The organism is Leyella lascolaii, from assembly GCF_900079775.1.
GTDB classification, from domain to species: domain Bacteria; phylum Bacteroidota; class Bacteroidia; order Bacteroidales; family Bacteroidaceae; genus Prevotella; species Prevotella lascolaii.
Window position 1 is genome coordinate 1 of the sequence record NZ_LT556038.1, and the last position, 57,671, is coordinate 57,671.

Annotated in this window: 49 protein-coding genes and 2 rRNA genes (1 of these 51 running past the window's edge); 28 read left to right on the forward strand and 23 right to left on the reverse strand. The window is 45.1% G+C overall.

All coding sequences use genetic code 11. From position 1 onward, the window contains the following. Together BN4609_RS05790 and rrf are read left to right on the forward strand one after the other, a co-directional pair. Nucleotides 1–207 (forward strand): 23S ribosomal RNA (locus BN4609_RS05790); the annotation flags it as partial. Between the two features lie 94 nt (nt 208–301). Further along, a 5S ribosomal RNA gene (gene rrf / locus BN4609_RS05795) occupies nt 302–414 on the forward strand. 316 nt (nt 415–730) lie between these two features. On the opposite strand, the gene BN4609_RS05800 is transcribed toward rrf, so the two are convergent. The 4 genes from BN4609_RS05800 to BN4609_RS17145 form a co-directional block, all read right to left on the reverse strand. After that, entirely contained in the window at nt 731–955 is a 225-nt protein-coding gene (locus BN4609_RS05800) for a cysteine peptidase family C39 domain-containing protein (protein WP_068855668.1), read from the reverse strand. 71 nt (nt 956–1,026) lie between these two features. Then, complete coding sequence (locus tag BN4609_RS05805) at nt 1,027–3,906, reverse strand: outer membrane beta-barrel protein (RefSeq protein WP_084791380.1); 2,880 nt, start codon at nt 3,904–3,906, stop codon at nt 1,027–1,029. 343 nt (nt 3,907–4,249) lie between these two features. Further along, nucleotides 4,250–4,846, reverse strand: coding sequence for a UDP-galactopyranose mutase (locus BN4609_RS17140; RefSeq protein ID WP_306455824.1), 597 nt, complete (start codon nt 4,844–4,846; stop codon nt 4,250–4,252). A gap of 12 nt (nt 4,847–4,858) precedes the next feature. After that, nucleotides 4,859–5,356: an FAD-dependent oxidoreductase gene (locus BN4609_RS17145; protein WP_306455819.1), complete on the reverse strand. Its 498-nt coding sequence runs from the start codon at nt 5,354–5,356 to the stop codon at nt 4,859–4,861. Between the two features lie 377 nt (nt 5,357–5,733). Here BN4609_RS17145 and BN4609_RS05815 point away from each other — a divergent pair, with 377 nt between their 5' ends. Continuing rightward, a complete protein-coding gene (locus tag BN4609_RS05815) occupies nt 5,734–6,633 on the forward strand; it encodes an Abi family protein (protein ID WP_241033213.1) in 900 nt (299 codons plus the stop codon). Nucleotides 6,634–6,845: 212 nt separating this feature from the next. Here BN4609_RS05815 and BN4609_RS05820 read toward each other — a convergent pair whose 3' ends face one another. Genes BN4609_RS05820 through BN4609_RS16440 form a run of 3 tightly spaced genes read right to left on the reverse strand, consistent with a single transcriptional unit; the run spans nt 6,846 to nt 8,279 of the window. Next, complete coding sequence (locus tag BN4609_RS05820; protein WP_021992446.1) at nt 6,846–7,067, reverse strand: DUF2795 domain-containing protein; 222 nt, start codon at nt 7,065–7,067, stop codon at nt 6,846–6,848. 57 nt (nt 7,068–7,124) lie between these two features. Further along, nucleotides 7,125–7,658, reverse strand: a complete 534-nt coding sequence (locus BN4609_RS05825) for a cob(I)yrinic acid a,c-diamide adenosyltransferase (RefSeq protein ID WP_068855671.1) — start codon at nt 7,656–7,658, stop codon at nt 7,125–7,127. 9 nt (nt 7,659–7,667) lie between these two features. Next, nucleotides 7,668–8,279 carry a hypothetical protein gene (locus BN4609_RS16440; RefSeq protein WP_164071590.1) on the reverse strand — a complete coding sequence of 204 codons (612 nt, stop codon included), beginning with the start codon at nt 8,277–8,279 and terminating at the stop codon, nt 7,668–7,670. 502 nt (nt 8,280–8,781) lie between these two features. Between BN4609_RS16440 and BN4609_RS05835 the strand changes: the two genes are divergently transcribed. Further along, nucleotides 8,782–9,690: a FimB/Mfa2 family fimbrial subunit gene (locus BN4609_RS05835; RefSeq protein WP_068855673.1), complete on the forward strand. Its 909-nt coding sequence runs from the start codon at nt 8,782–8,784 to the stop codon at nt 9,688–9,690. 668 nt (nt 9,691–10,358) lie between these two features. Here BN4609_RS05835 and BN4609_RS05840 read toward each other — a convergent pair. Continuing rightward, the gene (locus BN4609_RS05840; RefSeq protein WP_164071591.1) at nt 10,359–13,325 is read right to left on the reverse strand and encodes a leucine-rich repeat domain-containing protein; all 2,967 of its coding nucleotides are present in this window, start codon (nt 13,323–13,325) and stop codon (nt 10,359–10,361) included. A 621-nt stretch (nt 13,326–13,946) separates the two neighbouring features. Here BN4609_RS05840 and BN4609_RS05845 point away from each other — a divergent pair. The 10 genes from BN4609_RS05845 (at nt 13,947) to BN4609_RS16945 (ending at nt 27,077) form a co-directional block, all read left to right on the forward strand. After that, nucleotides 13,947–15,110: a site-specific integrase gene (locus BN4609_RS05845; protein WP_007482721.1), complete on the forward strand. Its 1,164-nt coding sequence runs from the start codon at nt 13,947–13,949 to the stop codon at nt 15,108–15,110. Between the two features lie 23 nt (nt 15,111–15,133). After that, entirely contained in the window at nt 15,134–16,291 is a 1,158-nt protein-coding gene (locus BN4609_RS05850) for a site-specific integrase (RefSeq protein WP_068855675.1), read from the forward strand. Between the two features lie 211 nt (nt 16,292–16,502). Continuing rightward, nucleotides 16,503–16,802: a helix-turn-helix domain-containing protein gene (locus BN4609_RS05855; protein WP_007482716.1), complete on the forward strand. Its 300-nt coding sequence runs from the start codon at nt 16,503–16,505 to the stop codon at nt 16,800–16,802. 23 nt (nt 16,803–16,825) lie between these two features. Then, nucleotides 16,826–19,651: a type I restriction endonuclease subunit R gene (locus BN4609_RS05860; protein ID WP_068855676.1), complete on the forward strand. Its 2,826-nt coding sequence runs from the start codon at nt 16,826–16,828 to the stop codon at nt 19,649–19,651. Nucleotides 19,652–19,776: 125 nt separating this feature from the next. Continuing rightward, the gene (locus BN4609_RS05865; protein ID WP_241033214.1) at nt 19,777–20,313 is read left to right on the forward strand and encodes a C39 family peptidase; all 537 of its coding nucleotides are present in this window, start codon (nt 19,777–19,779) and stop codon (nt 20,311–20,313) included. Nucleotides 20,314–20,319: 6 nt separating this feature from the next. Then, entirely contained in the window at nt 20,320–21,075 is a 756-nt protein-coding gene (locus tag BN4609_RS05870; RefSeq protein WP_007482710.1) for a GIY-YIG nuclease family protein, read from the forward strand. Nucleotides 21,076–21,078: 3 nt separating this feature from the next. Further along, nucleotides 21,079–22,632, forward strand: a complete 1,554-nt coding sequence (locus BN4609_RS05875; protein ID WP_007482708.1) for a type I restriction-modification system subunit M — start codon at nt 21,079–21,081, stop codon at nt 22,630–22,632. Nucleotides 22,633–22,638: 6 nt separating this feature from the next. Beyond that, the gene (locus tag BN4609_RS05880) at nt 22,639–24,750 is read left to right on the forward strand and encodes a DUF262 domain-containing protein (protein WP_007482707.1); all 2,112 of its coding nucleotides are present in this window, start codon (nt 22,639–22,641) and stop codon (nt 24,748–24,750) included. A gap of 64 nt (nt 24,751–24,814) precedes the next feature. After that, complete coding sequence (locus tag BN4609_RS05885; protein ID WP_068855677.1) at nt 24,815–25,867, forward strand: PDDEXK nuclease domain-containing protein; 1,053 nt, start codon at nt 24,815–24,817, stop codon at nt 25,865–25,867. Nucleotides 25,868–25,928: 61 nt separating this feature from the next. After that, nucleotides 25,929–27,077 carry a restriction endonuclease subunit S gene (locus BN4609_RS16945; protein WP_084791450.1) on the forward strand — a complete coding sequence of 383 codons (1,149 nt, stop codon included), beginning with the start codon at nt 25,929–25,931 and terminating at the stop codon, nt 27,075–27,077. Here the strand turns inward: BN4609_RS16945 and BN4609_RS05900 are convergent. Further along, nucleotides 27,070–27,537: a restriction endonuclease subunit S gene (locus BN4609_RS05900; RefSeq protein WP_241033215.1), complete on the reverse strand. Its 468-nt coding sequence runs from the start codon at nt 27,535–27,537 to the stop codon at nt 27,070–27,072. The two genes, BN4609_RS16945 and BN4609_RS05900, sit on opposite strands and share 8 nt — an antisense overlap. A gap of 196 nt (nt 27,538–27,733) precedes the next feature. On the opposite strand from BN4609_RS05900, the gene BN4609_RS05905 reads away from it, so the two are divergent. Further along, complete coding sequence (locus BN4609_RS05905) at nt 27,734–28,237, forward strand: restriction endonuclease subunit S (RefSeq protein WP_241033216.1); 504 nt, start codon at nt 27,734–27,736, stop codon at nt 28,235–28,237. On the opposite strand, the gene BN4609_RS05910 is transcribed toward BN4609_RS05905, so the two are convergent. Next, complete coding sequence (locus BN4609_RS05910; RefSeq protein WP_241033217.1) at nt 28,230–29,399, reverse strand: restriction endonuclease subunit S; 1,170 nt, start codon at nt 29,397–29,399, stop codon at nt 28,230–28,232. The two genes, BN4609_RS05905 and BN4609_RS05910, sit on opposite strands and share 8 nt — an antisense overlap. 39 nt (nt 29,400–29,438) lie before the next feature. On the opposite strand from BN4609_RS05910, the gene BN4609_RS05915 reads away from it, so the two are divergent. Then, the gene (locus BN4609_RS05915) at nt 29,439–30,365 is read left to right on the forward strand and encodes a tyrosine-type recombinase/integrase (RefSeq protein ID WP_007487658.1); all 927 of its coding nucleotides are present in this window, start codon (nt 29,439–29,441) and stop codon (nt 30,363–30,365) included. A 14-nt stretch (nt 30,366–30,379) separates the two neighbouring features. Here the strand turns inward: BN4609_RS05915 and BN4609_RS05920 are convergent, their stop codons facing one another. The 7 genes from BN4609_RS05920 to BN4609_RS05945 all read right to left on the reverse strand — a co-directional run bounded on the left by BN4609_RS05920 (nt 30,380) and on the right by BN4609_RS05945 (nt 34,509). Beyond that, a complete protein-coding gene (locus tag BN4609_RS05920) occupies nt 30,380–30,916 on the reverse strand; it encodes a hypothetical protein (protein ID WP_008665475.1) in 537 nt (178 codons plus the stop codon). Nucleotides 30,917–30,938: 22 nt separating this feature from the next. Then, on the reverse strand, nt 30,939–32,198 hold the full coding sequence (locus BN4609_RS05925; RefSeq protein ID WP_068855681.1) for a relaxase: 1,260 nt from the start codon (nt 32,196–32,198) through the stop codon (nt 30,939–30,941). Between the two features lie 2 nt (nt 32,199–32,200). Beyond that, on the reverse strand, nt 32,201–32,644 hold the full coding sequence (locus BN4609_RS05930; protein ID WP_008665473.1) for a plasmid mobilization protein: 444 nt from the start codon (nt 32,642–32,644) through the stop codon (nt 32,201–32,203). A gap of 34 nt (nt 32,645–32,678) precedes the next feature. After that, a complete protein-coding gene (locus BN4609_RS16740; RefSeq protein ID WP_206196540.1) occupies nt 32,679–32,837 on the reverse strand; it encodes a hypothetical protein in 159 nt (52 codons plus the stop codon). A gap of 88 nt (nt 32,838–32,925) precedes the next feature. Next, a complete protein-coding gene (locus tag BN4609_RS05935; protein ID WP_068855682.1) occupies nt 32,926–33,372 on the reverse strand; it encodes a hypothetical protein in 447 nt (148 codons plus the stop codon). A 280-nt stretch (nt 33,373–33,652) separates the two neighbouring features. Then, on the reverse strand, nt 33,653–34,144 hold the full coding sequence (locus tag BN4609_RS05940) for a hypothetical protein (RefSeq protein WP_008665471.1): 492 nt from the start codon (nt 34,142–34,144) through the stop codon (nt 33,653–33,655). 32 nt (nt 34,145–34,176) lie between these two features. Beyond that, nucleotides 34,177–34,509, reverse strand: coding sequence for a helix-turn-helix transcriptional regulator (locus BN4609_RS05945; protein WP_007487647.1), 333 nt, complete (start codon nt 34,507–34,509; stop codon nt 34,177–34,179). A 1,073-nt stretch (nt 34,510–35,582) separates the two neighbouring features. On the opposite strand from BN4609_RS05945, the gene BN4609_RS05950 reads away from it, so the two are divergent. From BN4609_RS05950 to BN4609_RS06000, 12 genes are all read left to right on the forward strand, one after another. Beyond that, nucleotides 35,583–36,449 (forward strand): leucine-rich repeat domain-containing protein, encoded by an 867-nt coding sequence (locus BN4609_RS05950; protein ID WP_068855683.1) that lies wholly within the window; start codon nt 35,583–35,585, stop codon nt 36,447–36,449. Nucleotides 36,450–36,465: 16 nt separating this feature from the next. Then, nucleotides 36,466–37,011, forward strand: coding sequence for a hypothetical protein (locus BN4609_RS05955; RefSeq protein ID WP_068855684.1), 546 nt, complete (start codon nt 36,466–36,468; stop codon nt 37,009–37,011). Further along, the gene (locus BN4609_RS17150; RefSeq protein ID WP_306455820.1) at nt 37,011–37,169 is read left to right on the forward strand and encodes a hypothetical protein; all 159 of its coding nucleotides are present in this window, start codon (nt 37,011–37,013) and stop codon (nt 37,167–37,169) included. Before BN4609_RS05955 ends, BN4609_RS17150 begins: the two co-directional genes overlap by 1 nt. Further along, nucleotides 37,156–37,371, forward strand: a complete 216-nt coding sequence (locus tag BN4609_RS17155) for a hypothetical protein (protein WP_306455821.1) — start codon at nt 37,156–37,158, stop codon at nt 37,369–37,371. The genes BN4609_RS17150 and BN4609_RS17155 overlap by 14 nt, the downstream gene beginning before the upstream one ends. A gap of 55 nt (nt 37,372–37,426) precedes the next feature. Further along, nucleotides 37,427–37,825, forward strand: a complete 399-nt coding sequence (locus BN4609_RS05965) for a hypothetical protein (protein ID WP_068855685.1) — start codon at nt 37,427–37,429, stop codon at nt 37,823–37,825. A 58-nt stretch (nt 37,826–37,883) separates the two neighbouring features. Next, nucleotides 37,884–38,252 carry a hypothetical protein gene (locus tag BN4609_RS05970; protein WP_068855686.1) on the forward strand — a complete coding sequence of 123 codons (369 nt, stop codon included), beginning with the start codon at nt 37,884–37,886 and terminating at the stop codon, nt 38,250–38,252. Nucleotides 38,253–38,262: 10 nt separating this feature from the next. Next, entirely contained in the window at nt 38,263–38,670 is a 408-nt protein-coding gene (locus tag BN4609_RS05975; RefSeq protein WP_068855687.1) for a hypothetical protein, read from the forward strand. Beyond that, nucleotides 38,663–38,962 (forward strand): hypothetical protein, encoded by a 300-nt coding sequence (locus tag BN4609_RS05980; RefSeq protein ID WP_068855688.1) that lies wholly within the window; start codon nt 38,663–38,665, stop codon nt 38,960–38,962. The genes BN4609_RS05975 and BN4609_RS05980 overlap by 8 nt, the downstream gene beginning before the upstream one ends. Then, nucleotides 38,943–39,392, forward strand: a complete 450-nt coding sequence (locus tag BN4609_RS05985; protein ID WP_084791382.1) for a hypothetical protein — start codon at nt 38,943–38,945, stop codon at nt 39,390–39,392. Before BN4609_RS05980 ends, BN4609_RS05985 begins: the two co-directional genes overlap by 20 nt. 456 nt (nt 39,393–39,848) lie before the next feature. Further along, the gene (locus BN4609_RS05990; RefSeq protein WP_068855690.1) at nt 39,849–40,883 is read left to right on the forward strand and encodes a hypothetical protein; all 1,035 of its coding nucleotides are present in this window, start codon (nt 39,849–39,851) and stop codon (nt 40,881–40,883) included. Nucleotides 40,884–41,009: 126 nt separating this feature from the next. Beyond that, a complete protein-coding gene (locus BN4609_RS05995) occupies nt 41,010–42,998 on the forward strand; it encodes a hypothetical protein (RefSeq protein ID WP_068855691.1) in 1,989 nt (662 codons plus the stop codon). Nucleotides 42,999–43,037: 39 nt separating this feature from the next. Beyond that, nucleotides 43,038–43,493, forward strand: coding sequence for a hypothetical protein (locus tag BN4609_RS06000; RefSeq protein ID WP_068855692.1), 456 nt, complete (start codon nt 43,038–43,040; stop codon nt 43,491–43,493). Nucleotides 43,494–44,518: 1,025 nt separating this feature from the next. On the opposite strand, the gene BN4609_RS06010 is transcribed toward BN4609_RS06000, so the two are convergent. The 6 genes from BN4609_RS06010 to BN4609_RS06035 all read right to left on the reverse strand — a co-directional run. Beyond that, nucleotides 44,519–46,837 (reverse strand): glycoside hydrolase family 3 N-terminal domain-containing protein, encoded by a 2,319-nt coding sequence (locus BN4609_RS06010; protein ID WP_068856332.1) that lies wholly within the window; start codon nt 46,835–46,837, stop codon nt 44,519–44,521. 15 nt (nt 46,838–46,852) lie between these two features. Further along, on the reverse strand, nt 46,853–48,109 hold the full coding sequence (locus BN4609_RS06015) for a hypothetical protein (RefSeq protein ID WP_068855694.1): 1,257 nt from the start codon (nt 48,107–48,109) through the stop codon (nt 46,853–46,855). A gap of 27 nt (nt 48,110–48,136) precedes the next feature. Then, complete coding sequence (locus BN4609_RS06020; protein ID WP_068856334.1) at nt 48,137–49,807, reverse strand: SusD/RagB family nutrient-binding outer membrane lipoprotein; 1,671 nt, start codon at nt 49,805–49,807, stop codon at nt 48,137–48,139. A 14-nt stretch (nt 49,808–49,821) separates the two neighbouring features. After that, nucleotides 49,822–53,010, reverse strand: coding sequence for a SusC/RagA family TonB-linked outer membrane protein (locus BN4609_RS06025; RefSeq protein ID WP_068855695.1), 3,189 nt, complete (start codon nt 53,008–53,010; stop codon nt 49,822–49,824). 11 nt (nt 53,011–53,021) lie between these two features. After that, nucleotides 53,022–53,858, reverse strand: coding sequence for a glycoside hydrolase family 16 protein (locus tag BN4609_RS06030; protein ID WP_068855696.1), 837 nt, complete (start codon nt 53,856–53,858; stop codon nt 53,022–53,024). Between the two features lie 236 nt (nt 53,859–54,094). Beyond that, nucleotides 54,095–57,671, reverse strand: the 3' portion of a protein-coding gene (locus tag BN4609_RS06035; RefSeq protein ID WP_068856336.1) for a hybrid sensor histidine kinase/response regulator transcription factor. The gene runs 398 nt beyond the window's last position; the window shows 3,577 of its 3,975 coding nt (coding positions 399–3,975); the start codon falls outside the window, past its right edge; its stop codon occupies nt 54,095–54,097.

The window sequence follows — 57,671 nt, forward strand, 5'->3', positions numbered from 1 at the left end:
CCTCCGGTTTGCCGGTTGTTCCGCCAGGGGCACCGCCGGGTATCCGTGTCTGGCCGGGATAAGCGCTGAAAGCATCTAAGCGCGAAGCCCTCCGCAAGATTAGAACTCCTTTGAGGGTCGTCAGAGACGATGACGTCGATAGGGCGCAGGTGTAAAGACGGCGACGTCAAAGCCGAGCGCTACTAATTGCCCGAAACTTTCCGTGTGTGGGGCTTATTCCTTGAGTTGTTCGGGTTTTGCTTGTATGAGGATGTCATACCATACGTTGTCCGGTGGAGTCCGGACATTCGGAAAAGACATTTATGGTGGTGATAGCGACGGTGTTCCACCTCTTCCCATCCCGAACAGAGAAGTTAAGCCCGTCATCGCCGATGGTACTGCAATGCAATGCGGGAGAGTAGGCAGCCGCCTTTTTTCACATGAGGGACGTTTCCGGCAGTGAGCCGTGGAACGTCCCTCTTTTTTGTCATGTCGGAAACGGGTGTTTTGCGGTGACGCGAGGTCCGACTTTTGTGTCGGCAGTGTCTTAGCCGGTTTACGCCCTTAATTCCGAATCGCATTATACTTCCATTATTATTTCATGCTGCTGTAGCCAGATTGTATTCAGCTTTATCGAAGATGTGGCGAGCTACATCTTGAAAAAGATGAATACAGGATAACGGTAGCAGTGTGGAAGTAGGATGAGGAGATGACAACAAACATTAAATGTATAATGGCTGTTCTAATGTTCTCAAAAACCCAGTGCCGAGCAACAGTGGGTGACGTCGCGCAGGGAGATGCCGAGACGTTTCATGTCGCAGTGACGCTTGATAGTCTTCAACGGATATTTCATTCCGTAATAGGCAGTCACCATCTGTATGCACGTCGGTCCACAGTCGTTTGCCTCAATCTGCCGAAATGCAGGCACGCGGCGTTTATGCCTCAGTTTTCCCTTTTTCGTTTTGTGAATATCCATTTATGTCTTTTTAGTCTTAAAAAATACGATGGCAGATACCTTTAGCCTGCCACCGTAAATATTTTATTCATTTACATCTTTTTCTTAGGAAAGACGTTGAATCTGTATATGGCGTGCAGGAGCACATACCGCGGAGGAGTGTTGTAGAAACGCTCCACACGTCCCTGCGTGTTGATGCTGCGCTCCACCTTCTTCAGCTGGTGTAGAATGTCGAACGCGTCGGCACGGAGTGTGAGTTTTCCTTTGAAGAAAGAGCGGGTCAGCCGTGCGTTCCACACGAAGTTGTCGTCATTCATGGCAGACTCCTCATAGCCGCGGCGGCTGTACATCGTAAGGTCGGTGTCGAGCTTGAATCCGAACGGGAGGTGGAGATAGCCGTACAGTCCGTAATTGTAGTCGTAAGCGTTGATGGCGGTGAAATCGCGACGGTCACCGTCAGTGCCGACCCATGACACGGAGCCCTTGAAGCCTACAGTGTGCTTTCCAAGCGACCAGTCGAGACTGAGGGTCTCCGAGAGGATAGAACTTTTAACAGTGCTCTTAACCGGGGCGGCGGCAAGATCATCGCCTATCATGTCGACACTGTGGATGTATCTCCACGAGGTGGAAGAGTTGAAGTACAGGCGTTTCTTCTTGTCCAACGGACCGTTCATGGTTAATCTTGTGTCAAGATTCCAGTTGCCGTTCACATTATAGTAGGAGTAAGTGCGGCGTCCCGTACTACGGTCATACACATAACCCATCGCCACATCGTTCTCGCTTATGTTGAAAGTCACAACAGGAGAAATCTTTATGGTGTGCTTTCTGTCGTTATAGTCAAGGCTGATGGTGTGTGAGCGTCTGTTCTTCAGATTCCTGTTGCCATAGTTTATGGTCGTCATAGGGTCGGAGTCGTCAACGAAGTCGAGAGAATACAGCATGTTGGGGGTGCTGCTCTTCATATTGTATTTAAGGGCACCGCCCCTCAGATAGTCCTTTGTCGTGAGATGCAGCTCGACCGACGGTTCCATCATCACCGTGCTGCGGCTGAAAGCCGTGTCTATACGTGCGCGGTGATAATCAAGTTTCTCGTTCAGTATATTCAGCTTCAATTCCGGTAGCAAGCGCATGGTCAGTTTGTCATTACGCCACAGGTCGATAAAGGCATTCACTGCTACGGAGTGGCTGTTGTCGCTTTCCACCGAGCTGTAGCTGTTCTTTCCGTCAAGCGTCGGCAGGTATTCCGTGACTGACGGCAGCGCGCCTATGGGATTCTCCGTGTCCGGTCCCCAACCGTCGAGAGTCTCGAGATGGTATAGTTTGTTGGAAGACCTGCTGCGTCCGGCACTCATGTTGTATTTGAAGTATAATGTCAGACGGTCGGAGAATACCATGCCGTAATAGCTGTTGAGATTTATCCTGAAACCTCGCGAGGGTGTGACATCGTTGTAGCGGTTAATAAAATCAGTAGAGCCGGTTCCTGATAAATAGTCTATGCGCTGATGGGTGAAGTCACGCATGTCGGACCCGAACAACGAACCATTGATGTTAACATACAGGAAGTCACTGTTATGAGGCATACGCAGCATCATGCCCGTACCTATATTGGCAGACCACTGCTTGTTGTCATAGTAACGGTTTTTTATCTGACGGTTTATGAGACGGGCACGAAGATCGTCGTCAAGCACAGGAGCCGACAATATCTTTGAGAAATCCTCAAATCCGTCCCATGTCTCGTCAGATGTTGCGGAAGTCTGTGATATGTCATGACGCATGCGGCTGTAGCGCGCTCCAAGGTTGAGGTCATACTCCACACGCGATGTATCGCCCTTCGGCTTCAGTTCCAGACTGTGGCTCGTGTTGAAGAACATGTTGCAGAAGCGGGCTTTCTGTACCTGACGGTCGTAGGTGTCACCGTCGGAGAGGAAGTTGGTCCGGAATGTGTTCTGAACCTCATTATTGTCATAATGTGTGAAGTTTGCGCTTCCGTTATATTCGTAACGTCCTTCACGGTCGTCCACGTTGACATTCATGCCGGCATTCTTTGTTGTGAGCCGTCCGTAAGGCATCTTGTCCGGTGTCCAGTCATTGGTGTTGGGAGTGGTGAAGTCGTTGATGTTGTTGATGTTGCCGTAAAGGGAGATGCGTGAGTGGTCGGTGGAACGCATGGCAAACAGGCGTGCCATGTAAAGGTCGTGGTTGGCGCCTCCCGCGTCTATGTTACCCATCCATCCGATGTTGTACTGCTTTTTCAGGTTGACGTCCATGACAAGCTGCTTGTCGTTCATGTCGCGGTCGAGAAACTCGCTCAGCCTTCCTGCCTTGTCGTACACCTTCACCGTGTTGACGGCATAGGTGGGCAGATTCTCCAGCATGATGGTGTTGTCTCCTTTGAAGAAGTCCTTGCCGTTGAGCAGCAGACTCTCCACGAACCGTCCGTTGACATATATGCGTCCGTCAGACTTCAGTTCCACTCCGGGCAGCTGTTTCACCAGCGCGTCGAGCATCGAGCCTTCTGCCAGTTGGAATGCGTCCGCGTTGTAGACAACAGTGTCGCCCTTGTTGTAGAACTTCACCTTGGTGGCAGTAACCACTACCTCGTCTATGGCATGCACCTTCGGACGTTTCATATATATGGTTGAAAGCACTCTGTTTGTCTCTCGCCGTCTGATGTCGCTTACCTCTATCGGAGTGTATGTTGTCTCGTACCCTTCCTTCTCAGTCTTTATGATGTAATTTCCTTCCTTGACGTTGAACCTGTAAAGTTTTCTCAACGTTATATATCCGTTGTCGTTCAGGCAGCTGTCAAGTGCCACACTGTCCGGAGACAGAAGTGTTACCTTAACATCCTCTATTGTCGTGCGCAGAATGTAATCCTGTATCGTGGCATAAATCTTGATACTTCGTTCTTTCTGTCCGAAAACATTGCAGGCGCACGAGAGCATAAATATAAACAAAATACACTTTCTCATAATGTTAGGTTTTTATAGGTTTCCTTTTAATAACATACAGAAGTACTTCTCCTCATGTTATTATGATATCATCAGAGTTTGACACCTTTTTATGATATAAAGACGCTCGAAACACTAAATTCTAAACAAGATAGCAAAGAAATTAACGTTTGTTTTCTTTGCGTTGTATAAAAGGTAAAAATATGTTATAATATTGACTCCGGAATCAATATACACGAATCGTGTTTGAGATTTGACGTAAAACCGTCTTTGCTTTTATTTAATGTATAGGAGTAAACTGTAAGGTGAAAAGACAGCTTGGGCTGTCTTATGGCATTCGGTTTAACCCAAGCTGTGGTAAGAATCAGAGTTCAAGAGCGAGCGCAGCCATGATGGCGTCGTCCATATCATAGTATCTGTATTCTCCGAGGCGTCCGCCAAAGATTATATTGGGGAAAAGGCTTGCGGCGGCTTCGCGGTATCTGTTGTAAAGACGATGGTTGCGTGCATTGTTCACCGGATAATATGCCTCCTGCCCCGGACTCCATTGGGTTGGATATTCGCGTGTGATTATTGTGTAAGGAAGCTTAGGTTGCGTAGGACAGAAATGCTTATGCTCTATTGTCCGCGTGTAGGGCACATCAGGCGATGTCTCGTTTATTACGGCAATGCCCTGATAGTCGGACACATCCACACGTTCGGTATGGAACTCCAGACCGCGATAGTCCAGCGCGCCGAAACGATAGTCCATCAGTTCGTCTATCATACCGGTGTAAACAATCTTTGGCGCACGCCCGAGCCAGAAGTCGCGTTGCTTGCAGAAGTCTGTTCCTGTCAGTGTCTCCACACCGTCGAGCATTCGTCTTACCATGGCATGATATCCGTTGGCGGGGATGCCTTGGTGTCTGTCACCGAAATAACGGCTGTCGAACGTTGTGCGTACGGGAAGGCGTTCTATTATCTCCGCAGGTAGTTAAGTCGCAGCACGTCCCCACTGCTTTTCGGTATAGCCTTTAATAAGCAGGTCGTATACCGTTCTGCCTATAAGGCTGACAGCTTTCTGTTCAAGATTTTCAGGATTGGGATAATATTCTTTCTCACGTTCTGCTGCCAATATGCATGGTATGTCGTCAGGACGCATTGTACCGAATATCTCATGGAAGGTCATAAGGCTGACAGGCATGTGATAATATCTGTCGGCATTGCGCGCAATGACTGTATGCACGTAACTGTTGAAGTCGGAGAACCGTCGCACGAAAGACCACACCTGCTCATTGTCTGTGTGGAAAATGTGTGCACCGTACAGATGGACATTAATGCCTTCTGTCATCTTGTCGCGCACATTGCCGCCTACGTCACTGCGGCGTTCGAGTACCAGACATCTCAGACCTTTCTCTCTGGCTCGCCATGCTGTGACAGCTCCGTAAAGTCCGCTGCCTACAATTATTATGTCGTAATCGTATGAGTCCATATATGCATTATGTTTTAAATCATAAACAGATGCTCTAATTTGACAGCAAAGATAAGGATAACATCCGTGAATCTTATAACATTGATTGATTTTGAACAGCTAACCTACCTCTAAATTGCAATAACAAAGCAGACGTTTGGCTGATAAAGATGAAATATAATAGACGCAATCCTTTTATCACGTTAATTGTCATTCAAATAAGTCTTTTAAATAACCTATTTTTATACTTGCAAAAGTATAAAGAAGATGTAGAACTGTAAGGTTTTCCGCTGATAATTTTGTAATTAAACGATTTGATTGTATCTTTGCAGCAACAGTTCTCGCCACGCCTCTCAACGATGCGTACCACGGCGAGACTTCGTTTTTTATAGATGTATATGAAATATGCCAAACAACCAATAGCACTATCGCAGCAACTCAAACTTTTAGAGCAAAGAGGTCTGATAATTCAGAATGAAGAAACAGCCTTAAGCCAACTTCAATCTATCAGCTACTTCAGACTTGCGAGTTATTGGCATTCTATGGAAGTTCCGAACTCTGACAAGCATCGGTTCCTCCCTGACAGCAACTTTGATGATGTTATTGAATTGTATCAGTTTGACAAAAAGCTAAGGACATTAGTTTTCGCATCCATTCAAGACATTGAGATTGCCTTACGCACACGAATCATTCAATGGTTCTCTTTAAAATACGGAGCGTTTTGGCTTATGGATGTAAGGCTTTTCAAAGACGAGGGCATATTTGCAAACTGTCTTGAGAATATACAAAAGGAAGTAAACCGTTCAAATGAAGATTTCCTGAAAGAACATTTCAAGAAATATAATGATCCGTCGTTGCCTCCTGTATGGAAAACTATGGAAGTTATCTCTTTCGGCACTTTATCCAAGTTATATTGTAATTTCAACGATACCGGCGTAAAGAAGCAGGTAGCAAAAAGCTTTGGTTTACCACAGTATCTATATTTGGAAAGTTGGATGAAATGCGCATCTGTTTTACGAAACTATTGTGCTCACCACGCACGACTTTGGAACCGCCGTTTTCCTATTATGCCTCAGCTCCCAAAAAGCTTGCCTCTTCAATGGATTGGTACAAAATGCATACGACCAATCAAACTATATGGTCAAGTTTGCTGTTTGGCATATTTGGAACAAAGTATTAATCCCAATAGCCAATTCAAAAGCAGAATAAAAGCTTTATTGTCAAACACTCCACAGACAATATTAAAAGCGATGGGCTTTCCTGCAAACTGGCGTGAAGAACCTTTGTGGAACGACTAAGCACAAACATTCAAAAATGTTCTTTTTGCAGGTTTGTGAATATTTAATGAGCCTTATTTTTGAAGAATGCCAACCAAGTGACAATATATCAACAATCTACCCGCAGATTTTTATGTCATAAAAGGCGGTAAAACGAGAAAGTGGGGATTCTTGTTGTCCCCACTTCCGATGATTTTCAATCTTCTGTTCAATACTTTACGCCGGTTTGCGGCTTAATACTCGTCCTCGTTGAAGAGGAAATCTTCTTTTGTCGGATAATCAGGCCATATATCCTCAATGCTCTCATACACGTCACCTTCATCCTCTATCTCCTGCAAGTTTTCAAGCACTTCGAGCGGTGCGCCGGAGCGCATGGCATAGTCTATGAGCTCATCTTTGGTTGCGGGCCAAGGTGCATCTTCAAGTTTAGAAGCCAATTCAAGTGTCCAATACATAATCTTTCTTTTTATATTAGGTTTTTTTATGTACGCGCAAAAATAATAAAATTTATGCTATATGCAAGAAATAGTAAGAGTTTTTTCTGCTGTATTACTAATAAAATTTAAATTTCTTGCTAAAACAAACAGATAGTCTGATAGTCTGTTCATGAAAGCAAGTGATGTGTAATCATTTGTATTTCGCTCCGTCATCGACAGCATCCTGCGTTCCGCACGCCTGCACAATGCACGGCAGACATGGCATGTGGCAGCCGCAGGAGTCCCCCCTGGAATGACGAATGAATGTAATGGAGGCAGCGAACTTTGCAGTCGGTCTATCTCATTCTCAAGACCTGCTACATCAGAAGCGGAAACAGTTGATTGTGAGAAACCGGCAAACTCGTTCCCTATCCGAAACAGCAGACATTGTATCTCGGAGATGAAGTCTTTGTCACGACCGTCCTCCATCACGGATGTAAGCAGACCGAGATATGAGTTGAGCTCATCCATAGTGCCATATAACTCAATACGCCAGTCAGTCTTGTATGTACGCTTGCCGTCTGGCAGCGATGTGGTGCCGTCGTCTCCGGTACGTGTGTATATCTTCATTGTCTTATATTAAAAGTTCACAATATAATTCTGTTTTATCCTTTTGTCGAAGAACAATATACCGCAGTAATACAGGTCGAATGTAACCCCTGTACGGCTGTCATTCATCATACTTTTCCATATCTCCCGCGCGGCATGGCTGCCTTTTATGCCCTCGAGAATCAATATGGAGTCATCAGGGATGTTGTCTATAAAACAAGGAGAGAACTCTCTGTGCACGTCTTTCAGATTAATGCGGAAAAGCAATGGCGACGGAATGCTGTCATATGGCTTGTTTCTTTCAACCGCATAAGTGTCACGATAGTCAATCACCCTTGTCTTGCGGCATCCTGCATTTACGTATGCCACAAGTGCAGCGTCACTTCTACCGATATTGATGAATGTCATCGGCTGCTGATAATTGGCGATTCTAAAATACAGTCTGCATAACTTCTCGTCTGTAGAACCGATATTGGGAAACTCCTCTCTAAGGTCTGCATATGCGTAATATGGATAGTGCTCGTTTACCACATACCGTATGAAACGATAGGCGGACGGAGACTGTACTCCAAAGCCCCGACAATGGGTGATGCGGCTCAACCACGTCACCATCTCACGAAAACCATAACCATTCCAGACCACGTGCACTGATATATTTTGTTATTACGTTTAAATGTGTAAGCTTACTCCTATTTAGCGGTACGGAGACAATAGCGGAATGCTGTCTATAGACCACCGAGTGCATCTTATCTTATGCAAAGATAATGCAAATGAGCGGAAAGAGAGCTTGCTCTTTGTTTCCCGAGTGCAGCTTATCTTATGCAAAGATACAATTAAATCGTATAAAATAATTAACAGCTTTCACAGTTTATTTAAACCACAATCAGTCATCAGAAGGTTTTAGCGTGTCATGATGCCTTATGTCAGGTGCTTAAACGCTCTTCAATGATTAAAAAAACATGTCTCATTGTTGTAATCCTTGACATAGCCAACATGTGGTATAATATGAGTAATTTAAAGCTCCAGTCATACAAATCACGCATAAAGTATGATGATTCGGAGTAAAACCTAAAATTGAATGCCGTATGTTTTGCGTTAAGACATATAATGCTTATATTTGCGATAACTGAAAATCTGAATCGTTATGAAGAAAATATTATTTCATATCCCTGCGGCTTTGTGCCTTGCAATAGTGTTCGCGCTTGCGTCGTGCGAGCAGCCCGTGACTGGTGATGTAGATGACACGAAGGGTGAAGAACAGCTGTCGGAAGGCGACATTAACGTGAAATTCAATGTTTGCAACTTGGAGATGATGCCCTTTGACGACGCCGTTTATGCAGCCCGCAGGGTTACTGACATCCGTAAGGCTTGCACTCGTATTGAGGTTGCCGTGTTCAAGGGAGACCGCCGTGTGGCAATTGTGAGGCAGGATAAGGGTGATAAAGTTTTCGGACAAGTATCCCTGTCACTCGACGAAGGAGAATATACTGTAGTCGTGATAGCCCATAACGGTGAGGGAGCTGCAACGCTTACATCACCGAATGAGATAAAGTTCAAGGACAACAAGGTCACTGACACGTTTTACTATTGCGGTGACATAACTGTTGACAGTGATTCATCCTACGATCTTACTCTCAAGCGTGCCGTTGCCATGGTGAGGTTTGTTGCGGAGGACAAGGTGCCGGCAGGAGTCAGAAGTATGAGGTTCTATTATACGGGCGGAAGCAGCACCTTCGACGCCGTGAACGGTTGTGGAAGTGTGAACTCCCGTCAGACGGAAATACGCGATGTGTCCGACGCAGCCCATACGGCTTCATCACATTACGACATATACACTTTCCCGCATAGCGACAACCGCCCGCTCAACATCACGGTGACTGCGCTCAATTCCTCAGGTGGGATTGTCGATGAGCGTAAGTTTGAGGACGTGAAAGTAGAGCGTAACCAGATTACACGTTATTCAGGCATATTCTTCGGAGAGTCACCGGGTGCTGGACGGTGCATATCCATTACCGTTGACAATGAATGGACGCAGGTTGACTATTCTTATTGAGTCTTCATGCCTGTCTGTCTCACCATTGGCGGTCGTCCGGACCGCCAATCCGCGTTTTCGTCTGATTGTCCGCTCCCCATCCATCTTCCGCACTATTGTCGTCATAATGATTCCGGATTTTTAACGATATAGCCGACGGAATGGCGTACAAAACCTAAGGGCAATATGTCATAAAGCCTTGTGCAATACTGATAAAGCATGACTGTTCGGAATAAAGGTGTCTTGTTCTTTATGCATTCGAAGGTAAATATTGCTGCGGTAATTTCAAATTGAAAAGAACATTAAAGCCGGTTTAGAGCATGATATAATATAAGCTGTAATATACACCTTATTTAATATGGGCAGATTCTCATGCTTCATCCGTATTACATGCTGATGTCTGACGGTTTTTTTATTCATCTTTTGTATAATACCAACACGTATAATCTGGAAAAGCGACAGGCTGACTTACGGCAGTAGCGAGGTGGAGGAACGAAGCTCCTATAACCGGATAACAAAGAAGTTTTGGCTGTCTGACGGCAGATTAAGGTTAAATCATAATGCTTCAGATTTAATTCATGTATATCATGACGGCAGATATGCATAATAAATGGAGTGCGTCCCAAGCTTTCCATTCACTTTTGGGACGCACTCCTTTTCAGACATCCGATGTTACGGATATTGTCAAATTATCTTACAAGAATCTTCTTTGTGGCAGAGCCGATCTTAACTACGTAAACGCCTTCGCGCACGCTGACAGAATATCTTCCTGATACTTCACCCTTGAATATCTGCTTGCCGCCAGGTGTGTAAATCTCTGCCGTCGTGGGCGAGTCTGTAGTGAATACAAGCTCATGGTAGCCACTCTCGACAGTTACTGTAGCGTCAGCGACTCCGTCTATTGAGGTTGAGATGGTGAACTGTACAAGTACGTCGGTAGCCTTGGTGACAGTGAACTTGTTGTCTACGATAAGCTTGCCGTTGGCTTTTGCCGCAGCTGCCTTGTATCCTTCAGCCGGTATTGCCTCCAGCCTTATCACACTGTTCTTCATCACCTTGTCGCCGCTCTTCACCTCGCTGTTGTCCTCATTGTAGAGCTTCACTTCACCGTTGCTTGTCGGTATTATTGTGACGTAGGCAAGGTCGCAGCCTGTGCCGTCGCCTTCAACGTCCAGCTTCCATCCCTTTGCTCTTGCAATGTCGCTTTCGGCATGGGATGCGTCGTTATCGTTGGCACTTCCTGACTCGTTAACCCACAGTGTGTTGGTTGTGCCATATCCTGAGCTTTGCACCTCTTTCCATTCGTTGAGCGAATAATAGAAGTGGTTCAGCGTACATGCGTCCCAACCGTTGTTTCCTACATATACCAGTGAGAGCTCCGTCTGGTTGCTTAGGTCAAGTCCGGTGAGGTTGTTGCTTTGTACAAGCAGTGTCCTCAGTTTCGTGTTGTTACTCAGTTCCAGCTCTGTCAGCTTGTTGCCATAGGCAGACAGCTCTTCCAGTTCGCTGTTGTTGCTAAGGTCAAGTGACGTGAGACTGTTGCCGCTCACGTTGAGCGTCTTCAGTCTTGGCATACCTGTCACATCCACTGTGTTAAAGTAGTTGCCTTGCAGTATGAGCTTCTCCACCTTGTCGCATGCCCCGAGGTTCATCTCTGAGAGAGCATTGTTCTTCAGGTCTATGTTCACCAGATCTTTCTGGTTCGACAGATTGAGGTCCTCAATGTAGTTCCCGTATGCTATGAGGTCGGTCAGCTTCGGATTGTTGGTCACGTCCAGACTCTCGAGTTCCGAGTATGCGCAGTCAAGGAACTCAAGGTCGGGCTGGTTGCTCACGTCAAGAGTACTGATTGCATTCATGTATGTCTTTAATGTGCGCAGTTTTCCGTTGTCGCTGATGTCTATGGCTGTTATCATGTTGTCAACACCGAATCCCGAATAGCTTGAGAAGTCGGCGTAGGTCACGTTACCCTTTACAATGACCTTTGTGCCTGTCGTGCCGTTGTCGTTTACCACTGCTTTTACAGTTTTGCCTATGACGTAAGGTTGGGGTTCTCCGTCTCCCCAGTCAACGGTTATCTCCGTTCCGTCCTCGTCGGCGGCAAGGAAATACTGCTGCACCGCACCGCTCGGCACCGTCAGTGTGATGGTCGGCTCGGTAGCTTTTACGAATACTGGTTTCACCGTTGCGGCGGCTGACACTACGAATATGGTGTCTTCCACCAGTTGTCCGTTTACCTCCATGCCTGCGAGCTTGAAGCCTTCCGCGGGCACCTGTTTCACCGAGATGGGGTAGCCGGGTTTCACCTTCTCGCCAACGGCTGTCCAAGTCTTCAGGTCCTCGCCCATCTGAGTAAGCTCTACCGAGCCTTCTGCGGCTTGTTCCACGGTGAGTGCCACCGGCTCCATCGGTGCGCTGCCGTCACCCTGTACGTCTGTTCTGTATTGGTATTCCTCGCCTGTTATAAGCTCTGTGTCTGAAGTCTCCACTCCCGGAATGCCGTCAATGTATACGTTTGTCCAGCGCGATTCGCTCATGTGCGGAGGCATGGCGGCAAACGTGAAGTTCAAGGTCTGCGGTGTCATCCGATTGTTGTAGCGCAGGTCAAGTCTTTTCAGACCGTTGTAACCTATCTGGTCGTGCATGTCAAGAAACTCGATGGCTGTGTTTTTCGCGCTGACGTTAGCCAGATACAGCTTGCCTGTGAGGTCGAGACGTGCTATCTCCGTGCTGTCTATGGTTATGTTGCGCAGCAGCCCGAGCTTGCTTACGTCAAGCTTCTTTATTGCAGTGTTGCTTACATTCAGCTCTTGTATGTTCGTGTTGTTGTCTATGGCGAGTTTCGTCATCGGTGTATGGTCCACGCTGAGAGAGCGGAGCTTCTTGTTGTTCACAAGATTCAGCTCGGATATTTTTGTGTTCGATATTCTCAGCGCGTCCAGTTCCGGACATCCTGTTACGTCAATCTCGGATATCTCTATGTTGCCGCTGATTTCAAGACTGTTGAGTTTTGGATAGAAATCACCGATGGTAAGGTCCATCAGCGAACCGTTCTGTATGCTCAGATAGTTCAGCTCGGGCATGCTCTTTTCGTAGAAGTGCACTATGTCGCAGTCGTCCATGTGGACAGACACCAGAGAGTTGTTGTCCGCGAAGACAACCGTAGACAGTTCCGGATTGCGGTTTATCGTGAAGCTCTCCAGTTTTTCCATAGCCATCAGGTTGAGCATGACAATGTTGTTGTCGCTCAGGTCAAGCGATTTCAGATTGTCAAGACCTGTGAGGTCGGTGCCCTCATAGGTAAGCAGGTTCTTCTGGGCGTTGAGTCTTGTCAGAGTCTGCTCCACATAGAACGCTATCGAGGTTATCTGCTGCTCAGGCACGTCGAGCGTGTTTATAGCCCCGTATATGCGTACCGTGTCACCGAGAAGCTTGCCCTCGACGTCCGAGTTTGTTCCCCACCACGTCTTGGTGCCTTTCTTTACCTTTTTGCCGTCGCCGAAATCCACTATTATGGAGTCACCCTCCGTCGGTTCGACACTGAATGTGAACGTTGAGCCATAATCAAGGCTCGTGCCTATTTTCACCATCTTCTCTTGTGCGGAGAGGCAAAGAGATATGATGGCAAAGCCAAACATAAGTAACAATCTTTCCATACAAAAAATCTTAATTTTATGGTTTGTAAAAGAAAAATGTGTGAAAAATTTATAATAAACCGTTCAATGTGTAATTTAATTAACATTTATTTAATCATAAATTAACATTCGGCTGTTTGGTATGGGAACACCATTTGATGCTTTGCGAACACTCCCTCGGATTGATGTATTTTTACCGTCATATTTCAGGTTACATATCCATGCCGTTTCCCAGCGATATTATTACAGTCCGACAATCAAAAATCATGATTCTCCTATACATATTTTATATGGCAAATTTCCATCATCCATTATTGGATTATGTCTCGGTACAGAAATCAATATCTCGTGTAATCTTTAAAATATAGTAGCAATGTGAACAAGAAATATGTATCAATTACTCCAGATGGGTAAAACCATAGGAAAACATATCTAACGTAATCCGCCAAATAGCACTGATTTATAGTTAATTATGAATAGAGGCCGTTTTTTGATTGGATAGTTATATTTGCCTAATTTGGGATATAAAAGCACGCTTTTTGTCCCGTTTTTGTCCCGCCGTGAATTATCTTTGTTGCGCTTGCAAGTGACTGATATACAATATAGTAACAAATCCAAGAATCGGATAACACAGAAAAGAAAATGGGACGAAAGAAGAAAGAAATCAAAATCAAGGAGCCTGTCCGCATACGAGAAAAGAGGCTCAACGATGGCAATGTAAGCCTGTATCTCGACATGTACTATCGTGGCGCAAGGAAGAAAGAGGGTCTGAAACTCTACCTCGTGCCTGAAACGGATGCCGCCGCCAAGTTGCAGAACAGGAACACGCGCAAGCTGGCCGAGCAAATCAAGGCGCAACGCATCCTCGACATTCAGGAAAAGGGTCTTGTGAACTGGGAGGACGTGAAAAAGGCACGGATGACGCTCAGCGCATGGGTGGCGAAGTACACCGCCGAGGAAAATGGGCTAAGTCCGGCCAGCATGAGGTCGAAGCGGAACGCACAGGCAAGGGTGGAAGAATACCTATTATATATAGGCAAGCCGACCCTCGCCCTAAAAGAGGTTGACAAGGATTTCTGCAAGGGCTTCATCGCCTTTCTGAAAACCTGCACGTTCAACCAAGGCAAAAAGACGTTGAGCAGTACGACCTGCCGCATCTTTATGAACCGCCTTGCCGCTGCGCTGAACAAGGCCGTAAGCGAGGGAATGTTAGACCGCAATCCTTTCAAACTGTTGGAAACAAAGGAGAAGCCGCAGAAGCTGAGCGCCATGCGTGAGTTCCTGACCATTGAGGAACTTCGTCAACTGATGGCCACGCCGTGCCGCTACGACATTGTGAAAAAGGCATTTCTGTTTTCCTGTTTCACCGGGTTACGGTACAGCGACATGATGACCTTGAAATGGAGCGAGATACACACGGCGGCGGACGGGAAGACGCTCTACATCGAGCATCAGCAGGTGAAAACCAAGAACACGGTGACGATACCGCTCTCCAATGAAGCCTTGAAATGGATGCCCCGAAAGTCAAAGGATGACGACCGGGTTTTCCATCAGTTGCGCATCACCTCTACCACGGTGGAAGTAGTGTTGGGCGAATGGATGCAGGAGGCCGGAATACAGAAGCACATCACCTACCATTGTAGCAGGCATACGGCGGCGACCCTGTTGCTGACCCTCGGCGCAGACCTCTACACGGTGAGCAAGATACTCGGACACCGAAGCATCCGCATGACCGAAGTCTATGCCAAGATAGTGGATAAGAAGAAAATCGAGACTATGAACCTCGTGAACAATATGTTTGTATAACAAAAATCGAAAGGAAGAATTTTATGAAAGTGGAAATCAAAGTGAGAATGTTGACTGCCGGAAACCGCAGCCTGTATCTGGAATACTACGAAACGGGCTTCCGCAAAAGAGAAAACCTGCACCTGTACCTTGTACCCGATGATGCGCCCAATGCAAGGAAACTCAACGAGCAGACCTACCGAAAGGCGCAGGAGATACAGGCGCAGCGCATCCTTACCCCTCCGTCATTCGAGAAGAAGCAAAAGACGGAAGAAAACGAAGCGGCCAAGACCATGACCTGGCTCCAGTGGTGTGGCGACTATGTGCGTTGCGCCATGCTGGACGGGAACTGCCCAAAGATGATACAGCACAAGGACGTTGTGCGCAGACGGATTGAGACTTATTTGAAACGAGCCAAGAAAACGGATGTCCTGCTGAAAGACGTGGATAGGGATTTGGTAAGCGGCCTGTTCGGGTATATGCGCAATTACCGCAACCGTAAACAGATAAAGGCAAACGGCGGCAGACTGGCGGCTTACACCCTCGTACTGTTTGAGGAAACGGTAAAGGCCATCTTCAACAAGGCCGTGCGTGACGGACTGATGGCTTCCAATCCCGTTCAGGAACTTACAAGGGAGGAGCGTTTCCATGCGCCGGACAAGCACCGCGAATACCTGACGGCTGACGAACTGAAACGCTTTCTTGCCGTAGAGCCGCAAACCTATATGGAAGAAGTCGTGCAAAGGGCTTTCGGCTTCTCGTGCATGACGGGGCTTAGGCTCGGCGACATGCAACGGCTGCGGTGGAGCGACATCAAGGACGTAAACGGCGTACAAACGGTGTCGGTCATCCAGTACAAGACCAAGCGGCCAGTTGCCGTACCGCTCAATGCGTTGGCTCTATCGTTGCTTCCTCCACGCCCCGAAAACGGAGAGGACGGCATCATCTTTCCGTTGGTGAAGAAGCCCGACAACGTGGCGAAGTACGTGCGCCGCATCAAGGACAAGGCAGGGATAGAAAAGGATTTCACCTATCACAGCAGCCGCCATTCGGCGGCAACGCTGGCGATAACGGCAGGTGCGGAACTCTACTCAGTCAGCAAGATTTTGGGGCATGGCAGCATCGCGTCAACGCAGGTTTACGCAAAGGTGAAAATGGAAAAGAAAGTTGAAGCAATGAACCTGACAAACGGTGTGTTCTAACTTGAATGATAGCCCAAACAGGGGGTTGTTGAAATGACATCCCCCTATATTTGAAGTAGAAGTTGTTTAGGGGGTCGCTAAATCAACGACTCCCTATAATGATTCATATTTATGGAGAAGAAATCATTTTTGTAAAAACACAACTCGTTGGTTGTGTTTTCTCGAATAATTGTATTACCTTTGCATCCAGACAAGATAAGGTAATCTTTCAATGAATACAACGACAGATAAAATGCCTTGTATGGCTTTGGAAGCCGTAAAGCAGGAAACTGGTGTGAAACAGGATAAAAAGGATTGGGCGGAATATTCACAGTTGATTGCCGCCGCCATGTCAAAACGGATGACGGAACTCGGCTTGACGCAACAGATGCTTGCCGAAAAGATGAACTGCACCCAGCAATACATATCCAAAGTGCTGAAAGGCAAAAAGAATATGTCGTTGGAAACCATTTGCAAGATAGAAAACGCATTGGGAATTGAGATTATCAGAAGTCTGAATGATAATAAGTAACGCATAAAAGGTAGAACAGGAATATGTCTATACAAAGTGAAGCGGCATTAGAAGCCGGACTTATCGCCACGCTCCAGCAAATGGACTATGAATATGTCCAAATTGCCGAGGAGGACAATCTTCAAGCCAATTTCAAGAGGCAGTTGGAGATACACAACCGTAAGCGGTTGGCGGAGCATGGCCGTACCGAATTTACGGATGAGGAATTTGACAAGATACTCATCTACCTTGAAGGAGGCACACGCTTTGAAAAGGCGAAGAAGCTCCGCGACCTTTATCCGCTTGACACGGCGGACGGCAAACGCATCTGGGTGGAGTTCCTTAACCGTCAACAGTGGTGTCAGAACGAATTTCAGGTTTCCAACCAAATCACGGTGGAAGGGCGTAAGAAGTGCCGCTACGATGTGACCATTCTTATAAACGGTCTGCCTTTGGTACAGATTGAATTGAAACGTCGGGGCGTAGAGTTAAGGGTGGCATACGACCAAATCCAACGCTATCATAAGACTTCTTATCACGGGTTGTTTGATTACATTCAACTGTTCGTGATTTCCAACGGTGTCAACACACGCTACTTCGCCAACAATCCAAACGGAGGCTATAAGTTCACGTTCAACTGGACGGACGCAGCCAATGTGCCGTTCAATGAATTGGATAAGTTTGCAGCCGCATTTTTGGAGAAATGTACGCTCGGCAAAATCATAGGAAAATACATCGTGCTGCATGAGGGCGACAAGTGCCTGATGGTGCTTCGTCCGTACCAGTTCTATGCCGTGGAGAAGATATTGGATAAGGTGAAGAACTCCAACGACAACGGCTATATATGGCATACAACAGGAGCCGGAAAGACCTTGACTTCATTCAAGGCGGCACAGCTTGTTTCCGAACTGGACGATGTGGATAAGGTAATGTTTGTGGTTGACCGTCACGACCTTGACACCCAAACCCAATCGGAATATGAAGCCTTTGAGCCGGGTGCGGTGGACGGCACGGACAACACGGATGAGTTGGTGAAACGGTTGCACAGCAATTCCAAGATAATCATCACTACCATTCAGAAGCTCAACGCCGCAGTTAGCAAGACGTGGTACAGCAACAAGATTGAGGCCATACGCCACTCCCGTATCGTGATGATATTCGACGAGTGCCACAGAAGCCACTTTGGGGAAAGTCACAAGCGCATCATGAAGTTCTTTGACAACGCCCAAGTGTTCGGCTTCACGGGTACGCCCATCTTCACGGAGAATGCCATTAACGGGCATACCACCAAAGAGATATTCGGCAACTGCCTGCACCAATACCTTATCAAGGATGCCATAGCCGATGAAAACGTGCTGGGCTTCCTTGTGGAGTATTATCATGGAAGCGAAGAAGTGGAAAAGGGCAATGCCAACCGCATGGAGGAGATAGCCAAATTCATCCTTAATAATTTCAATAAGTCAACCTTTGACGGTGAGTTTGATGCGCTGTTTGCCGTGCAATCCGTACCGATGCTTATCCGCTATTACAATATATTCAAGTCGTTGAAGCCGAAAATCCGTATCGGTGCAGTATTTACATACGCTGCCAACAGCAGCCAGGACGATGAACAGACGGGAATGAATACGGGGCAGTATGTCAGCGAAAGCACAGGCGAGGCGGACGAACTGCAAGCCATCATGGATGACTACAATGAAATGTTCGGCACAGCATTCACTACCGAAAATTTCCGCGCTTACTACGATGACATCAACCTGCGTATGAAAAAGAAGCGGGCTGACTTGAAACCGCTTGACCTCTGCCTTGTCGTGGGAATGTTCCTTACGGGCTTTGACAGCAAGAAACTCAATACGCTCTATGTGGATAAGAACTTGGAGTACCACGGATTGCTGCAAGCGTTCAGCCGAACCAACCGTGTACTGAATGAGAAAAAGCGTTTCGGAAAGATTATATGCTTCCGTGATTTGAAAAGCAATGTTGATACGGCCATCAGGCTTTTCAGTAACTCAAATAATCCCGAAGAAATAGTACGTCCACCTTTTGAGGATGTGAAAAAGGAATACCAGCAGTTGGCAACGGACTTCTTGCAGAAATACCCGGAGCCAAGCAGCATAGACCTGTTGCAGAGCGAAAAGGACAAGAAAGACTTTGTGCTGGCTTTCCGCGACATCATCCGCAAACACGCGGAAATCCAAATATACGAGGATTACAGCGATGATGCGGACGACCTCGGCATGACCGAACAACAGTTTATGGACTTCCGAAGCAAGTACCTTGACATTCACGATACGTTTGTTCCGTCGGATATGCCTTCAGCCTCTCCAAGCGGCGGCGATGAAACGCCAAGCGATGAACGGTTGGAGGATGTGGATTTCTGCCTTGAACTCCTGCACAGCGACATTATTAATGTGGCTTATATCCTCGAATTGATTGCTAATCTTAATCCATACAGCACGGACTATGCAGAGCGGCGTAAGAACATCATTGACACGATGATAAAGGATGCCGAAATGCGTAACAAGGCGAAACTCATTGACGGCTTCATTCAAAAGAATGTGGACGAGGATAAGGAGAACTTCATGGCGCGACGGCAAAAGGCGGACGGTACAAGCGAACTGGAGGAACGCTTGAACCGCTATATCTCCACAGAACGTGAAAAAGCCGTGAACTCTTTGGCACAGGACGAGGGGCTTTCTTCGGATGTGCTCGACCATTACTTGAAAGAGTATGACTACCTGCAAAAAGAGCAGCCGGAAATCATACAAAAGGCGCTCAAAGAGAAGCACCTCGGACTGATTAAGACCCGAAAGGCTTTGACAAGGATAATGGATAGATTGCGTAGCATAATAAGAACTTTTAGTTGGGATTGAATATGATTAAATTATTAAACAGTCTGTACCTAACAGAAAAAGGATGTTGCATTAAAAATAGGAAATTCTATCCCGTCCATCTTCGTCAAGGAGAAATTGATGGTGCATGTTCCATATACACGCTTATGATGAATCTTCTTATTTTGCGGTGTGTGAGAAGAAATGAGTTGGAAGACTTATATGACAAAATTAAAAAGTCTCCCGAAGTAGTGAAACTTTTTCATGAGTTTTTTGATAAGCATGGACTGGTCAGGAATGGTCTCTATTTTGACAAACTCAAGAAAATGATAAATCGTTCTTTTGGTGATACGGTATGTGCTGAATATTATAACTGCGATAAGGAAGAAGCCAAAGATGGCTTTAAGAATCAGATAAAATCCGTCTTAGATAAAGATATGCCCATTATTTTAGGTATTGACTTTAAGAAAGGAGGAGGACATGCTGTTTTGGCTATTGGATATGAAAGCGACGATGAAGGTCTGTTTCATATATTCTGTCTTGACCCTGGGTATAATTGTTATCCAACGTCATATTGGAATATGGTAATTGCATTAGATATTTATAGAGGGAAATACCCTCATCAGTGTTTGACAGATAATCCCTATAATTGTCCAGCAATTCAAATCACAGAAACCATAGTTGTTGAACGTTTAAGGAAATAGTTTTTTATGGAAAAGGAACAGCATAAAGAACCGGGATATGTATATATTTTGACCAATCCAAGTTTTCGTGAGGATTGGGTAAAAATTGGCAAAAGTTCACGTCCTGTAGATGTTCGCTCAAAGGAACTTGATAATACAGCAGTACCTTTGCCTTTTGAAATATATGCAACATTTAGAACCGTAAAATATAATGAAGTAGAAAAACTTGTACATAAGTATATAGACAGATTTACACATCTTCGTATTCGACAAAATAGAGAGTTTTTCAACGTTTCTCCGAAAGTAGCATTAGATATTTTTAGAGATATAGCACAAGCAATAGATGACGCAGTTATAACAGAGTATAACGAAAACAAACCTGAAGAGTGCCACAACAAGCCTATTCAAGACATTGCTAAACGTAAGGGGAAACGGGAAAAATTTACGATAAACGGGAAAGGCGAATTTTATAAAAATGGTTGTATGGTTGAAGTTATAAGACAATACATCAAAGAAAGGAGTTTGACATATAAAGAAATTGAGACATTCTTTGATGAAAGAATACCTAATTTGATTATGTCTGTTGATAGAGTCAAGAAACAGCAACAAGATTCTTTCGATAAATCAAAAAATACAAGATGGCATTTTAAGTCTCCTTTAACAAGCTCCGATGGAGTGGATTTCTTGGTTAGTACACAAGTGGGAGAAGGATGTCGTATTGATTTTAACGACATTGTGTCTTTGTCTGCGGAATTGGGTTATAACATAGAAAAATTAGATTAGAATATGAGCGAAGAATTACAACAGAAACTCCGTGACCAACTTTGGGAAGTGGCCAATAAGTTGCGCGGAAATATGTCGGCCAGCGATTTCATGTATTTCACTTTGGGCTTCATCTTCTACAAATACCTTTCGGAGAAGATAGAAGCATACGCAAACAATGCCTTGGTGGATGATGAAGTGTCCTTCAAAGAATTGTGGACTATGGAGGACGAGGATGCCGCCGAACTGCAAGAGGAACTGAAAAAGCAATGCTTGGAGGGTGTCGGCTACTTCATCGAACCGACTTACCTTTTCTCATCGGTGATAGACCGGATAAAGAAGAAAGAGAACATATTGCCCATTCTTGAACGCTCGTTAAAGCGCATTGAGGATAGCACATTGGGGCATGACAGCGAGGAAGATTTTGGTGGTCTGTTCTCTGATATTGACCTTGCTTCGCCTAAACTGGGCAAGACGGCAGATGACAAGAATACGCTCGTCAGCAATGTACTGTTGGCATTGGACGATATAAAGTTTGGCGTGGAGGCATCGGAAGAAATAGACATCCTTGGCGATGCCTACGAGTATATGATTGGCCAGTTTGCCGCTGGAGCCGGAAAGAAAGCCGGAGAGTTCTATACACCGCAAGAGGTTAGTCAGATATTGGCTGAAATTGTGTCTATCGGTCATGCGCGGCTTCGCAATGTGTATGACCCGACTTGCGGTAGCGGCTCGTTGCTTCTTCGTGCGGCAAAGGTCGGCCATGCGGTAGATATTTACGGACAAGAGAAGAATCCGACCACTTACAACCTTGCCCGAATGAATATGTTGCTGCACGGCATCAAGTTCAGCAACTTCAAGATAGAGAATGGCGATACATTAGAATGGGATGCCTTTGGCGATACGCAGTTTGACGCAGTGGTGGCAAATCCTCCTTTCTCCGCAGAATGGAGTGCTGCCGACAAGTTCAACAACGATGACCGTTTCAGCAAAGCCGGACGGCTTGCACCGAAGAAAACCGCCGATTACGCTTTCATCCTCCATATGATTTACCATTTGAATGAGGGTGGCACAATGGCTTGCGTTGCACCTCATGGTGTATTGTTCCGTGGAAATGCAGAGGGGGTAATCCGCCGTTTCCTCATTGAGAAGAAGAACTACATAGATGCTATCATTGGTTTGCCTGCCAATATCTTCTATGGTACGAGCATACCAACTTGCATCCTTGTGATGAAGAAATGCCGTAAAGAGGATGACAACATTCTGTTTATTGATGCAAGCAAGGAGTTTGAAAAGGTCAAGACACAAAACAAGCTCCGTCCGCAACATATTCAAAAGATAGTCGAAACCTACCGTGACCGCGAGGAAATAGAAAAGTACAGTCACCTTGCCACGCTGCAAGAGGTAGCCGACAATGATTATAACCTGAATATCCCTCGCTATGTGGACACCTTTGAGGAAGAAGAACCGATTGACATCAAAGCGGTAATGTCTGAAATCAAGGAACTGGAAGCCAAACGTGCCGAGTTGGATAAGGAGATTGATGTATATTTGAAAGAGTTGGGAATTATAGAGTAAGAAAATATGATTGGTAGTGCAATACTATTGAGTAACTTTATTGAAGGGAATATGAAGCAATTCATAATCCCTGTATATCAGCGAAATTATGATTGGCTGATAGATAACTGTGAACAGTTGTTTAACGACTTGGTGAAATTAAGCAAGCAACATAAGCAAACTCATTTCTTCGGTTCAATTGTTACAGCTTCGGCTGATGCTTATGGACGAAATAGGTTAGTGATAGATGGGCAGCAGCGTATAACGACCATATCTCTTTTGTTGCTGGCAGGTATAAAGGCAGTAAAAGATGGGAAATTATTAGTCAGCAATGAAGCCAGACTGAATGAAGCATACGAAATGTTCCTGCTTGCTAAATTTAGTAGTGCAGATAGGAAAATCAAACTCGTTCCTATTGAAAGTGACCGAATAGCCTATGACCTGATTTTTGATAATGCAGAGGATAAATTCATTGCCGAATCCAAGGTTACACGCAACTTCATGTATTTCTATGGCTTATTGACTAAAACTCCGCAAGAATTTTCGTTTGATGATTTATTGAACACCATAGAACGTTTGCAGATTATCACGATAGAGCTTGACAATAACGACGATGCGCAACTGATATTTGAGAGTCTTAACTCGACCGGACTTGCACTTACCGAAGCTGACAAAATACGCAATTATCTTTTGATGTCGCTTTCGCCTGAAGAACAGCAACAATGTTTTAAGGATTATTGGCAAAAGATTGAACAGGCCACAGACAACGAGCCTACAATGTTCTTGCGTGATTATCTTACCATAAGACAGCAGCGGCAACGCCATGTCAGACTTCCATATATGTATCAAGAGTGGAAAAAATACATGGAGGTGAAAGACAGGAAAGAAGAGCTTGCACAAATGCTTGATTATGCCAAATATTATCGGCAAGTAACAAAGAGCCAACTTTCCACACCACGTCTTTCAAAGAAAATGAGCCATATCTGCAACATAGACACCGATGTGGTAAATGTATTCTTTATGCAATTCTTGAAGTATGCCGATGAAAATGGTCTTCAAGAGGATGAAGTTTATAAGGCTATTGACTTGGTTGAAAATTATATGGCTCGCCGTATCGTGTGCAATATGCCGGGTAACGCATTGACACAAGTGTTCTGTGCATTGCATAAGGACGTGCTGAGAAGTATTGACGAATACAGGGCAGCAGACATTCCTTTGTCTGCAAGTTATTCTGATATACTTGCATATCATATATTGCGCCGTGATGGTAATTATCTCCTACCGAGAGATACGCAATTCATAGAAGCAATTAAAACACGTGATGCTTATCACATGATGAAGCCATTTCAGATATTTCTTTTTGAACGCCTTGAGAATGCTATTCCTGGGGAATATAACGATGTAGCAAGCGATATGAAAAATAAAACGGCCACACTGGAACATATCATGCCGCAAACCCTTAACGCCGATTGGAAAGCCATGCTTGGCAGCAACTATGAGGAGATAAAGGAAAAATATTTGCATACATTTGCCAATCTCACCTTAACTGGTATCAATAGCGAATTAAGCAATAACTCTTTCGATGTAAAACGAGATGGTAAAGTGATAGACGGGGAGTCTTTCCCCGGATATAAGGATTCAAAATATCGTCTTACACGTAGTGTTATGGCTTGTTCAAAGTGGACACCTGTTGAAATGGAGCAAAGGGGAAAAGAAATAGTTGACACCTTCTTAAAACTATATCCTTTACCTCATACATCATTTACACCTTTACCGAAGCCTGTAGATGAAGTATCATTAGAAGATGAAACATTTTCACCAACAAACAGACAATTAAAAGGATTCAGATTGTTTGGTCAGGAACATGCAGAAACTATTTGGAAAAACATGATGTTAAAAATCATATCCATAGTTTCTGAACGTTATCCTGACATTGTGGATGCCCTTTTCGATGCAGGAAGTTATTTTTGGTCATCTAAAAAAGCCGATTTACATTATTGCACGATGATTGCACCAGATAAGTATGTGTGGACATCATTGGACAATAAGGGTAAGTTAAATTGTTTGCGGTATCTCTTTGATAAATGCGATATTGCAGAATCGGAATTGATTCTGATATTAGACGCAATAAAGGATTAAAGATACAGTGAAGCTATTTGAAATAAGGATATTACGGCAAGATTCATAAGATTAATATTTAATTATGGTAAACGATAAAGAGCTTGAAATCACGGTTGACTATAACGAATTACTGCAACGCGCTGTTGCAGTTTTAGAAAGGACAAGAATTTCCATAGCACGCAGTATTTCCGATAACATTAGCAATGCGCATTGGGAAATCGGCAGACTGTTACAAGAAAAGAAGTTAGATTCAAAGCATGGAGCTGGTGTGGTACAGCGGTTGTCAATCGACTTAAAACAGCGTTATCCCAAAATGGGATTGTCACCTCGCAGTTTATGGCTGATGAAGAAGTTTTATTGCAGGTTTTGTAACTCATCGTTAAAACTGCAACACGCTGTTGCAGTTTTGCCGTGGGGACACACTGCTGAACTCATGGCTAATAAATGGACAAAGGACAACGATGACGCTATACTTTATTATGCCGTTGAAACCGTAACAAAGGGCTGGAATCGTGATATTTTAGTTAATGCCATAAATCTTCATATGTATGAACAATCGTGCCTGCCTGTTGAAAAAGACAATAATTTTGCCACAACCCTGCCTGTACCGGTTGCCGCATATGCCAACGAAGTCATCAAAAGCACATACAATCTTGGCTTTTTGGGTGTAACAGAGCCAGTGTTAGAATTGGACTTGGAACATCGACTTGTAGAAAAAATAAAACTATTTCTACTCGAACTCGGAAAAGGTTTCACCTATATTGGTAATCAATATCCAATTGAATACAAAGGTAGGAGTGGCATTGTAGATTTACTCTTTTTCCATAGAGGACTTAGAAGTCTGATAGCCATTGAACTAAAAGCAGGAAGATACAAACCTGAATATGCGGGGAAAATGAATTATTATCTTTCCATTCTTGACAGGACAGAACGCGGCGAGGGGGAGAACCCCTCCATCGGCATCATTCTTTGTGCAGAAAAGAATCATGTGGATGTGGAATTGTCACTTGATGGAATGGATAAACCTATTGGCGTTGCTGACTATCGGCTGATTATTCCGCAAGAAGACTTGAAGCAGGTAATACAAGATGAAATTCAAGCATACGATGACGAAAAGCAGAAAGGGAATGAGTAACTGGTCGCAAATTGAGACTGGTTCGAATGGAATGTATCAACAAAATTAAAGAGTAATGATTATGGCAGATAATAAGGATAAGAAAGTCCTTAATGTTCCGGCTTTGCGATTCCCGGAGTTTAGTGGGGAGTGGGATGAATATGCTATTGGCGAGATTTTGTCTATTGGAAATGGTCGTGATTATAAGCACCTACATAATGGAGACATTCCTGTATTTGGAACAGGTGGATATATGACCTCAGTAGATGATTTTCTTTATGATGGAGAGTCTGTATTTGTTGGTCGCAAAGGGACTATCAATAAGCCATTATATTACAACGGGAAGTTTTGGACTGTTGATACCTTATTTTATACTTATAATTTTACCGATGTACTTCCTAAATTTGTATATTGCTTATTCCAAACAATAAACTGGTTAAAATATAATGAAGCATCAGGTGTTCCCAGTTTATCAAAAGCAACTATTGAAAAAATCAAAGTTCGTATTCCATCAATGGATGAGCAGGACAAATTGTCAAATCTATTATTCTTGCTCGACAAACGTATAGAAGTACAGAACAAAATCATTGAGAAATACGAATCCTTAATTCAGGCGATGTGCGATACTTTGATTGAACGAGAAACGCAGCAAGTCACATTATCTTTTGGCGACTTTGGACAATCATATTCAGGGTTATCAGGGAAAAGTGCAGAAGATTTTGGTGACGGCTATCCGTTCATAACTTACATGAATGTCTATCAGAATCAAATCATTGATTCAACCGATGTAGGTTTGGTGAAAATCAATGAAACAGAACAACAATCAGTTGTCCGTTATGGAGATATTCTTCTTACGTTATCTTCTGAAACGCCGGAAGAAGTTGGAATGGGTGCCGTATATTTGGGAGAAACTTATCCTTTGTATCTGAATAGTTTTTGCTTTGGTATTCATATAACCGATGAAGCTAAAATATATCCTCCATTTTTGGCTTACTATGTTTCATCACAATCATTTAGAAAAGCCGTTTACCCATTGGCACAAGGTAGTACACGTTTCAATTTGCAGAAAAGTGACTTTATGAAGAAAAAATTTTCTTTCCCGGTGATAGAAAAGCAACGCATAATATACTCATTCCTCAAAAACTATTCAGACAAACTAATTGTTGAAAAACAGATAATGAGATTGCTTTGTAATCAAAAGTGTTATCTGCTACGCCAGTTGTTTATATGAACATCTGACGTAACAGATACTCTTTCTCTTTGGTGTATGATTGCAATAAACTTTTTTCTATCTCAATTTTTTCTTGAATAGATTTCAAGGTTCCAGCTATAGTGTTGGTGTCATTTTCTGAAATCGGGAGAGGGATGGAATTTTCCAAAAATCTTCCGTTAGTTATGTTTATAGTATTCTTTGCACCCTTTTGTATAAGTGGATGCAAATAGTTGAAGGCATTGCTTGGTCGCATAAAATAAAAATGCAAAATCACACCTATACTATCATTAACAGGAATATAAACTCCATACAAAGGCGAAACAGCTACATCATCTCTAATGTTGCTGCGCTTTATTATGCCATACGGGAAATCACCAGTCGGACTTTTCGTGTAAACAATATCACCGTATTTGACAACATTATAATGGCTCGTTTGTTTTGCAGCAAAAGAACGTCCAAGATACTCAATCTGATTCACTACCCCTTGGCTGACAGAAACAGAACAGATTGTTCTTCCATTAACATTCTTCTCATTCCGCTCTTGCAAAACTTTACATAGGTCTATTCTTCGCCATGTACCTTTACTTATCCCATCTATCTTTGCTTTATAAATAATCGCCTGAATTAAGGATTTTCATAGTTATATTAAGGGGATTATCGAAACTGTCATTTCTTTGCAAAAGCCTAATACATTTATAAAAGATTGCCTTGAATGTAATTCATCCATATTGCAAGAAAGCCAAGTTGCAGAATATGGCGCTTCCCCTGTCTATGGAGCAACTGGTATAACAGGCTATACAGAAGCAGCAGATGTAAACGGTGAATCCATTTTGATAATCAAAGATGGTTCTGGGGTTGGTACGGTTAAGTATGTGACTGGAGAATACAGCTACATCGGAACTCTCAACCGCCTAATAGCAAAAGATGGCTATTATTTAAAATACATATACTTCGCCTTGCAAGGATTTAGTTTTGAACCATATAAAACAGGAATGGCTATACCACACATCTATTTTAAAGATTATGGTAAAGCAAAAATCTTTTGTCCGACCATAGAGAAGCAATCTGCTATTGCCCAAAAACTTTCTTCTACTGAAGATAAAGTGTCAGTTGAGAAGCAAATCTTATTTTACTACCAAGTACAGAAATCTTATTTGTTATCGCAAATGCTTATATAAACATTTTAGATAAAAGATATTGCCTTTGTTTATTAAGTATGAGTGCCAAAGATTGCTCATTCGACAATTTGTAAGCTAAATTTTCAAACACTAAAGCAATAGTTTTAAGAGTATTCTCATCTGGCAATACGCAACTATATGGCTGAATTTCGGTAATATAATGTCGTTTATGTTCTTCCGTAGAGAGTTCGAGCGATTTCAAATACTCATATGTGTATCTAAGGATAAATTTATTGTTTGCGGTGAGTAGTTTAATCGCAGATGACTTTACTTTGAATGGAAATGATACATATTTACAGTCCAAGGTAAAATCATCAATTATAATGCAATCGCCTTTATCATAGATGCCGTCTGTTTCTGTTGTATAGCCAAGTATAAAAGCCTTATTAGCTGTTAATACAGGAATGAAAGTGTCATCGTTGCTATATTCTGCACTTGATACAATGTATCGTTGCGGTTGTTCAAAAGAAAGTATATCACCGATAGTTGAATTAAAGCCAAAATCCTTTCGGAGTTGCTTAAAAACTTTATGTCTTATCCCCTTAATTAGGGTTTCCAGTTTCTCAATGATTTTGTTCTGGGTAGCAATGCGTTCATCCATTAACCTTAGCAAAGTTGCAATCTTTTGCTGTTCATTCATACTTGGTAGTCCTACAAAGACTTCTGAAAAATTCCTCGTATTAATAGAGTATATTTTGGTCCCTTGCGCTATGCGTCGTATTTGATTGTGGAATACTGTAGAGGAAAAGCAATAACCAAGAAATCCTTTTGCTGTCTGTCCATTGTTATTGCGCCCATGAATTGTGTGAAGTCCACACACAACTTTTTTGCCGTCTAAGTTGTAAAACTCAACAACTTTAGCGACTTCATTTGTATCTTCTGATGCGTCTGCAAAAGCAATATCACCCTCCTTGCACAATTCATATTTTTTAGGCACATTACCATCTTTAATACTTGGCAATTTATCCTTTGTCAAGTCTATTATGGTAGGAAGCCCAACGTGAATTAAGCCGTAATGTAGGTTATATGGCTCATTTGACTCGTACTCTAACTGTTCCCAGCTAAGAGAATTAGTGGAATAGAAATCAAGCAAGTCTGAAACTTTAATGCGTTTCCACTCTTCTGTAAACTCCGGGAATCGCAAAGCCGGAACTAACCACACTATATTTCTCTAATTATAAGAACCAATTATTTAGAAATCATGATTCATAAAACAGTTAGAGAAATTGCGGCAGCTTGGAAAGAGTACAAGCGGCCTTATGTAAAGCAGTCCACGATGGCGGCTTATGTGTTAATCTTGGAGAACCACGTCCTCCCATATTTCGGGGACGGTGATTCACTCCACGAACAGGCAGTGCAGGCATTCGTCTTGCAAAAGTTAGGAAACGGCCTAAGTGTCAAAACAGTAAAGGACATTCTGATAGTCCTTAAAATGGTGATGAAGTTCGGAGTTAAAAATGAATGGATGACTTACTACGAATGGGATATAAAATACCCCACGACCTCCACCAGCAAGGAACTGGAAGTGCTGTCTGTCGCCAATCACAGAAAGATTCTGAACTACATTCAGAGCCACTTTACCTTTACTGGGTTGGGAATTTATATCAGCCTTAGTACAGGGCTGCGCATTGGAGAAATATGCGCTTTGAAGTGGAGCGACATCAATGTGGCAGATGGAACAATAACGGTCAGTCGCACGATTGAACGCATCTATATCATTGAGGGTGAGAAAAAGCATACGGAGTTGGTCATCAACACACCCAAAACAAAAAACTCCTGCCGCGAAATTCCTATGAGCAAGGAGTTGTTGTCTATGATTAAACCGTTGAAAAAGGTGGTCAATGAAGATTTTTATGTGCTTACTAATGATGAGCGTCCAACAGAACCACGCACGTATCGTAACTATTACAATGGTTTGATGGCGAAGCTCGACATCCCCAAACTGAAATATCACGGTCTGCGGCACAGCTTCGCCACCCGTTGTATTGAAGCCGGATGTGACTATAAAACTGTCAGCGTATTGTTGGGTCATTCAAACATTTCAACTACGCTCAACCTTTACGTCCATCCCAATATGGAACAAAAGAAGCGGTGCATTACCAAAATGTTCAAATCATTGGGAAAGTAGTAAAAGTGTGTAACTCATCTTTTGTATATAGCCCATAAAATTACGGCAAGATAACTTACAGACAAAACTATCACCACGAATATGAGCCACGGTGTAGAAAGCCAAATGCCTTCATTGCTTTGGAGGCGTTTGGCCATTTTCTTACAGTGCTTCTCCAACAGTTCTTCTTCGGTCTTGATATGGTCGGCTGTACATTGATGCACTTTCGCCAGTTCATCGGTACCGATTTTGGCACGGATGACGGTGTGCTGTTCTGCTTTGACAATGGCACGGTTGATGCCGTCCATGATATTGTCCGCACTGTCTTTTGCCGCAACCAAGGCATTGAAGGCAGTTCGTTCACGTTGGACGGTATGCTTCAAACTACCGTGTATGCCGTGCAGTTCTTCCTTGAGCGCATTGATTTCTTTCAGCAGATTGCGAAACTCGATTAGCTGGCAGTTGACTTCCTGAGTCAGTCCGTCAAGTTCCTGCTTATCCTGTTCCAACTCATCTTCGGGTGTATAATTGGCAAGCCTCTCACGGAGTGCTGCCGTATCGGGTTGTTTCATTGCATTTCTGTTTTTTAGTTTTTTATTTACGTTTTATTCCGCCTTTGGAATGTCTGCCGATTCTCTTTGAAGCGGCCTGCGCACATCTACGGGCAAACTCTATCTCATCCTCTTTCGGGTCACGCCCCCATTTCAAGTCAGACTGCGAACCTCCGCCACCGCCGCCCGATGTCACCTCGTAGGGTGATGCTATCAAAGTGAAGTAAGCCATCGCAAGGTTTTGCAGGGCTTGCCAGTTGGCCAGTTCCAGATAGTCGAACTCATAGTTGAAGAAGTCAAGCACCTTGTCTGGAAGATAACGCTTATAGGTCTCGCCGTCATATTCAAACTCTGTGGGCTGGTGATTGGGTTTATAAGTGGTATAATCCTCGAATATAGGATTACGATGTTGTACAAATGGCTGTGACCTATGTTCCGTACCATTAAGAACGGATGGTTTCGGTGTCGGTACAACTGACTGTTTGGTTGCCGGACGGACTTGTTGCTCATTGCCGGAATGTAGCTTTTCCCATGTCTGCCTGATGCGTGATGCGGTCAGGTTGCGTCCCTTTCCAAGTTCCGATGCCTTGAATTTCGTGTTGCCTTTAAGAAGCACATAGCCACGAATGACATCTTTCTTATCTTTCCGCAAATATAACTCGTAACCTTTGGCGGCAAGCCTTTCTTGGTAGCCGTCCCATGACCAGTTGTCAAGTTCGCGCAAGACTTCCATGCAGTCGGCACTGATTTTCGGGATGTTGGTTTCGTGTATGTGTTGTGCCGTAGTCCATCCCCTTTGCCGGGCTATCATTTCCGCCGCCCGTTGTGCGCGGAGGTGTATGGCGTGGTCGTTGTTGATGTTCCCGTTTTCGTCCATCCGGCTGACGATGGCATGAAGATGGGGTATTCTGCTGTCGGATTCCTCATGCAGCCATACGGATGACTTGCTGCCCGATATGTTTGTCTGCTCGGAAACCACCTTGCCGTCCTTGTCTCGGATTTCCTGCATGTCGAAAGCGGCGGCGAAGTCATGCCACAGTTCCCGCCAATCATCCAAAGTGAAGTTTTCGGTATGCTCCATCGCCGGGCTTATCTCCATGCGAATGATATTGTTCTTGATGTTCGGATGGTTCATCGTGGCAAACTTCATTTCCGTAAAAATGCCTGTCGCGTCCATTCCCTGCGGCATGAAGTTGTCGCAGATACGGATTATCCTTTCGGGATGCTTCTTGTTCCTCGATTCACCAGACACATACAGCATTGCCCTAATGCCGTGGGCTACGGCCTTTGCCTTGGCTATCATGCTTAGTCCTCCTTTGCATTTTCGTTTGTTGTTCCTGCCGGATAGCTGTTGGCCGTCTGTGCGGACTGCAAGAAGTCGGTGACACGGTTCGTGACATATGCCACTTTCTCGTACCAGTCAAGCATGGTCGGCTGGTGCCGGAAAAGTTTTACCTTCTCATTGTCGCTCAAACCATGCAGGGCGTTGGCGAAGTTCACCATGTCCGTCCTGCAAGCCGCAAGCTGGCGCAAACCATCCAATTCCGCATCGGAAAGCCTCAATCTTGGCTTATAGCCGAGTGCCCTTGCACGGATGAAGTCGCTGCGGGTCATGCCGCATTGGTTGGCGGTGCTTTTGATTTGTGTAAGCTCCTGTTCCGTGACTTTGGTGACCACCACCTTGTCACGCCTTACAACAGGCTTTTCCTGTTCGGATTGCTGCTTGGAAGTATCTTCTTCATATGCCATAAACAAAAGTTCTTAAAATGGAATAATACGGTATCTACAAAAGGGATGGTGCGAGCCTGCGAGCGGCAAGGACAACGGGCTGCCAGACCGTTGCGAGAGTGTCGTGGTAATACCGTCCGAAGGCGGTAATACCTCGGCATATCTCGCAACTCAACGCTGACGCTCCACGCCATTCATCCCTTACGTTAGCCATCGGAAAGCCTTATGTGTGCCGGATGATTTGCCGGATTGGAGAACAACGGGAAAGCGGGAAATCAGCCAGTCTGCCCGTTTGCCACCATTCAGAGCGGTTCTATTCTTTCCCTTTGTTTGTGGATGAACGGATTAGAAACTACGCTGCCATCCTTTGTCATCCATTGCAGGAGGCATGGAAAAGTCATCACGGACGCAACCCTTGAACGGGAGGTGTCTATGAGTTCCAGTCTTGCCAGTTCGTCCAACAGGCGGCGGATGCGCTTCCTGCCCATGCTCCATTGTGTTGAAAGCTGTTCTTCGGAATACTGCGCCTGACCGACTGACAGCGTGAGCGGTCTGTGGAAACCTTTGGCCGTACCGTCCGCAAGAGCCATCCTTGCCAAGAGGTCGCCAAACAATGTGAAGTTGCCGATTTTCCTGCCGTTGTCATCGGTTGTTGTTCCGTGCAACCATTGTAGTGCATTGCCCGAAAAGATGAACGCAAAAGTTTCAATCCCTTTCGGGTTCAAGAAACTGTATTTTTCCTTGTCCATAAAATTTTGTTTCTATAAGTGTGATATAAATGTGATGCTTCTGTTGTAAGAATGGAATGAAGCCGTACAAAAGTATGTACGGAATTGACTGTTAGTTTTTCGTTGTTCCCTGCACGGCTTCATCCTTTTGTGTAATGCGCAAGCGTAAAACTGTTTCGCTGATAAGCAACACCCGTTACTAAATGTGTTCCAATCCGAAATAAGGGAAAAAAAGGAACGGGATGCAGCCATATCCATAGTGGATTTTCATCGGTCATTTGAATTTTCCAACCGCATACGGTTACTTTCCTGCGCCACTGATGCCTGTGCTATTGGGGAACGGTTGCCCCGGTGCTGGACGCTTGTCAAGTGAGGAAACGGCTCGGCTGATGTCCGCCGCATCCACGGCGATGGATAGCAACGACCTATTCACCGTTACTAATTGCCGCTTGTCGCAAAACTCCGCTACACGCTCCAATAGTTGAAACGCACGGTTCAACCGATGTGCCTGCGCATTGTCCGCAGTCATCCGTTCGTTGTCCTTTCCGCTGTTGAGATAACGGTTGAGCGCAAGGCGGTCATCCGATGAAATGTTTTCCGCGGTGGTTTTACCGTCTGCAATGGCAATGCCCACACGCAATGCGTCCGCCTCGTAAACACTCAGACTTTCTAAAAACGAGCGGATAGCTTGTACATCCTTTCCGCTTGCCTCACGTTTTCTGTTCTCGTTCTTTTTCTCGATGTGGATGGCCGAAGCTGCTCCGGTCTGTTCCATGTTCTTAGTCTGTTCCATTTTATTTTGATTTTAGTGTGAATAATAATGCTTTACTGCCTTTCGTTCATTTCCATAATCTTGGCGGCTGCTTCCTCCTTGATTTCTTCAACGGACATGGACTTTGCGCCGCGTACCCACTCAATGAGTTTCTTCTTCTCAAAAAAGATGAGTTTTCCGGACGGCTTGAAGTACGGCAGTTGGTTCAAGTGGGTCATCTTGTAAAGGGTGCTTTTGGCAATACCGAGAAAGGTTGCCGCTTCCTCTAAATTCAATATTTCCTTGGCCGCATAGCAAAGGTTCTCCAGTCTGTTCACCCGTTCTTGGAGTTCCGCAATCCTGCGCTCCTGTTCGAGGTTCATTTTTGAGTTTTTGTTTTCCGTCATAATCGTTGTATTTTATTGCCTTGTTAATCAATTTCGGTCGCAAATGTATATGGTTTGATTTGTAATTCAGCTAAAAAAGGACGATATAATTGCCTGCATTATAGCTCTTTAATGATTTGAAAATCAGCGAATTTCATACATTGTACAATATGACGCTTGTCGCATTGTCCGGCTACTGTTCCGTGTCACATTACTTAGGTAACATCCTGATTAGGCATACATTCAGATGCCACAAAAGCGGCAAAGAGCTTGTACACTTTCGATACGCATTGTCCAACGGCAAAGTAATCATAGTGTACAAATGCCGTTAAACAGATTTTAACAGGAATTTTACACCAAATCGAAGATGCAGAGTCCCGATATTTGATGTATCTATCTCAAAATGCCCAATTCCGCAGAAAGTATTGTCTGACAGCATATTTGTAGTAAATTTATGGGTTTATGCTTGGTATTCACGGGACAAAAGCGTACCTTTGTGTCGTGAAAGGGTATTCACGGCAAGGGATGTCCGGCAAAGAGCGTTCTTGATTTTATTTTCCTGTGGTTTTGTCCCGTTTTTGTCCCGTCAGGGATTTGTATCACGATACATGGTTTTGTAATATTGCTGAATATCAATGATTTGCAAATGACAGAAGCGAGAAAAATGCGCTAACCACCAGTAACCACCAAAATGGTCTCTTTGACTAGAGTTTTTTTATTATGTTTATTATCAATTAATTACAAGATAAAGCCCATACCTCACTTGCCTGTATGTATTATTTTCTATAAATTACACTTTTGATTATTGTTTTTATCATAAATTCATTATATTTGCACAAGTAATCAAATAGAGTGACAATGAAATAGAAGTTTAACAGGACATATTAGAAAAAGAAGTGTTTGCTTCTTGCTTGATGTATTCTGAAAATCGCCAATTAGAGGAATATAACCATCACGGCATGAAAGTGAATGCTTGCACCGTAGGGTGTGGGCTTCCTTGTTGTATGGTTATAGGTGTTTGGCGATACCTCAGAATAACAACAGGTTAAGCCTACACCTTTCTTTTTGTGGTATGGCTGCAAAAAGAACAAAAGATGGTAGATTTGAGAATTATCAACTTTCCGGATAAAGTCTTTAAGAAATATCTTATAGATACCTTTGACAAAGATGGTGATGGGGAAATATCACTGACAGAAGCATTGACTATCACTAAAGTTCTTTGCCCTCAAAAAGGTATCAAGTCTATTGCAGGAATAGAGTATCTATCCAATTTGGAAGTACTTGATTGTTCAAGGAATGGGATTGAAAATATTGATATTTCAAAAAATAGAAAACTAAAGCATTTAAGTTGTTATAACAATCCCATATACACCCTTAACATAAAAGACAATCCCCTTCTTATCACCTTATATTGTGGAAATTGTAATATAGTTGAATTGGATTGTTCTCAAAATATAGATTTAGAAATTCTTTCTTGTAGATTTAATCCATTAAGAGAAATAGATTTATGGGAGAACAAAAAACTTACTTTGCTAAGAGTTCGCAGATGTTTATTGGAAGAACTGGAGTTGCGCAGTTTGAAAGAACTCCAATTTGTAGATTGTTCTGAGAATAAACTATATGAACTTCAGTTATATGAAAACAAAGAACTTACCTATTTAGATTGTGCTCGTAATGATTTACACAATGATTTATATGTAGGAGCAAATTTAAAGCTTAAACATTTAGATTGCCGAATGAATAGATGTTTAGACAGCATTACCATATCAGAAGGACAATATATTGAAAATGTGAGGTCAGATATTAAACCTATGACAGAATCTTATAGAAAATATCTTTCATGGAGGAATTATCAAAATGACAGCATTCCTAATACTTCATGGAATGACAAAGAGGATTGGGAGGACCAATTACTTGATGCTTTTGAAGGTGATGAAAGTAATTGTTGGAATATTGAATAACTAAAATTTTATAAATATGAATAGAAGAAGCATTTTTAGCATTTTCATTTTTTGTTTAGTACTAGTAGGCTGTAAGAATAATGAGTATGAAAACCAGTCCAATATTATTGGAGATTGGTATGTTTGCCAATATTGGGGTGAAGAAAAAAGAGAAGAAACTGATGTTTATGAACCTAAATCTGGTCCTATAAGGAATATTGAACATCCAGAGAAAACTCAAACCAAGCATTGGGATAACAGCTATAATTATGGAGAGAATATTATATCTTTCAAAGAAAATCAGTCCATGTTTGTCAACACCATGGATTTTGAATTTGAAAAATATGTAAGTTATATTTTAGATAATGAGAACAGTAAACTTATATGTATCAATGGAAATAATAAAGTTGTTTATAATTTATTAGAAGAATCAAATGCTATTATTCTATCAAGAGAGTATAATGGAACTTACGAGAGTATTGGTGTACACTATGTAGATTTAAACTTGGGAGAAAGTGGAATCATATATACCATAATAAACTACAACACAAAAGAATATATAAAGCTAAAAAGGATCAACTAATGGAATTCCCACTCGCATTTGGCCTGCAAAAAACAGGTTTGACACTGATTTTAACATCAGGCAAACAAAAAAGCTTGTGTTTTCTTATAGATATAGGTTCTATCCACAGCACCCTTTTTGACTTTGTATATGAACACTTCAAAGATGAGTTTACTTGATAGTACTCGTAGGATAATGGGAATTGAGAGGGCATTACAGGAAACTCCTGTTATAGAAGCTACGTTCAACTTTGAGGGGACAGATTATACTTCTACTTTCTCTGTATTTAATGGCTCTGATGCTATAACGCAAGTACAAGAAGAAACAGGGATGCAAATTCATGGTATTCTAAGTACAGACTTTCTTGTAAGAAACAAATGAAAAAACTTTCTCAAACAGCAAAATACTATTCTAAAAACATTTAATCGAATAATATATGAGAGCATTGGACTTAAACAAAGCTGCAGTCTGCATGGGTAAAGTACTCAAATTGCTGTCTGAAATCCAGCCGCAAATAACCAACGGTGATGACGTGTATGAGCACAAAGAGGATTTTTGTTGCATTGTATATATGTGTAGAATTGGAATACTTGACAGAATCGAAGACAATACTTATACGAAAAATCCGAATCTTCAGGTAAGAATTCCCACTGGAATTTTCAGTTCACGAAAAGAAACGATGACTTCAGCTTTAGGCTTGACAATAGGAAAACTTATGGAATTGGTAAAAAATGATGTTGTGACTGATAATTATGTGGAAGATATTTTAAACAAAACCGGAGCTTTTTTTGCCTATGACAGAAATCTTCCAGAAAAATTCAAACGACAAATATGAATGGATATTTTCATTTTATAATTTGCACATGATGTATAAATAATTAGAGAATATTACTATGTTTAAGATATTTAAGGTCTTGAAGGCACAAATGCCGATAAATGGCGAAAGCATAACAAAAGATTTTGCCAAAGCATGGGAGACACTTAACGCTGATTTGATTATAAAACATTTATCTCCCGATTTCAAATATGATTCCCAATGGGTATATGACTCATTGGACAAAAAGGAATATATTGAATATATTCGGGGAAAATTCAATACTATAAGAAAAAGCAAGTCGAAAATAGAAGTTCGGATAATACACCTCTCCGAAAGCAAAGGCATAATTGCCATTAGGCAGGATAAAGGAGATCCTGTATTTTATGTAATTCAGATTAAGGACAAAAAAGTCATAAAAGGTGATTTGTGCATGTTTATCTTTTAATACTCAGCTTATGGAATTTCCACTGAATTTAGGTCTGCAAAAGACAGGCTTGCCACTGATAGTAACATCAGGCAAACTAAAGAATATGTGTTTTCTAATAGATACAGGTTCTACCCATAACACCCTTTTTGATTTTGTGTATGAACACTTTAAAGATGAGTTCGAGCTACTCGACTGTACCTGTAGAACAATGGGCATAGAGGGACATTATAAAGAAACTCCTGTCATTGAAGCTACATTCAATTTCGAGGGTGTTGATTATACTTCCACTTTTTCTGTGCTTGATGCGACTGATGCTATAGCACAGGTACAGAAAGAAACAGGTATTCAGATACATGGTGTGTTGGGTATAGAATTCCTTATGGAAAATAAGTGGATTATTGATTTTGAAACTTACAATGTAAAATGCAATGATTGAAGCTATAGCTATACTTGCTATAGGAGCGGCAATACTCCTATATGCAGAAAGACAATCCAATAAAAAGACAATAGAGAAGCAAAGTTATAAAATTAGGCATCTAACTGGCAATTTGAATGAAGATGATAAAAAGGAGAATCAACAACTTCTTGATGACTATCATTTTGAAAAGATTATTAGGAAATTGAGGTCAGAAGATGAATATGCACAGTTTGAACCAGATGATGTAATTGAAGAAAAAGCAAAAGTAAAGTTCAAAAGCTTGTATGGGTATGAATACAGAAAAGAATGAAATCTTCATCCAAGTCAAAGGCATAGGCTTTACTTTTCTTCTTGACAAGAGAATGAAGCACAACCTTATCAGTCCTGCGTTCTTGGCTTTCTTCAATCTTGAAGAGAGGCAGATGTATTCACTTCCTGAGAATAATATAGGAGAAGTGAATACAAATCCTGTCTATGACAACTTGCAGCCCTTTCTTCCTGACTATGTGGATTCCATCAGTACTAATGATGTGTTCCATTATGTTGGGAAGAAAGTGGGAAGATGCAAGGACAACAAACTGAGGGTATGCAAGGTGTTCCGCCTCGGATTTGAGCACGAAGGATGCACTTTCTCTTTCCCTTTCATTCTTGACAAGAGTTTGGATGTGCCTGCCATGTTAGGCAGAGAAGCATTCAATCGTATAAACAAAACGCTAATGAGTTATAAAGTAGAAACTTAACACTCCAATAAGAGTGCATTTTATGGCTTAGTAAAACTTTGCCATTATTGGAAACATCGGCATTTGCATACATTTTTCAGGTATAGCCCCTCTGAGATGCGATGAATCGCGCCCCTACTGGCAGACATAGGCAGAAGCCTACCTGTTTTTGAGAACTCACAAAAAATCCTTATCCCGAACTAGCGTATTAAACGTTAATGCAGAAATAGAAAGGCGTTCATTAGATCCCAAATCAGTATCAGTAGGAATTGGATTGTATGTATATATACAATACTGAAAAATAACTCATTAGATGCATTATCGTACAACGAATTATTCATTAAAAGTTGGTATTGTTATTATGATAATTGGAGGGCACGAATACTCATGTTCAAAATGAATGGAAACAACTGGAAACATCAGTTTAAAGGTGTTTTATTAGAATAAGCAATGCAAAATGTATAAGGAAACATGTAAATGAAAAAATATGTAGCACTGGTTTTATGCGCCTTACCTGTCCTGGTGGCAGGTATGGTGTTGTTTTCAATCTGCAGGAATGCTTCTGGCGGAAACGTTGTGACGAAGCCATGCAATGCCATATACCATTGGAAGACGCAATTCAAATTAAGCAGTTATGAAAAGGACTTTATAAAGGAGCATGATATAAAAAAGATGTATATCAGATTCTTTGATGTTGACTATGGGCAAGATAATGACGGACTGTTCAAGGCAATTCCTATTGCCACAACGTTGTTTCTTGACACTGTGCCAGCCGGAATAGAGGTGGTGCCTACTGTCTACATAACCACAAAAGCCATAAAAGCCGATACTACATTCGCCCAATTGATGTACAAAAGGATTATTGCAATGTCTAGGCGTAACAGAATAAACAATATGCATGAGATTCAGTTGGATTGTGATTGGACAAACAGCACCAAGAATCACTTTTTTAAGCTATGCGCAGATTTACGCGACATGCTGCATAAAGACAGCATGAACCTCAGTGTGACTGTCCGGCTGCATCAGCTGAAAAAGGAGTGTCCGCCTGCCGATTATGGGGTACTTATGTTATACAACACAGGCTCGCTGTATAATCCCGATGCAAATTCAATTTTGAACTATAATGACGTGAAGCCTTACTTAAACTCTAAAGTGGAATATGAATTGCCATTGGATGTGGCTTTCCCTATTTATTCCTGGGGTATATGGATGCGGAGAAATGACTTTATGTCCATTCTCCACAATACCGACTATACGGACAGACTACGCTACAGACAAACTGAAAAGTGCAAATTTGTTGTTTTAAAAGAACATTATTTAGAAGGACACAACCTTAAAAAAGGTGATATTATACGCTTGGAAACGTCTCCTTTTGAAGACATAATTAAAGTTAAAGAACTTGCTTTCTCTAAAATCAGGCGGCAACCCCGCAACATTATCCTGTATCATCTCGATTCATTAAACATCACCCAATATTCAAAAGAAAATATTCACCAGATTTATAAACACTGATTGATGAGGCACTCATTTTTCATTTTATTATTGATACTGTCATATCAAAATTCATTAGCTTGCGGTCCGTTCGACAGGTTATACTCGCCGGAACAATACTATACATTCCGTATTTGCGGCAATAACATGAAAGGATTAAACAATCCACAAAATGATTTGCAGCCGCAATCAAGAAATGACATTAAGAGAAATTGCCTATATTGGAGCGAAATAACTTCGACATACATTCCTCTTTCTGACATAAAGGACGTCATTTATGACTGGAGCTATGAGCAGTTGTACCAGCTGCATACTTGCGCTACCAACAGCAGCCGTTTGCAAGGCAACAACGCTTTTGCGAAATGGCTTATAAGGCATAATGATACAGAGGTCACGTCTTATCTGCTGCTTGCAAAGAGGTGTGAGATGATACGTAGCCGGCAAAATTCAGAATGGTATTATCCTGTTGAGGGAGACAACGAAAGCATAGCATTGGCTGAAATATGCGCGCAAGCCAGAAGACAACATTCTAAAAGGCTTTTAGACCGCTATACACTTCAAATAATGAGATGTCTTATATCAATGCGGCAGTACAGCGAATGCCTGAATATTTGGATAGACCGAAAACGGGAATTCCGGAATAACATAATTTCTGACATGGCAAGAGGATATGTAGCCGGTGCATATTTCCATATGGGAGAAACGGAGAAAGCTAAAAGAATGTTTATCGATGTCGGGGATGTCCATTCTTATCTGTTCTGCATTCAGATGGAGGGCAAGTCTTATAACTATATGGATTTACTGTCGTTATTATGCAAAAATGACATTGATGATAATAGGATTTTACCATTGACGCAGTATATAATTCACATGGCTGAAGTTGATAATGAAAATTGCGATTATACTGCATTAAACAGGCTTGCGGTGGAAACCATTCCAAATGTTAAACCTGCGTATAAAGCGGCATGGTGTTATATTGCCTCCTATACTTATGACAAGGAGGGAGAAAGCCATATGGCACTTAAACTTATAAAGCGTGCTTCAAGATATAATGCCAGTCAAGACTTGAAAGATGCCATCCGTGTGTTCCGTATTTACCTGACAGTCAAATGTGCCTCTGAATATAATGACAGCTTGGAACGCTATCTTTACGGTGAACTGTCATGGCTACACCGTAAGATTGTTTCCAATTTGAATTCAAAGGTAGTTGTGGAAGCCTCAAATCAAAGGGACGGATTCAGTCAATATTATTGGAATGATATGATGAGGAAAATCATCATATCTCAAGTGGTTCCAAAGTGCATCTCATCCGGATATAAAGTCAGGGCATTGCAGTTTCTTAACTATGCTGACAATTGTATTTGGAAAGTGAAAGGAGGTCGTGCGGATTGGAAAATATTAAACTTTACAAACGAGAACGAATACGATTATAGGACGGATTTCTTTATTAATCTGGACTCCATAGGGGTGAAGTATGTCAAACGGTTGGCATATAGGATGAAGAATCCGTTATGTGGTTTGGATCGTTTTTTGAGCAAGTACAGTTATAACGATATGAATTATCTCAATGAGATTATCGGTACACAACTAATTGCAGGAATGAGATATAAAGAAGCTATGCATTATCTCGCATTGGTCTCTGACAAATTCATTAGAACAAGGAATGTATATCGTACTATGGAATATGATGCATTTAGTTCCGACATCCGAATGAACCGAAAAGGCAAGTCTTACAAATTAGACTTTGCAAAAAAAATGTATGCGTTGGAAAGTAGGATAAAGGCAGTGCGGAATCCTGATAAAAAAGCGGAACTGATGCTTGAATATGCCCGTGGACTGCAAAATTCCATAGGACGTTGTTGGAGGCTTACATCATACTATAAAGGAGAGTGGGTGAGCTATCCTTACTATAGTACGTATCAAAGACAATTGCGTGACAGTATAGCTAAAACATCCAGCAAAATAATAGATAATGCATTCAAACTGTTTACAGATGAAGAAAGAGCCGCGACGGCTTTATATAAATGGAACAGATATAAGACTGCGGTGACAGACTATCCGAAGACAAAGATGGCTCAGTATATACGAGGACATTGCGATGAGTTGATTGATTACCGTTGTATAAAAGATAAATGATTTTATATGATAGAGAAAGACTGAGTAAATTACAAATTCATGGATACAGAACGCTATGAGATTTTCATTCATGTCAAAGGCACAGGCTTTACATTCCTTCTTGACAAAAGAATGAAGCATAACTTTATCAGTCCCGCATTCCTGGCTTTCTTCAATCTTGGAGAAAAAAGGATATATCCATCTCTTAATGATAAAACGGGAGATGTGAATACAAAACCAGCTGATGACAGCATACCTCCCTTTCTTTGTGAATATTCCATCAGTACTGAAGATATATTTCGTTATATAGGAAAGAAAGTCGGCAGGTGTAAGGACAACAAGTTGAGAACCTGCAAGGTATTCATGCTTGAATTTGAGTATGATGGTTCTGCTTTCTCTTTTCCGTTCCTTCTTGACAAGAGTTTGGTTGAGCCCGCTATATTGGGAGGAAAATCATTTGACAAAATCAAAGCCAGGTTTCCGAAGCTTATATCTCACATCTCAGACAAATTCTGATTGCCATTATCCCTCAGCTGTTTTCCCTTCCCTCTTTACAGTGTGTGGGGCAGTGTCGTGAAAGGACTTGAATGCAATATGGCGGCAGGAAGGCATGTGATGGGGAAGAGACGGGGATTCTGAGAATGTCGGTGATGTTGCTCTCTGGTGTCATTCCGGGGCGGTCGGCATCGGATGTTGAGGCTAAGTGTGAAGTAAAAAATATTGACATATTTATTCCGCAAAACAGAAATGCGGCGGGCGCGCGGATGTGTTCATGGATGTGTTTTTCCTTTCTGTGTCATGCCGTACGCATGATTGTGTGGCGTAATGTTTGTCCCAATTTCGTTGTTTTTGTTCTTTTCCGGTGTATGTTCATGTTGTCCGGTGGTCAGCAGAGGCGATTCTATGTTACCGGAAAGCCTGTTTTGTCTTACCAAATGTGCTTTTCAGTGTGCCCATATAGCCTTTTCCGTGCTATGGGAAAGCCTTTTCCGTGCGGTGAAAAAGGGTTTCTTTTTATGCTATTCTTGTAATATGCTGACAATATGGAGGTTATGATGATACGCTGAAAACTGCGTATATGGCGGCAGATTGCCTGCCGTTTGTCTCTGCGCTGTTCTCAGCGGGTTTACGGTGTACGGAAATTCGCTGTTTCTCCACTATGTGGAGGGATGTGCATATGGTTTTAAACACAAAAGGATTGTTTGTGTTCTGACAATAAATTCAGATATGTCAGTCTGCCTCACATACCTTTTCCGCACCTCTGCCGTAATCCTTTCTCGCGCTTTTTCAGGTATATCCTATAACATTCCCTATCATTATGGAATGTGGTTTGTATTAAACCCGAATCGGTCATTAGGACGTATATATTTGGATAAATCTTTATTTCACATACTCTCCGGGCTGTTGCCGCGTTCAAGCCGCCGGTATGCTACCCGTCCCACCGCACAGCATCGCGCTGCATATACGGTGAAGACGGGAGCCATACCGTGCGCTTCCAACTCATGAAAAAACCATAGCCTCCCTGTCGGTCAGGTTTTTCATCATTTGTTATGAGTGTCCCATTTGTGGGTCTCGGTGCATTCCAGATAGAGAATCTTGTCTCCAGCCTGCATCCTGAATTTGCCTTTCTCGAGTATCCATTTGCCGTCCGCACCTACAAAGGCGAGGTCGCTGCCTTTCAGGTTGAACGACACGGTGCGCTTCTCGCCCGGCTTCAGCTCTATCTTTCTGAACGCTCTGAGACGCCGGTTCTCCGGAGTGAGCGACGCAACCATGTCGCGGCTGAAGAGCATCACCGTCTCCTTGCCTGTCATTGTCCCTGTGTTGGTCACATCGACAGACAGGGTTATGTCGTCACCGGCTGTGAATGTGTCGGCTGAAGTCCTGAAGTTGTCGTAGCCGAACGTGGTGTAGCTCAGTCCGTAACCGAAGGGCCACTGCACTGATATAACCGCGTCGTAGTCGTAGGCACCGTCCATCTTGTCCATCTCCTCGCTCACGCGATAGTCGTATGTGGTGAGAGCCGCCGGATCCTTCGGGTATGTATAGGGCATTTTAGCGCTCGGGTTGGTTTTCCCCGAGAGTATTCCGGCAAGCGCGTCCGCACCGTAGTTGCCGGGCAGCAGAATGTTGACGACAGCCTCCGCGAGCGGTTCGATGTCGCTGATGATGCGCGGTCGCCCCTCGTTGAGGATGAGCACGACGGGCTTTCCTGTCCGGGCGAGAGCCTTCACGAGGTCGCGCTGGTTGGCGGAGAGCCTGAGGTCGGAAAGGTTTCCGGGAGTCTCGCAATAAGAGTTCTCGCCTATGCACGCTATTATTACGTCGGCTCCGGCAGCCGCCTCCACGGCTTTCTCTATCTCGGGAGGATTCTCCTCGTAGTAGTTGCCTTCCGGAACATAGGTCACTCCTTGCTCGAGCGTCACGTTGTCCTTGCCGAACTCGTCGCGCAGAGCCTCATAGATGGTGTTGTTGTCGGCTGCGTAGCGGTCGGCAATGTGTCCCTGCCATGAGTAGCTCCATCCTCCGTTGAGGCATCGCATGGAGTTGGCGTTTGGTCCGGTGACAAGCAGTCTTGTGCCTTTCTTCAGCGGCAGGATGCCGTTTCTGTTCTTCAGCAGCACCTCAGACTCGCCTGCGGCTTTCACAGCCAGTGCCTTGTGAGCCTCCGACGCGAACTCCGGGAAATCCTTCATGTGCGTCACGGGAGTGTCGAACAGCCCCAGCCTGTACTTCAGACGGAGCACGCGGCGCACGGCATCGTCTATGCGGCTCATCGGCACACGGTGTTCCTCGACAAGCTCTTTGAGCAGAGTGCAGAAGTCGAGGTCGTAAGGTTCCATCGCCATGTCTATTCCGGCGTTTATGGCAATCTCTATAGCCTCTTTCTTGTCTGCGGCGACATGCTCGCGTGTATAGAGGTTGTTGATGTCAGCCCAGTCGGTGACGAGCATGCCGTCCCAGCCGAGTCCTTCCTTGAGCCAGCCTGTCAGAAGCTCCTTGTCGGCATGCATCGGCACACCGTTCACGCTTCCGCTGTTCACCATTATTGTAAGCGCGCCAGCCTCGACACAGGCTTTGAACGGAGCGAAACATTTTTCTCTCAGTTCGGATACGGGGATGTAAGCCGGCGTGCGGTCCTTTCCGGTCCTCGCCTGACTGTATCCCATGTAGTGCTTCACTGATGTGGCAATCCTGTCGGAAGGTATGTGGTTGGGGTCGTCGCCCTGAAAACCGCGTACCGCCGCGCTTCCCATTATGGCGTTGACGAGGCAGTCCTCACCGTAGTTCTCCCATACTCGCGGCCACCGGGGGTCTCTCGCCATGTCGACGGTGGGCGAATATGTCCACGGACAGTTGGCAGCCCTGGTCTCGTAGGCGGTCACTCTGGCGGCGTCGTATGCCAGCTGCGGATTGAACGAAGCCCCGATGTTGATGTTCTGCGGAAACAGCGTTCCGCCGAGCGTGTAGGTCGTTCCGTGGTTCTGGTCGAGTCCGTAGATGCACGGAATGCCGATTTCCTTCATCGACACTTCCTGTATCAAGCCTATTATCTCCTGCCACTTCTCAGGCGTCTGGGCTACCGGTCCGGGCGCGTTGAGCACCGAGCCCACCTTGAATTTGGCGATGGCGTTGTGGAGCTTGTCCCTGTCGAGCCTGAACTCGCCGTCTTTCCATTCGCCGAGAACGTCGATGGAGAGCTCTGTCATCTGACCTATCTTCTCCTCGAGAGTCATTCTGCCCAGAGTATTCTCAATCTTCCTCTCTATTTCTTTGTCCGGACGTATTGCCGGAGACACAGCCTGCGAGGCGCAGGCTATGCCGATGGTTGCCGTCAGAGTCATATTTCTTAATGAAATCATAATACTTTCCGTTTATTTTAAAACCACTGAATCGATGTATATACCGTGTCCGGTGACGATGAATCCGTCTTGCTCCATTATCATGCCGAGCACATCCCGGGTGAGTGTGAATTCGTATACTCCGGCTCCGTCCACGTCAGCCTTGTCGGCTCCGGGCAGTGCTGTCCACCATGCGGTGGTGGGTTGCAGCTGATGGTAGGTGTCTTCCGGATTTGTGGAATAGTGTATAGCCATGACCGTACCAGCCTTCACCGTGGCGAACACGTCCTTGTCTATGAGATTGAACGTCTTGTTTGGGTCACCGTCAGCGAGCCCCCACGACACGTAGTGATGCCCTGACCATAACACCAGCTCGGTCGTTACGGATAGCGGCATCTGCTCAACAACCGACTTGCCTTGACAGAACCTCACCTTGCCTCCGTCTTTCGTGGTTCCTGTAAGAGTGTATTCGCCCTCGGCAATTGCGGGGAACATCATCCTTATCGTGTCTGATGTCTGATGAGTGAATTGCCTTATCTCCGTATCGCCTACTTTCAGCGACGCTATCTTGTCGAGATTTATTCCGGTCAGAGTCCACTCCGCGTCTGCCCGCGCGCGTCCGGCTCCAGATGTGACGAGGGCTGTTTTGCTCACCGTGACAGTGTTTGCGCCGAACTCTTCTCCGTCCGTGTCTGTAAGGAAAACCCTGTGCGTGCCGTCCTCAACGTCTGTCGGTACGGTGTATGTGAGGTGTGGAGTGCCGCCTTCTGTCGAATAGGCGGCAGGGGAGGGAGTGCTGTTGCCGATTCTTACGCTTCTCACCTGTTCGAGATTGTCGCCGTAGAGCACAGCCACTGTGCCCGGAGCTACAAAGCGTTCGTAGCCCTTCTCGGCTGACCAAGGGTCTCCGTCGAGCGGGTTCACCCTTATGAGCCCCTCGCGTGAGGTGGATTTCCCTTTCACCGTTGTCGCAACCACTTTCATCGTGTAAAGCCCAGCTGGCAGCCCGATGTCTATGCTGTCGCCTTCGGCAGCCTTGTCGCCGTCTATATACCATACCACGTCGGTGTAGTCGGCTGGTGTCACGGTGAGCGTCATCTTGAAGTTGGCGTCGCGGCTGATGGCGGCGATGACGGGCAGCTCCCCGTTCTGTCTGTCGGGGAACATGGGTGAAAGGATGTGCGGCTCGTCATCCGGTCCTACCGTAGAGAACGGATCGTCGTCGCTACAGGAAAGGCATATCATGCACAAAGGCAGCATTGCCGTTAATAGTCTCAGTATTGATTTCATAGTTGTTTCTTGTTTTATTATTATGAATTATTCAACGTCCCACCATACATGGGTGTTCCAGCTGTCCTTGCCGCCCATGCGTTTGAGAGCCTCGTCATATCCGGGTTTGTTGTAGGATGATTCGAGAGTAGGGTAGCAAAGCCTTACGGGTATGTCCTTTCCGCCTGTGAGATATTGTCCGAAACCGTACTCGGCGGGCGATTTGAGGCGCGGATAGCCGGAGCGGCGCACGTTTGCCCAGCATTCTGCGGGGTTGGTGAAGTGCAGTATCCATGCCTGGGTGTTTATCGCAGCTTTAGCCTGTTGCTCGGTGTGGCCTATGCCGTTGTCGGCTATGTATGCGTTGAAGTCGTTGTCGGATATTCTGTCGTAGCCGTAGTTGTCGGCAAGGAAGTCCATTGCCGCGCGCACTCCTTTGCTGTAGAACCCTTCCACCGTCCCTCCGGTATTCCATTTCTTCAGTGAAGCCTCAGCAAGAAGCAGGTTCACTTCAGCGCATGTCATCACCACGCCGGGGTTGTCGCCGCGGAGGAAGTTGTTTGCAAGCTTCGGCTCAGTCTCGCGTGCCATCGTGGTCTCTACAGACGGGTTGGTCTTTGCTATCTCTTTCATCATGTCGCTGTCATATCCTTGCGGCCACGGGTCGTAGGAGAAAGCTCCAGGCTGACAGGGGTTCATGGCTATGCCCTTACCGGTGATTTCGTCTGTAAGGTCTATCCGGTTGTCGGGGCTTGTCTGGCTCATGAGCCCGTCATAATAGAATCTGGCTATCATGAATGTGCGCGGGTCTTTCGTGTTGTAAAGCTGGTTGAAGAACGTCGAACACAGATAACTCGGGTTGTTGGCGGGGTCGTTGCCGAACAGGAGCTGCGACAAGGCGTTGCCTCTGTAGTCGGTGTAGGAGTCTTGTCCGAAGCTGAACGATATGTCCATGTATTTTATCAGTGCGTCGTCAGAGCCCGATGTGAGCACTCCGCCTTCAGAGGCGAGCGCGTCCTCAAATTCCTTCCGCGCCTTCTCGGGTGCTACGTCGGATATGCGCATGGCGTAGCGCAGTCTGAGAGAATTGGCGAGCTTTATCCATTTAGCCACGTCTCCGTTGTATATCACGTCGCCCGTTATTCTGTCGTTGGCGGCGTCCAGCGCGGATGCGGCATCTTTCAGCTCGGTGAAGAAATCGTTGTATATGTCTTCCTGCGTGTCGTATTTCGGGTTGTATATCTCTTTCAGATAGCCTAACCCTGCCTCGCTGTATGGCGCGTCTCCGTAGATGTCCGTGATGACTGACATCATATAGACGCGGTAGATGCGCAGTATGGCGTTGATATTCTTTCTGTTCTCATCCTCCGCGCTGCGATGGATGGCGTCTGTGAGGTTCTTTATGGCTTTCGGATAGAACGACGTCCATATCCTGCCCATCTCGTTGTTGTCCACCGTGTGGCGTCCTCCGTAGTTGGTGGTGTTCCAGCATCCCATGAGCTGTTGGGTGAAAGCATACAGGTAGTTGCGGTATATCTCCACCATACCGAGGTCGCCGTATGTCTGCAGTTCGGCTGTCGTGAGTTGCGCGTTGGGGTCTATGCTGTTGGCTTTCGACTTGTCTGTGTTAAGGTCTTCCATGTAGCTGTCGCTGCACGATGAGCTTATTCCAGCCAGCAATGCCGCAGACAATATAATAAAAGTCTTTATCTTTCTCATTGTTCCCATGTTGGTTAAAATTTGATATTAACGTTTATGCCGTAGCTCTTTCTTGAAGGCAGAGAGCCGTATTCGAGCCCCATTCCGGTGGTGTTGTTGTAGTTGGAGTCCGGATCGATGTTAGGAATGTTTTTCCAGACAATGAACGGGTTTCTCGCAACAAACGATACCGACATGTCCTGAATCACTTTGCCCAGCCATTTCTTCGGCAACTGGTATGCAAGTACTATCTCGCGGCACTTCACGTAAGAGTTGTCGTAGATGAACATTGACGGTGCGTTGCGGCACACACTCATCCAGTAGTCCTCCGGATTGATGATGATGTCGTTCTTGCGGTAGGTTCCGTCGCCGTTGTCTATCACTCCGGGAGCTACGAATCCTCCCGTCGGATTCCATTCGGACGAGCCCTTCGGTATGCCGGCTTCCTGACGCAGCTCTTCTGAGTGATACCATTCGTCGCGACCTTTAAGCGTTGCCGGACTCTTTCCTGACTCGTGCGCGGCACGTGCGGACATAGAGTACAGGTCGGCACCGACCTTGATGTCGAACAGTGCGGAGAGTGAAAGGTTCTTGTAGTGCAGTGAAGTGCTGATGCCGCCTGTCCAGTCCCATGAGGCGTTACCGAGCACATGGTTGCTCTTGTCATACTTTGGCAGACCTGTCTGAGGGTCTATAATGATGTCTCCGTTTTTGTTTCTCACGAAGTCGGGACCTACAATCGAGCCGAAGTTCTCGCCCACCTTGGCTGCTATCTGTACGTCGAGCCATGAGGCTTTCTCGAGTTCGAACATGTCCATATTGTCTACAAGCTTCTTCACTTTGTTGCTGTTCTTGGAGAAGTTGAAGTTCAGGTCCCATGCGAAATCGCCTGTCTGGACCGGGCGGGTGTTAAGAGTTATCTCAATACCTTGGTTCTGTATCTCTCCGGCATTTATGAGACGGTAGGTGTAACCGGTAGCCCAGCTGCTCGCAATTCCCATAATCTGGTCCTTGCTTATCTGATTATAGTAGGTGAAGTCAAGCCCGATGCGGTTGTTGAGAAACTTCGTCTCAAAGCCTATCTCAAACGAGTTTGTCCTTGTGGGTTTCAGGTTCTTGTTAGGTATTGTCTCGTTGTTGATGTATCCGATGGTATAGCCCGGATATGTGAACTTTGATTTTGTGTATACCAGACCTAACTGATAAGGGTCGGTGTCACTTCCCACTTGTGCCCACGACATGCGTATCTTGCCGTACGGCAGGATGTTTTTCCTGTTGATGAGTTCGGAAAACACGAAGCTGCCTGAGACCGAAGGATACACGTATACGTTGTTGTTCAGCGGCAGTGTGGACGACTGGTCGCCGCGCAGGGTGGCGTCAAGGAACACGAGACTCCTCCATCCGAGATTCACAGAACCGAACAAGGAGTTTATCTGTTTGCGGTAGCTATTTTGCTCGATGCTTGTCTCGTTGAAGCTCATTATGGCTATGACGTCGGGTATCTGCATGTCTTTAGCTGTGTTGAGTGTGGTTTTGTTGTCCACCTTATATATGTTTCCGCCGAATGTTCCGGTGAAGTCGAAGTCGTCCCAGCGGTTGTTGTATGTCGCGAGAAGCTCGAAGTTGTACATCTTGTTCTCGAACTTGCTGTCCTGAAGATAACCCGATTCGTATCCGGGAGTGGTCGGAGCCTTGAAGTCCTCGAACGAGAACCAGTTGAATTCTGCACCTGCCGTGCCCTTAATCTTCAGATGGGGATTGATGTTCCACGTAGCTGACGCATGCAGACGGAACAGGTCTTTGTCCGAGTTATTGGAGTTCTTGTATACGTCCCAGTACGGGTTCACGTTGTAGGGATCCATTCCGTTCCAGTTGGAATATTCTCCGTTCTTGTCCTGATAGGTGCGCAGCCACGCCTGATTGTATGTCGTAGCAAGTGTCATGAGGTTCTTTCCGATGTTCGACTTGCTGTCTCCCAGAGCCGGACGGTTCTTTACTCCTTCGTGCGTATAGTTGACAGAGAAGTCAAGATCCACCTTTCCCAACGTGGAGTTCGACCTCAGATTGAATATGTCGCGGCTCATGTTTGTGTTTGGAACGATGTCTTTGTTTCTCATGTCGGTGAATGTGAAGCGCATTCCGGTGGTCTTGTTGCTTGACGATACGGTGAGTGTGTTGTTGGCAGTCACACCTGTGCGGAAGAAGCCGGAGATGTTGTCGGGAATGATTAGGTAAGGACGCTTCACCCCGTCGAAATATTCCAGCATGTTGCTGCCGTCTGCCTTTGGACCCCAGCTCTTGTTTGTGTTGGACACGGCGTCAATGCTGTATGTGCCGTTGCTGCCCATACCGTATGTCTGCTGCACGTCGTTCCATCTGGAGAGCTGCCTGTCTATGGTCAGCGTTCCGTTGTATTCTACGGAGAACCGTTCGCCTTTGCCTGCCTTCTTTGTCGTGATGAGAATCACGCCGTGGCTTGCGCGGCTTCCGTAGAGGGCAGATGCCGCCGGACCTTTCAGCACCGACATTGTCTCGATGTCGTCGGGGTTGATGCTTGATATGCCGTCTCCAAGGTCGTAGCCGCCTGATGTTCCGGCGCTGCCGAAGTTGGTGTTGTCCAGCGGCACACCGTCAACGACATATAGCGGCTGGTTGTTTCCGGTCATCTCTGTGTTGCCTCTGAGCAGCACTCTTGTCGAGCCTGACGGTCCGCCTGCTGTCTGGCTCACCACGAGACCCGCCACACGGCCTGCCATCGAGTTGATGACGTTTGTCTCTTTAGCCTTCTCGAATGCTTTGCCGTTCACTTCGTCGAGTCCGTATCCCAGAGCCTTGCGGTCTCTCTTTATTCCCAACGCCGTGACAACCACCTCATTGAGCAGCTTCGAGTCTTCCTCAAGCACTATTGTCATCGGTTTTGCCGAGGCTGTCACCTCCACTGTCTTCATTCCGATGTAGCTCACAACGAGTGTGGCTCCGCTTCCTACGTTCAGTGTGAAATTGCCGTTGATGTCGGTTAAAGTACTGTTTGTCGTGCCTTTCTCAGATATGGAGGCACCTATGATAGGACCGGTATTGTCTTTTACGATACCCGTCACTTTGATTTGTTGTGAACCAATCTGCATCGGAGCAGAGCCTGTCGCGGCTGACGCCTGTGCCATTACAGGCATGCCGCCGGCAAGTGTTCCGCACAACATAATCCTTGAAAAGAAACTTACATTCATGCGTTTAAACTTTAATTATGTTCAGTCAGTTTTATCCAGTCTACATACATGGTTGCCTTTGTCCCCTTCTTCAGAACCGTAATGCTGCCGCTGTCGGTTATTCCGGTGAACGTTCCTCCCACGGCAAGGTTGAACAGTATGAAGAAGTTATCGTGGAAGTAAGGATTGTCTTTGATGTCGAACGAGTGGAAAGGTTTGCCGTCAATGGATATGGCGGCGCGCGTCTCGTCCCACGTAAGCGTGTAAGTGTGATAACCGCCGTCCTGGAGGCTGGAGCCGACACTGGCGGCATGGTATTGCTGTTCGTGCGATGCCGGGCTCTTGCCGAAGTGTATTGCCGTGTTCACACGTGATGAGGCTGTGCCGGTGGCAATCCCTTCCTTGTCGCCCATCTCCATTATGTCAATCTCTCCGCAAGCCGGCCATTCCTTCCCGTTGTCGCCCATCATCCAGAATGCGGGCCACAGTCCGTCTGCCGTCTTGGGCAGTCGGATGCTCGCGCTGAGCGTGCCGTATCTGAAGCTTTTCTTCCCCTTGGAGTTTATTCTTCCCGATACTATCTTGCCGTTCTTCCATTCTGCCGTCAGCATGAGCACGGACCTGCCGCCGTCCTTTCCCACCTTCACCTGCTCAGGGCTGTATGCCTGCAGTTCCTCGTTGGTCCATCCGGCTTCGTGGGTTTCCTTTGTCCATACAGAACTGTCGAACGTCTTGAAGTCGTCGAAGAACACCACGTCCTCTTCCGTTCCTGTGGCTGCGCCCTTACTGTCGGAGTCTTCCTGTCCGGAAGCGCATGCCGTAAATACCGCACATATAAATGTGAGAGTAAGACTTACTTTTCTGTTCATTGCTTGTTTGTTGTTAAGGTTATGATAAATTTATGACATTAAGTTTTCGGGTCTTCTGTCTCAATCCGCTGTCAAAAGTAGTAAGCCTTTCCTTATATGAGGGTTTGATGGCTGTTATTTATGGGTTTGATTCTTGTTATTTTTCATAATACGCTCGCTGTCAGTATAATAGAAAAGGTTTGAATGCCGTTTTTTCTGCATTCAAACCTTCATCTCAGCGTGTTCAGAAGTAAGTCTTAATCTGTTTCTTCCGCATATCGGCTTGGCTGTATGCCAAAATACTTCTTGAAGACGGTGCTGAAATATTTCACGTTTATGAATCCCGTAGCCTCTGACACATCCACTACCGAACCGCCGTTTTTAAGCAGTTCCGCAGCACGTTCAAGGCGTATGATGCGTATGAACTCCTGCGGAGCTCTTCCGGTGAGCGATTTCAGCCGACTGTAGAACAGCGTGCGGCTCATCGCCATCTCCCTGCACAGCGCGTCGATGCTGAAATCAGTGTTGCTTATGTTGTCCAGCACGATGTCTGTGGCTTTCTCAACGAACATCCTGTCATTCTCAGACAGAGACATCACATTCGCCTCCCCGTCCTCAGTGGAAGCCGCTCCCTGACTGCGGTCTTTATCCATAGAGCCGGTGGCGTCGGTCTTTCTGACCGCATGACGGAGCAGACAGTCGCGCATGCGCCGCCTGTTTTCTATCATGCCTTTAATCTTCAGCTTCAGTATCTCGGTGCTGAAAGGTTTTGTGAGATAGTCGTCAGCACCCTTCCGCAGACCTTCCACCACTGCCTCGTGGGTTGTCTTTGCCGTCAGGAGTATTATCGGAATGCCGGAAGTCTCGGGCTTTTCCTTCACGATGTTGCAGAAGTCGTCGCCTTGCATGCCGGGCATCATGACGTCAGATATGATGAGGTCGGGGTAGGCGGTCTCCATGTATGCGAGCGCTTCGGCTGCGTTGGGCTTCTCCACCACCCTGTAGTCAGCCGAGAGAGTCTTGCACAGATAGTGCCGCAGGTCGTCGTTGTCTTCCACGACAAGTATTGTCTCACCGTTGTCGCCGTATCCGTCGTATGCCGGAATGTCGGAGGGCAGCACCTCGTCCAGTATGTTGTCGAAGGACGACTGGCGCGAGCCAGGCACCGCCCGGGCGAATGTCCTGTCGAGCGTGACGGTGAATGTGGTCCCGACACCTTCTTTGGAAGAGAACCTTATCTTGCCGTTAAGGAAGCTGACGACGCGCTGCACCTGCAGCAGTCCGAACCCGAGACCGTGCTCCTGCGACTCGTACGCGTTTCTGGCGCGGTGTATGTCGGAGAAGATGTGCTTGTGCTCGTTCTGCGGTATTCCTATGCCGGTGTCCTCTATCCTCACGGTTGCCTTCTTGTTGTCGGCGGTCATGCTTATCCTTATGCTGCCTCCGTTGCCGGTGTATTTGCATGCGTTGGATATGAGGTTGTCGAATATGATCTCGAGCATGCGCTGTGTGGCTTTCACGCAGACCTCGTCCTCGGGCAGCGACAGCGACATGCTCAGTCCCTTCCTGTCGCATACCGCCTGGAAACATGCGGCTTCTTCCGTGAGCATCTCGCAGAGGTTGACCGGCACAAGCCTCGTTCTGTTAAGGTTTCTTCCTATCTTCTCAAATTCAAGCAGCTGCGATGTCAGGGAGTAGAGCTTCCTTATGTTGGTGTTTGCCAGCCCGAGCAGATACCTCGCCTTGTCCGGAAGGTCGGTCTCGTTGAGCAGGTCCTCCAGCGGTGCCATGACCAGAGTGATTGGCGTGCGTATGTCGTGCGATGTGTTGACGAAGAAGTTTATCTTGTCGTCATAGTGCCGCTTCTGCATCTGATACAGCTTGTAGCGTGTGGCAAAGTATCCTATCAGTACTAATATAATAATGTAGCACAGCCACGCCCACCACGACATCCACCATGGAGGGAGTATGGTCAGCCCCACGGTTTTCTCGTCTATCACCTTTCCCGTGCTCTTGCTCATGCTGCATACGCGGAACGTGTAGCTGCCCGGCGTCACGTTCTTGTATCGTGCCGACTGCGCCCTGCCGGCGTCGCTCCATCCCTTGTCGTAGCCCTCAAGTATGAAGCGGTAGACTATGTCGTTCTGGTAGCGCAGGTTTATCGATTCGAAATTGATGTCGAAACTGTTCTGGCTGTGTGTGAGCCTTATTTTTTCTGACGCGAGCATATTGAAGACCGAACTCATGAACCCGGGGTCGTTGCTGTAAGGCACGTCCACGTCGAACTTCGTGATGCGCAGCGGCGCGTCGTAGTCAACCCTCGTTATTTCAGACGGATTCAGCTCCACCGCACCGTTGGTGCTGCCGAACAGTATCCTGCCCGAGGCTGTCATGACGCATGAGGATTTGTTGTATTCCTGGCTTATCCTGCTTATGTAGTTCAGGTTCCATATCTCCCCGCCGTTCATAACAGCTATTCCGTTGCCCGTGCTTATCCATATCCTGCCTTCCGAATCGCGCTTCAGACCGAATATGTCGTTTGACGGCAGACCGTCGTTAGAGGTGATGTGCTTCTTTATTTTGCGCTTTAAGAAGTCGTAAAGCAGTATTCCTCCGCCCTCGGTGCCGAGCCATACGGTATGGTCGTTGTTGAACAGCATGGATATGATGTACGCGCTCACGTTCTTGCTCATCTGCTCCTTTGCCGACGCGAAATGTCCGATGCGTCCCGTCCTTTTGTCTATGATGTAGAATCCGTCGGACGTAGCTGCGGCTATGCGTCCCTTTCCTAATGTCTCGAAAGAGAATATCTGTTTTACGGCGTACGTCCTTCTTAGCCGCCATCCGCTGTCCAGGTGCATCAGGTCACCGTCTATGCTGCCCACCCAGTAGTCGCCGTCGGTGTCTTTCTTTATGGAGAATATGTAGTTGGAAGTGATGTTGTCGGTCTGCCTTGTGAGATGTCTCGTCACGTTGCCTTTGCTGTCTGTGACGAATATTCCGCTGGCGTAAGTGCCTACAGCCATCTCTCCTCCGTTGCCGCGGCACAGCGACACGCACACCTTTCCGGGCAGAAGGTGCCGCCATGTGCGGTTTGCCGGACTGTAAACACTTATCCCTCTTTCGGTGGCAAACCACATGCTGCCGTCCTGTCCTTCGGCAATCGACTTCACGTTGTCGTTCACAAGCGACTGCCTTTCCTTGTGTCTGTGCGTGATGAAGGTTATCGGATACTTTGAGAATATCACTTGTGAGACACCTCCCGTATAGCTTCCTATCCACAGATTCCTCTGACTGTCCTTGAACGTTGTGTATATGCCGCTGCTCGTCAGGCATGCGTCGCCGCCGCTGTCGTCGGAGTCTATGAGCCTCTTTATGCTCATGTCGCTGTAGCTGTAGGTGAATATCCCGCTTCCGTCTATGCCCACTATCAGTGTGTCGGAGTCGTATTTTATTATCGAGCGTATCGGGTTGTCGAATATGTCCGTGGCTGTCGGCACATGCGTCAGGGCTCCTGTGCCAAGGCTCAGAATCCACAGCCCGCTGTTGAACGTACCTATAAAAAGATTGTTCCTCTCTCTGTCATGATACAGAGTCTGTATGCTCTTCCCGTCGAGAAGTCCTTTGACGTGTCTGCCGGAGGTGTCAGTGATTTTCAGTCCTGCGGTTGTTCCCAGATAGAGAGTGCCGCCTAAAGACACGATGTCGTTGACGTCCAGTCCTGCGATGCATTTCCTCACCCTGTTGTTTTCCTTCACGTATAGTCCGGAGGTGAGTCCGAACAACTCCTTCCCGTCCTCCGTTATATGATATTTGTTAAGGGTTATGTTGCCG

Bases quoted from the DNA above. Each gene is read 5' to 3' on its own strand.
- BN4609_RS05800 (WP_068855668.1), bottom strand. From the start codon at position 955: ATGGATATTCACAAAACGAAAAAGGGAAAACTGAGGCATAAACGCCGC.
- BN4609_RS05805 (WP_084791380.1), bottom strand. From the start codon at position 3,906: ATGAGAAAGTGTATTTTGTTTATATTTATGCTCTCGTGCGCCTGCAAT.
- BN4609_RS17145 (WP_306455819.1), bottom strand. From the start codon at position 5,356: ATGGACTCATACGATTACGACATAATAATTGTAGGCAGCGGACTTTAC.
- BN4609_RS05815 (WP_241033213.1), top strand. From the start codon at position 5,734: ATGAAATATGCCAAACAACCAATAGCACTATCGCAGCAACTCAAACTT.
- BN4609_RS05820 (WP_021992446.1), bottom strand. From the start codon at position 7,067: ATGTATTGGACACTTGAATTGGCTTCTAAACTTGAAGATGCACCTTGG.
- BN4609_RS05825 (WP_068855671.1), bottom strand. From the start codon at position 7,658: ATGAAGATATACACACGTACCGGAGACGACGGCACCACATCGCTGCCA.
- BN4609_RS05835 (WP_068855673.1), top strand. From the start codon at position 8,782: ATGAAGAAAATATTATTTCATATCCCTGCGGCTTTGTGCCTTGCAATA.
- BN4609_RS05840 (WP_164071591.1), bottom strand. From the start codon at position 13,325: ATGGAAAGATTGTTACTTATGTTTGGCTTTGCCATCATATCTCTTTGC.
- BN4609_RS05845 (WP_007482721.1), top strand. From the start codon at position 13,947: ATGGGACGAAAGAAGAAAGAAATCAAAATCAAGGAGCCTGTCCGCATA.
- BN4609_RS05850 (WP_068855675.1), top strand. From the start codon at position 15,134: ATGAAAGTGGAAATCAAAGTGAGAATGTTGACTGCCGGAAACCGCAGC.
- BN4609_RS05855 (WP_007482716.1), top strand. From the start codon at position 16,503: ATGAATACAACGACAGATAAAATGCCTTGTATGGCTTTGGAAGCCGTA.
- BN4609_RS05860 (WP_068855676.1), top strand. From the start codon at position 16,826: ATGTCTATACAAAGTGAAGCGGCATTAGAAGCCGGACTTATCGCCACG.
- BN4609_RS05865 (WP_241033214.1), top strand. From the start codon at position 19,777: ATGATGAATCTTCTTATTTTGCGGTGTGTGAGAAGAAATGAGTTGGAA.
- BN4609_RS05870 (WP_007482710.1), top strand. From the start codon at position 20,320: ATGGAAAAGGAACAGCATAAAGAACCGGGATATGTATATATTTTGACC.
- BN4609_RS05875 (WP_007482708.1), top strand. From the start codon at position 21,079: ATGAGCGAAGAATTACAACAGAAACTCCGTGACCAACTTTGGGAAGTG.
- BN4609_RS05880 (WP_007482707.1), top strand. From the start codon at position 22,639: ATGATTGGTAGTGCAATACTATTGAGTAACTTTATTGAAGGGAATATG.
- BN4609_RS05885 (WP_068855677.1), top strand. From the start codon at position 24,815: ATGGTAAACGATAAAGAGCTTGAAATCACGGTTGACTATAACGAATTA.
- BN4609_RS16945 (WP_084791450.1), top strand. From the start codon at position 25,929: ATGGCAGATAATAAGGATAAGAAAGTCCTTAATGTTCCGGCTTTGCGA.
- BN4609_RS05915 (WP_007487658.1), top strand. From the start codon at position 29,439: ATGATTCATAAAACAGTTAGAGAAATTGCGGCAGCTTGGAAAGAGTAC.
- BN4609_RS05920 (WP_008665475.1), bottom strand. From the start codon at position 30,916: ATGAAACAACCCGATACGGCAGCACTCCGTGAGAGGCTTGCCAATTAT.
- BN4609_RS05925 (WP_068855681.1), bottom strand. From the start codon at position 32,198: ATGATAGCCAAGGCAAAGGCCGTAGCCCACGGCATTAGGGCAATGCTG.
- BN4609_RS05930 (WP_008665473.1), bottom strand. From the start codon at position 32,644: ATGGCATATGAAGAAGATACTTCCAAGCAGCAATCCGAACAGGAAAAG.
- BN4609_RS16740 (WP_206196540.1), bottom strand. From the start codon at position 32,837: ATGGCTAACGTAAGGGATGAATGGCGTGGAGCGTCAGCGTTGAGTTGC.
- BN4609_RS05935 (WP_068855682.1), bottom strand. From the start codon at position 33,372: ATGGACAAGGAAAAATACAGTTTCTTGAACCCGAAAGGGATTGAAACT.
- BN4609_RS05940 (WP_008665471.1), bottom strand. From the start codon at position 34,144: ATGGAACAGACTAAGAACATGGAACAGACCGGAGCAGCTTCGGCCATC.
- BN4609_RS05945 (WP_007487647.1), bottom strand. From the start codon at position 34,509: ATGACGGAAAACAAAAACTCAAAAATGAACCTCGAACAGGAGCGCAGG.
- BN4609_RS05950 (WP_068855683.1), top strand. From the start codon at position 35,583: ATGGTAGATTTGAGAATTATCAACTTTCCGGATAAAGTCTTTAAGAAA.
- BN4609_RS05955 (WP_068855684.1), top strand. From the start codon at position 36,466: ATGAATAGAAGAAGCATTTTTAGCATTTTCATTTTTTGTTTAGTACTA.
- BN4609_RS17150 (WP_306455820.1), top strand. From the start codon at position 37,011: ATGGAATTCCCACTCGCATTTGGCCTGCAAAAAACAGGTTTGACACTG.
- BN4609_RS17155 (WP_306455821.1), top strand. From the start codon at position 37,156: ATGAGTTTACTTGATAGTACTCGTAGGATAATGGGAATTGAGAGGGCA.
- BN4609_RS05965 (WP_068855685.1), top strand. From the start codon at position 37,427: ATGAGAGCATTGGACTTAAACAAAGCTGCAGTCTGCATGGGTAAAGTA.
- BN4609_RS05970 (WP_068855686.1), top strand. From the start codon at position 37,884: ATGTTTAAGATATTTAAGGTCTTGAAGGCACAAATGCCGATAAATGGC.
- BN4609_RS05975 (WP_068855687.1), top strand. From the start codon at position 38,263: ATGGAATTTCCACTGAATTTAGGTCTGCAAAAGACAGGCTTGCCACTG.
- BN4609_RS05980 (WP_068855688.1), top strand. From the start codon at position 38,663: ATGATTGAAGCTATAGCTATACTTGCTATAGGAGCGGCAATACTCCTA.
- BN4609_RS05985 (WP_084791382.1), top strand. From the start codon at position 38,943: ATGAATACAGAAAAGAATGAAATCTTCATCCAAGTCAAAGGCATAGGC.
- BN4609_RS05990 (WP_068855690.1), top strand. From the start codon at position 39,849: ATGAAAAAATATGTAGCACTGGTTTTATGCGCCTTACCTGTCCTGGTG.
- BN4609_RS05995 (WP_068855691.1), top strand. From the start codon at position 41,010: ATGAAAGGATTAAACAATCCACAAAATGATTTGCAGCCGCAATCAAGA.
- BN4609_RS06000 (WP_068855692.1), top strand. From the start codon at position 43,038: ATGGATACAGAACGCTATGAGATTTTCATTCATGTCAAAGGCACAGGC.
- BN4609_RS06015 (WP_068855694.1), bottom strand. From the start codon at position 48,109: ATGAAATCAATACTGAGACTATTAACGGCAATGCTGCCTTTGTGCATG.
- BN4609_RS06020 (WP_068856334.1), bottom strand. From the start codon at position 49,807: ATGAGAAAGATAAAGACTTTTATTATATTGTCTGCGGCATTGCTGGCT.
- BN4609_RS06025 (WP_068855695.1), bottom strand. From the start codon at position 53,010: ATGAATGTAAGTTTCTTTTCAAGGATTATGTTGTGCGGAACACTTGCC.
- BN4609_RS06030 (WP_068855696.1), bottom strand. From the start codon at position 53,858: ATGAACAGAAAAGTAAGTCTTACTCTCACATTTATATGTGCGGTATTT.